43 protein-coding genes are annotated in these 44,855 nt (G+C 71.5%); 15 read left to right on the plus strand and 28 right to left on the minus strand.

Annotated elements, in window-relative coordinates:
* Positions 1-404: 404 nt before the first annotated feature.
* The 4 genes from proC to IE212_RS33320 form a co-directional block, all read right to left on the minus strand.
* Positions 405-1,217, minus strand: a complete 813-nt coding sequence (gene proC, locus IE212_RS33305; protein WP_190201729.1) for a pyrroline-5-carboxylate reductase — start codon at positions 1,215-1,217, stop codon at positions 405-407.
* A 105-nt stretch (positions 1,218-1,322) separates the two neighbouring features.
* The gene (locus tag IE212_RS33310; RefSeq protein WP_190201730.1) at positions 1,323-2,108 is read right to left on the minus strand and encodes an ABC transporter permease; all 786 of its coding nucleotides are present in this window, start codon (positions 2,106-2,108) and stop codon (positions 1,323-1,325) included.
* Positions 2,105-2,950, minus strand: coding sequence for an ABC transporter ATP-binding protein (locus IE212_RS33315; protein WP_190201731.1), 846 nt, complete (start codon positions 2,948-2,950; stop codon positions 2,105-2,107). Before IE212_RS33315 ends, IE212_RS33310 begins: the two co-directional genes overlap by 4 nt.
* A gap of 913 nt (positions 2,951-3,863) precedes the next feature.
* A complete protein-coding gene (locus IE212_RS33320) occupies positions 3,864-4,172 on the minus strand; it encodes an SH3 domain-containing protein (protein WP_190201732.1) in 309 nt (102 codons plus the stop codon).
* A gap of 175 nt (positions 4,173-4,347) precedes the next feature.
* On the opposite strand from IE212_RS33320, the gene IE212_RS33325 reads away from it, so the two are divergent.
* Positions 4,348-6,468, plus strand: coding sequence for a serine/threonine-protein kinase (locus tag IE212_RS33325; protein ID WP_190201733.1), 2,121 nt, complete (start codon positions 4,348-4,350; stop codon positions 6,466-6,468).
* 51 nt (positions 6,469-6,519) lie between these two features.
* On the opposite strand, the gene ilvD is transcribed toward IE212_RS33325, so the two are convergent.
* From ilvD to IE212_RS33345, 4 genes are all read right to left on the minus strand, one after another.
* Positions 6,520-8,373, minus strand: coding sequence for a dihydroxy-acid dehydratase (gene ilvD / locus IE212_RS33330; RefSeq protein WP_190201734.1), 1,854 nt, complete (start codon positions 8,371-8,373; stop codon positions 6,520-6,522).
* Between the two features lie 140 nt (positions 8,374-8,513).
* Positions 8,514-9,164, minus strand: a complete 651-nt coding sequence (locus tag IE212_RS33335; RefSeq protein WP_190201735.1) for a TetR/AcrR family transcriptional regulator — start codon at positions 9,162-9,164, stop codon at positions 8,514-8,516.
* Entirely contained in the window at positions 9,161-9,985 is an 825-nt protein-coding gene (locus tag IE212_RS33340; protein WP_190201736.1) for a sugar phosphate isomerase/epimerase family protein, read from the minus strand. The genes IE212_RS33335 and IE212_RS33340 overlap by 4 nt, the downstream gene beginning before the upstream one ends.
* Positions 9,986-10,067: 82 nt before the next feature.
* Positions 10,068-11,000 carry a Ppx/GppA family phosphatase gene (locus IE212_RS33345; RefSeq protein WP_190201737.1) on the minus strand — a complete coding sequence of 311 codons (933 nt, stop codon included), beginning with the start codon at positions 10,998-11,000 and terminating at the stop codon, positions 10,068-10,070.
* Between the two features lie 71 nt (positions 11,001-11,071).
* Between IE212_RS33345 and IE212_RS33350 the strand changes: the two genes are divergently transcribed.
* The gene (locus IE212_RS33350; RefSeq protein ID WP_190201738.1) at positions 11,072-11,872 is read left to right on the plus strand and encodes a DUF3109 family protein; all 801 of its coding nucleotides are present in this window, start codon (positions 11,072-11,074) and stop codon (positions 11,870-11,872) included.
* A gap of 12 nt (positions 11,873-11,884) precedes the next feature.
* On the opposite strand, the gene IE212_RS33355 is transcribed toward IE212_RS33350, so the two are convergent.
* Positions 11,885-13,609 carry a BACON domain-containing protein gene (locus tag IE212_RS33355; protein ID WP_190201739.1) on the minus strand — a complete coding sequence of 575 codons (1,725 nt, stop codon included), beginning with the start codon at positions 13,607-13,609 and terminating at the stop codon, positions 11,885-11,887.
* Positions 13,610-13,805: 196 nt separating this feature from the next.
* Here IE212_RS33355 and radA point away from each other — a divergent pair, with 196 nt between their 5' ends.
* Both radA and disA read left to right on the plus strand, forming a co-directional pair.
* A complete protein-coding gene (gene radA / locus IE212_RS33360) occupies positions 13,806-15,215 on the plus strand; it encodes a DNA repair protein RadA (RefSeq protein WP_190201740.1) in 1,410 nt (469 codons plus the stop codon).
* Positions 15,216-15,296: 81 nt separating this feature from the next.
* Positions 15,297-16,421: a DNA integrity scanning diadenylate cyclase DisA gene (gene disA, locus IE212_RS33365; protein ID WP_190201741.1), complete on the plus strand. Its 1,125-nt coding sequence runs from the start codon at positions 15,297-15,299 to the stop codon at positions 16,419-16,421.
* A 95-nt stretch (positions 16,422-16,516) separates the two neighbouring features.
* On the opposite strand, the gene IE212_RS33370 is transcribed toward disA, so the two are convergent.
* Positions 16,517-17,392, minus strand: coding sequence for a hypothetical protein (locus IE212_RS33370; RefSeq protein WP_190201742.1), 876 nt, complete (start codon positions 17,390-17,392; stop codon positions 16,517-16,519).
* Between the two features lie 175 nt (positions 17,393-17,567).
* On the opposite strand from IE212_RS33370, the gene IE212_RS33375 reads away from it, so the two are divergent.
* The gene (locus IE212_RS33375) at positions 17,568-18,209 is read left to right on the plus strand and encodes a phosphatase PAP2 family protein (protein WP_190201743.1); all 642 of its coding nucleotides are present in this window, start codon (positions 17,568-17,570) and stop codon (positions 18,207-18,209) included.
* Between the two features lie 23 nt (positions 18,210-18,232).
* Here the strand turns inward: IE212_RS33375 and IE212_RS33380 are convergent, their stop codons facing one another.
* Positions 18,233-18,889, minus strand: a complete 657-nt coding sequence (locus IE212_RS33380; protein WP_190201744.1) for a response regulator transcription factor — start codon at positions 18,887-18,889, stop codon at positions 18,233-18,235.
* The gene (locus IE212_RS33385; RefSeq protein WP_190201745.1) at positions 18,886-20,502 is read right to left on the minus strand and encodes a sensor histidine kinase; all 1,617 of its coding nucleotides are present in this window, start codon (positions 20,500-20,502) and stop codon (positions 18,886-18,888) included. The genes IE212_RS33380 and IE212_RS33385 overlap by 4 nt, the downstream gene beginning before the upstream one ends.
* 175 nt (positions 20,503-20,677) lie before the next feature.
* Here IE212_RS33385 and IE212_RS33390 point away from each other — a divergent pair, with 175 nt between their 5' ends.
* From IE212_RS33390 to cseC, 5 genes are all read left to right on the plus strand, one after another.
* Positions 20,678-21,625: an HhH-GPD family protein gene (locus tag IE212_RS33390; protein ID WP_190201746.1), complete on the plus strand. Its 948-nt coding sequence runs from the start codon at positions 20,678-20,680 to the stop codon at positions 21,623-21,625.
* Between the two features lie 282 nt (positions 21,626-21,907).
* On the plus strand, positions 21,908-22,447 hold the full coding sequence (locus tag IE212_RS33395) for a SigE family RNA polymerase sigma factor (RefSeq protein WP_003992025.1): 540 nt from the start codon (positions 21,908-21,910) through the stop codon (positions 22,445-22,447).
* A complete protein-coding gene (locus IE212_RS33400) occupies positions 22,435-23,091 on the plus strand; it encodes a hypothetical protein (protein ID WP_190201747.1) in 657 nt (218 codons plus the stop codon). Before IE212_RS33395 ends, IE212_RS33400 begins: the two co-directional genes overlap by 13 nt.
* Before the next feature lie 129 nt (positions 23,092-23,220).
* Positions 23,221-23,922 carry a two-component system response regulator CseB gene (cseB, locus tag IE212_RS33405; protein ID WP_190201748.1) on the plus strand — a complete coding sequence of 234 codons (702 nt, stop codon included), beginning with the start codon at positions 23,221-23,223 and terminating at the stop codon, positions 23,920-23,922.
* 7 nt (positions 23,923-23,929) lie between these two features.
* Complete coding sequence (cseC, locus tag IE212_RS33410; protein ID WP_190201749.1) at positions 23,930-25,285, plus strand: two-component system sensor histidine kinase CseC; 1,356 nt, start codon at positions 23,930-23,932, stop codon at positions 25,283-25,285.
* A gap of 666 nt (positions 25,286-25,951) precedes the next feature.
* Here the strand turns inward: cseC and IE212_RS33415 are convergent.
* Complete coding sequence (locus IE212_RS33415) at positions 25,952-26,473, minus strand: phosphatase PAP2 family protein (protein WP_373301474.1); 522 nt, start codon at positions 26,471-26,473, stop codon at positions 25,952-25,954.
* A gap of 97 nt (positions 26,474-26,570) precedes the next feature.
* Positions 26,571-26,996, minus strand: a complete 426-nt coding sequence (locus tag IE212_RS33420; RefSeq protein WP_190201768.1) for an ATP-binding protein — start codon at positions 26,994-26,996, stop codon at positions 26,571-26,573.
* 268 nt (positions 26,997-27,264) lie between these two features.
* Here IE212_RS33420 and IE212_RS33425 point away from each other — a divergent pair, with 268 nt between their 5' ends.
* Positions 27,265-28,263, plus strand: coding sequence for a YihY/virulence factor BrkB family protein (locus tag IE212_RS33425; protein WP_373301472.1), 999 nt, complete (start codon positions 27,265-27,267; stop codon positions 28,261-28,263).
* Positions 28,264-28,285: 22 nt separating this feature from the next.
* On the opposite strand, the gene IE212_RS33430 is transcribed toward IE212_RS33425, so the two are convergent.
* On the minus strand, positions 28,286-28,714 hold the full coding sequence (locus IE212_RS33430; RefSeq protein WP_229864693.1) for an ATP-binding protein: 429 nt from the start codon (positions 28,712-28,714) through the stop codon (positions 28,286-28,288).
* Between the two features lie 220 nt (positions 28,715-28,934).
* On the opposite strand from IE212_RS33430, the gene IE212_RS33435 reads away from it, so the two are divergent.
* Positions 28,935-29,303, plus strand: coding sequence for an STAS domain-containing protein (locus tag IE212_RS33435; protein WP_190201753.1), 369 nt, complete (start codon positions 28,935-28,937; stop codon positions 29,301-29,303).
* A 39-nt stretch (positions 29,304-29,342) separates the two neighbouring features.
* On the opposite strand, the gene IE212_RS33440 is transcribed toward IE212_RS33435, so the two are convergent.
* Positions 29,343-29,663, minus strand: a complete 321-nt coding sequence (locus IE212_RS33440) for an STAS domain-containing protein (protein ID WP_190201754.1) — start codon at positions 29,661-29,663, stop codon at positions 29,343-29,345.
* 298 nt (positions 29,664-29,961) lie between these two features.
* Positions 29,962-31,551, minus strand: coding sequence for an MDR family MFS transporter (locus IE212_RS33445; protein ID WP_190201755.1), 1,590 nt, complete (start codon positions 31,549-31,551; stop codon positions 29,962-29,964).
* A 122-nt stretch (positions 31,552-31,673) separates the two neighbouring features.
* Here IE212_RS33445 and IE212_RS33450 point away from each other — a divergent pair, with 122 nt between their 5' ends.
* Positions 31,674-32,270, plus strand: a complete 597-nt coding sequence (locus IE212_RS33450; protein WP_190201756.1) for a TetR/AcrR family transcriptional regulator — start codon at positions 31,674-31,676, stop codon at positions 32,268-32,270.
* Between the two features lie 15 nt (positions 32,271-32,285).
* Here the strand turns inward: IE212_RS33450 and IE212_RS33455 are convergent, their stop codons facing one another.
* On the minus strand, positions 32,286-32,900 hold the full coding sequence (locus IE212_RS33455) for a M23 family metallopeptidase (protein ID WP_190201757.1): 615 nt from the start codon (positions 32,898-32,900) through the stop codon (positions 32,286-32,288).
* Between the two features lie 440 nt (positions 32,901-33,340).
* On the opposite strand from IE212_RS33455, the gene IE212_RS33460 reads away from it, so the two are divergent.
* The gene (locus tag IE212_RS33460) at positions 33,341-33,985 is read left to right on the plus strand and encodes an HAD family acid phosphatase (protein WP_190201758.1); all 645 of its coding nucleotides are present in this window, start codon (positions 33,341-33,343) and stop codon (positions 33,983-33,985) included.
* Between the two features lie 74 nt (positions 33,986-34,059).
* On the opposite strand, the gene IE212_RS33465 is transcribed toward IE212_RS33460, so the two are convergent.
* A complete protein-coding gene (locus IE212_RS33465; protein ID WP_190201759.1) occupies positions 34,060-36,585 on the minus strand; it encodes an ATP-dependent Clp protease ATP-binding subunit in 2,526 nt (841 codons plus the stop codon).
* A 441-nt stretch (positions 36,586-37,026) separates the two neighbouring features.
* On the opposite strand from IE212_RS33465, the gene IE212_RS33470 reads away from it, so the two are divergent.
* Positions 37,027-37,821: an SCO3374 family protein gene (locus IE212_RS33470; RefSeq protein WP_190201760.1), complete on the plus strand. Its 795-nt coding sequence runs from the start codon at positions 37,027-37,029 to the stop codon at positions 37,819-37,821.
* A gap of 12 nt (positions 37,822-37,833) precedes the next feature.
* Here IE212_RS33470 and IE212_RS33475 read toward each other — a convergent pair whose 3' ends face one another.
* The 9 genes from IE212_RS33475 to IE212_RS33515 form a co-directional block, all read right to left on the minus strand.
* Positions 37,834-38,169, minus strand: coding sequence for a histone-like nucleoid-structuring protein Lsr2 (locus IE212_RS33475; protein WP_094057033.1), 336 nt, complete (start codon positions 38,167-38,169; stop codon positions 37,834-37,836).
* 303 nt (positions 38,170-38,472) lie between these two features.
* Entirely contained in the window at positions 38,473-39,006 is a 534-nt protein-coding gene (locus IE212_RS33480; protein ID WP_190201761.1) for an amino-acid N-acetyltransferase, read from the minus strand.
* Positions 39,007-39,015: 9 nt separating this feature from the next.
* Entirely contained in the window at positions 39,016-39,435 is a 420-nt protein-coding gene (locus tag IE212_RS33485) for a BlaI/MecI/CopY family transcriptional regulator (protein WP_229864695.1), read from the minus strand.
* A 170-nt stretch (positions 39,436-39,605) separates the two neighbouring features.
* A complete protein-coding gene (locus tag IE212_RS33490) occupies positions 39,606-39,794 on the minus strand; it encodes a hypothetical protein (protein WP_190201763.1) in 189 nt (62 codons plus the stop codon).
* Positions 39,795-39,812: 18 nt separating this feature from the next.
* Complete coding sequence (locus IE212_RS33495) at positions 39,813-40,496, minus strand: hypothetical protein (protein WP_229864694.1); 684 nt, start codon at positions 40,494-40,496, stop codon at positions 39,813-39,815.
* Positions 40,497-41,090: 594 nt separating this feature from the next.
* Positions 41,091-41,888 carry a type III pantothenate kinase gene (locus tag IE212_RS33500; RefSeq protein WP_190201764.1) on the minus strand — a complete coding sequence of 266 codons (798 nt, stop codon included), beginning with the start codon at positions 41,886-41,888 and terminating at the stop codon, positions 41,091-41,093.
* 17 nt (positions 41,889-41,905) lie between these two features.
* Positions 41,906-42,880: a carboxylating nicotinate-nucleotide diphosphorylase gene (gene nadC, locus IE212_RS33505; RefSeq protein WP_190201765.1), complete on the minus strand. Its 975-nt coding sequence runs from the start codon at positions 42,878-42,880 to the stop codon at positions 41,906-41,908.
* Between the two features lie 5 nt (positions 42,881-42,885).
* The gene (locus IE212_RS33510; protein ID WP_190201766.1) at positions 42,886-44,595 is read right to left on the minus strand and encodes an L-aspartate oxidase; all 1,710 of its coding nucleotides are present in this window, start codon (positions 44,593-44,595) and stop codon (positions 42,886-42,888) included.
* A partial coding sequence (locus IE212_RS33515) for a pantoate--beta-alanine ligase (protein ID WP_190201767.1) occupies positions 44,592-44,855 on the minus strand: 264 nt, incomplete at its 5' end. The genes IE212_RS33510 and IE212_RS33515, both read right to left, overlap by 4 nt.

Consider the following 44,855-nt stretch of genomic DNA (forward strand, 5'->3'; position numbering starts at 1 on the left):
CTTTTCTCGATCCGATTTCCTCGGTGCTTTCCAGGTTCCCGCTCTCGCGTTTCCCTTTCCGGCGCTTCCGACTCTATCAGATCCTTTCGGCCCTGATTCCCAGTCAGAGGGGGTTGCCTTCCCGGCCGTTGGGCCGTTCCGACGGGTGAGACTTTAGCGGATTCCCCGGCTCCCGAGCCAATCGGGGGCCGCGTCCTTTCGAACGGGGATTCCTCATTCCGTAAATACGCATGCCGATAAAGCGGCGACAGACGTGTCTGTGCGTCGAAATAGTGCTTGGTACTTGCGGGATGGCTGCCCGGGGACCAACCGGAGTCGGCGCTCACGTCGGGCAACTCGGAGAACACTACGGATGGGGGTTGGGCATGTCAACTCGGGGGCGGGTCCTGCCCGCCCCCGGGATTTCAGCTGTTGTTGCCGGAGGCCAGGGCCCGGCTGCGGTCCCGGGCGGCTTCGAGGGCGGCGATGAGTGCGGCCCGTACGCCGTGGTTCTCGAGTTCGCGGATGGCGTTGATCGTGGTGCCAGCCGGGGAGGTGACGTTCTCACGGAGCTTGACCGGGTGTTCGCCGCTGTCGCGGAGCATCGTCGCGGCGCCGATGGCGGACTGGACGATGAGGTCGTGGGCCTTGTCGCGGGGCAGGCCGAGGAGGATGCCGGCGTCGGTCATGGCCTCGACCAGGTAGAAGAAGTAGGCCGGGCCGGAGCCGGAGAGGGCGGTGCAGGCGTCCTGCTGGGACTCGGGGACCCGGAGCGTCTTGCCGACTGCGCCGAAGATCTCCTCGGTGTGGGCGAGGTGGTCGGCGGTGGCGTGGGTGCCGGCGGAGATGACGGACATGGCCTCGTCGACCAGGGCCGGGGTGTTGGTCATGACGCGTACGACCGGGGTGTTGGGGGCCAGGCGCTCCTCGAAGTAGGCCGTGGGGATGCCGGCGGCGCCGCTGATGACCAGGCGGTCGGCGGGGACGTGCGGGGCGAGCTCGTCGAGGAGGGTGCCCATGTCCTGCGGCTTGACCGTGAGGATCAGGGTGTCGGCGGTCTTGGCGGCTTCGGCGTTGGTGACCGGCGTGACGCCGTAGCGGTTGCGGAGTTCTTCCGCTCGTTCCTGACGGCGGGCGGTGACCAGGAGGTCGGACGGGGTCCAGCCGGCGCGGATCATTCCGCTGAGCAGGGCTTCGCCGATCTTGCCGGTGCCGAGGACTGCGACTTTCTGGGTCATGGCGCGGGGTGCCTCCGAAGGGTGCGTCGTCCGGGGTCCATCCTCGCACCGGGGAGCGGGGCAACGGCCCGGGTGTCCGCTGGGCGGGATGTCGTGCCGGGCCGGCTACGCCGTACGGCGCCTCAGGGTCGCGGCGCCCAGGGTCAGGACCAGGAGGGCGCAGCCGGCCACGATCAGGATGTCCCGGACGAAGGTGGCGGTCATGTCCGTGTGGCGCAGCACCTCGTTCATGCCGTCGACGGCGTACGACATGGGCAGGACGTCGGACAGGGCCTCCAGAGCCGGGTGCATGTTGTCGCGTGGGGTGAACAGGCCGCACAGGAGGAGCTGGGGGAAGATCACCGCCGGCATGAACTGGACCGCCTGGAACTCCGAGGCCGCGAAGGCGGAGACGAAGAGGCCGAGGGCCGTGCCGAGGAGGGCGTCGAGGAGGGCCACCAGGAGGAGGAGCCAGGGGCTGCCGGTGACGTCGAGGCCGAGGAACCAGAGCGCGAGGCCGGTGGCCAGGGCGGACTGGACGATCGCGAGGGCGCCGAAGGCGAGTGCGTAGCCGGCGATGAGGTCGCCTTTGCCGAGGGGCATGGCGAGGAGGCGTTCGAGGGTGCCCGAGGTGCGTTCGCGCAGGGTGGCGATCGACGTCACCAGGAACATCGTGATCAGGGGGAAGATCCCGAGGAGGGACGCGCCGATGCTGTCGAAGGTGCGGGGGCTGCCGTCGAAGACGTAGCGCAGCAGGAACAGCATCACGCAGGGGACGAGGATCATCAGCGCGATGGTGCGCGGGTCGTGGGTGAGCTGGCGCAGGACCCGGGCGGCGGTGGCGGTGGTCCGGGAGGCGTTCAGGGGCCTGGGCGGGGTGGGGGTGGCCGTCACGGGGTGGGTGGTGGTCATCGGGGTGTCTCCTTCGTGCGGGCTTCCTCTTTCGCCTTGTCCACCAGGTGCAGGAACCCGGCCTCGACCGTTTCGGTGCCGGTGCGGGTGCGCAGGGCCTCCGGGGTGTCGTCGGCGAGGAGCTCGCCCTCGCGCATGAGGAGGAGGCGGTGGCAGCGCTCGGCCTCGTCCATGACGTGGGAGGAGACGAGGAGGGTGGCGCCGCGGCTCGCCGCGATGTCGTGGAAGAGGGCCCAGAGGTCGCGGCGCAGCACCGGGTCGAGGCCGACGGTCGGTTCGTCGAGGACCAGGAGTTCTGGGGTGCCGAGGAGGGCGACGGCCAGGGAGACGCGGTTGCGCTGGCCGCCGGAGAGGTTGCCGGCCAGGGCGTCCGTGTGGGTGGTGAGGTCGACGTCGGCGATGGCTCGGGTGACGTTGTCGTGGCGGCGGTCGGTGGCGTGGCGTCCGGGGTCCAGGATCTGTGCGAAGTAATCGAGGTTCTGGCGGACCGTCAGGTCGTCGTAGACGGAGGGGGCCTGGGTGACGTAGCCGATGCGGGTGCGCAGGGTGGGGTGGCCGGCCGGTCGGCCGAGGACGTCGAGGGTGCCGGTGACCTTGGCCTGGGTGCCGACGATCGCGCGCATCAGGGTCGACTTGCCGCAGCCGGAGGGGCCGAGCAGGCCGGTGATCTGGCCGCGGGGGACGGTGAAGGCGAGGTTGCGGAGGACGGTGCGGGGGCCGCGGGTGACGGTGAGGTTCTGGGCGTTGATGGCGGCGGGTTCGGGGTTCGCGTGCGGTTGGGGGTGCGGGTGCGGGTGTGTGTTGGTGGTGGGGCGTGGTGGGCCGGGAGCATTATTCATCATGTGATGAATAATGCTCCCGGTGGAGGTCTGCGTCAAGCGGTTGGGGGGCGTCGAGCCGGGGCCTTGGCGAGCAGGAGGAGCGCGTCGTAGACCTCCTCGACGACGCCGTCGGGGAGGGCGTCGAACGGGCGCTGCGGGACTGGGCCGCCAATGCCGTCGCCGGGTTCCACGGCGAGGACGTGCGCGCCGCGAGCGTGCAGGAGGGCGGTCGCTATGCCGGTGCCGGCGCCGATGTCTGCGACGCGGGAGTCGAGGAGGGGCGGTTGGCCAGGTCCTCGGTCGCGTCGAAGAGGGACGGGGGGGTAGCTGGGCGGTGGGTTTTCGGGGCACCGTCGGTGGGGGTGCGCGTTGCGCGTGCCGCTGGGTGGGGGGTCGGGGCCGTGTCGGGGGGTGTCCGTCCTCGGAACGGCGCGATGGAGTCGGATGACGAGTGACTGTCCGTTGACGCGCCAACCGCTGCGGGCGGACACCCCCCGACACGTCCCCTTCCGTGCGTACGCGGCTGCGGGTGCGTCGTGGCCGCCCTAGCTGCGGGCAGTCGTGCCGCTTGGGCGGCACGGGTGGGCGCAGCGGCACCCCGCCACGCCGGGCTGCGCAACGCCCCCGCCCCAGCACCACGCCGAGTGCCTGGAGCGCAGGCCGCCGCTGCGGGCAGTCGTGGCCGCCCTAGCTGCGGGCAGTCGTGCCGCTGGGGCGATGGGGGTCCCCCTGCTCGAGCGAAGCCGAGAGCTTGGGGGAGGGTGGGCGCAGCGGCACCCCGCAACGCCGGGCTGCGCAACGCCCCCGCCCCCCGCACCAACGCCGAGTACCTGGAACCGGCCGCCGCCGCTGCGGGCCGTCGTGCCGCTGGGGCGATGGAGGTCCCCCCTGCTCAAGCGAGGCCGAGAGCGCCCTCAGCGGCTACGCCGTGCGCCTAGGAACAGCGCGGGCGTATGTACCCGTCGCTGCCTGTGTTGACGTACGCGTCCGACACGTACTGGCCGCTCGCGATGTTGTCCCAGATGTTCGTCGTGCCGTACGGGCCCGTGACCAGGCTGCCGGGTGACTGGCAGTGGATCTGGACGCGGGAGCCCTCGGGCAGGACCTTGACGATCGGATAGCCGGTGCCGGGACCGCTGCGGACGTTGACGCGGACGCCCGGCGCGATCGAGAAGTACGTGGCCGCCGCGGCCAGTGTGGTGACCAGCGGCTCGCGGGCCTCTTCGACAGGCTCGACAGACATGATGAAACCTCCCCCGTTGAACCCCATGGCTGCCATGGGACCCCGTTGATTCCCCTGAATCACGTGATCAAACACCTGTGCTTGCGGAGGCTGGCAAGCCGCCTCTGTCCCGTACGCGTCATCGACTAGGCTCCGTGCGTCGCGCGCGCGGAGGAACAGCACGGGGGTGGTCCCAGTGGCGCCACAGCGAAACGCCGGAGCGGGCCCGGAAGCGGAACTTCCCGAGTACGCCGGTCATTACCGGCTCGAGTCATGTCTGGGCTCGGGCGGCATGGGCGTGGTGCATCTGGCCCGGAGTACCTCCGGGATGAAGCTCGCCGTGAAGGTCGTGCACGCGGAGTTCGCCAAGGACCCTGAGTTCAGGGGGCGTTTCCGGCAGGAAGTGGGAGCGGCGCGGAGGGTCAGCGGGGCCTTTACGGCGCCTGTGGTCGATGCCGATCCGGAGGCCGGGCGGCCGTGGATGGCCACGCTGTTCATTCCGGGGCCCACGCTCGCCCAGGAGGTGAAGCGGAACGGGCCTTTGGCTCCGGCGCAGTTGCGTCGGCTGATGGCCGGGCTCGCGGAGGCGCTGCGCGACATTCACCGGGTCGGGGTCGTGCACCGGGATCTGAAGCCGAGCAACGTGCTGCTCGCCGAGGACGGGCCGAAGGTCATCGACTTCGGCATTTCCCGGCCCGCGGACAGTGAGTTGCGGACCGAGACCGGGAAGCTGATCGGTACGCCGCCGTTCATGGCGCCGGAGCAGTTCCGGCGGCCGAGAGAGGTGGGGCCCGCCGCGGATGTGTTCGCCCTCGGGTCTGTGATGGTGCACGCGGCCACCGGGCGGGGGCCGTTCGACTCGGACAGTCCCTATGTCGTCGCCTACCAGGTCGTGCACGACGAACCCGAGCTGACGGGCGTACCGGAGGAGCTGGTGCCGCTGGTGCTGCGGTGCCTCGCCAAGGAGCCCGAGGACCGGCCCTCTCCCGACGAGTTGATGCGGGAACTGCGGTCGGTGGCGGCTTCCTACGACACGCAGGCGTTCATACCGGAGCGGCGGGTGGCCGAGGGGCGGGCCGAGGACCCTTCGGAGGCGCCGGTTGCGGAGCGGTCCGGTGGGAAGCGGCGGGTCCGGCTGCGGATCGGTAAGCGGGGGCTTCTCGGGGCCGGTGTTGTCGGGCTGGTCGTCGCCGGTGCGCTGGTGTCGGTGTCGTGGCCGGGTGGTCCCCCTCCGGCGTCCGGGGTGACCCCCCCGCGGACCACGGCGGCCGCCTTCACGGCGTGGGCGGCGACAGCGTCGTCCAAGGCGGGCACCCCGCAGTGCTCGTACGGGGAGGGGAAGTTGCTCTGTGCGCAGAGCGGGCTGGTCTTCGCCCTGGATCCGGCGGACGGGGGTCTGCTGTGGAAGCACCCGCTGGACGGGGTGGCCGCCGACGGGCCGCCGAGCGGGGCTCCGGTGGTTTCGGGTGGGCTGGTACTGGGCGGGCTCGGCCACGGGCAGCGGCTGACCGCGCTCGATCCTGACTCGGGTGACGTGTCACGGCGGCAGACCATGTCGATGTCGGGAGGGGTGCGGGCCGTGGGAGGGATGGTTCTGCTCACCGCGGCCGACGGCACGGTGACCGGCGTGGACAGTGCCTCCGGGGAGGAGAAGTGGCGTCACCGGATCCCGGGGCAGGACGTGCCGTACTTCGTGTCGTTCCCGGGCGATCCGCTGGCGTACGCGGCGAGTGTGTCCGGCGACGGGGCGGGGACGACGGTCACCGCGGTGGACCCGGGCACGGGCGAGGTGCGGTGGGACGCGCGGCTGGAGGGGGACTTGCGGCCGCTCGGAACCGTGGAAGGGGCTGTTGTGTTCGTGGCCGTGGACGCCGTGAGCGGGGAGGCGCGGGCCGTGGTCCGGTACAGCCCGGGCGGTCGTACGACGGTGCGGGTGCCGTTGCGGATTCCCCTGCGGGATGTCCAGGGCGGTGTGCGCGGGGATGTCGTTCATCTGATGGCGACGGGTGGGGCGCTGGTCGCCGTCGATGTGGAGGCGCGCGAGCAGCTCTGGACTCTGGAGACGGGCGTGGTGCGGGGGTCCACTCCGGTCGCGGACGCACGGCATGTGTACGTGACCGCTCCGGACGGGCGGCTGCTGGCCGCCGATGCCCGGCGTGGCAAGCTCGTCGGGCAGACCCCGCCACGGCTGAGCGAACGGTCGGACACGGTTCCGGCCGCGCTGCCGGCGCCCGTGCTCGTGGACGGCCGTGTCTACGCCGGTGCCCCGGACGGCACCGTCTTCGCCGTGGACGGGCGGGATCCGTCCGCCTGGTAGCGGAGAGGGTGTGCGGGGGCCGCCGCCTGTGGCGGCCCCCTGCGAGAGTGCTCAGCCCAGCTTCGAGACGTCCCGCACGGCGCCCTTGTCCGCGCTGGTCGCCATCGCGGCGTAGGCGCGCAGCGCGGCGGAGACCTTGCGTTCGCGGTTCTTCGGGGCGTACACGCCGTTCAGCGCCTGGTCGCGGCGGGCCAGTTCGGCGTCGTCGACGAGGAGCTCGATGGTGCGGTTCGGGATGTCGATGCGGATGCGGTCGCCGTCCTCGACGAGGGCGATGGTGCCGCCGCCGGCCGCCTCGGGCGAGGCGTGCCCGATGGAGAGGCCGGAGGTGCCGCCGGAGAAGCGGCCGTCGGTGACCAGGGCGCAGGCCTTGCCGAGGCCGCGGCCCTTCAGGTACGAGGTCGGGTAGAGCATCTCCTGCATGCCGGGGCCGCCCTTGGGGCCCTCGTAGCGGATGACGACGACGTCGCCCTCCTTGATCTGCTTGAGCAGGATCTTCTCGACGGCCTCCTCCTGCGACTCGCAGACGACCGCAGGGCCCTCGAAGGTCCAGATCGACTCGTCGACGCCGGCCGTCTTCACCACGCAGCCGTCGACCGCGAGGTTGCCCTTGAGGACCGCGAGGCCGCCGTCCTTGGAGTAGGCGTGCTCGACGGAGCGGATGCAGCCGCCCTCGGCGTCCTCGTCGAGGGCCTCCCAGCGCTCGGACTGGGAGAAGGCCTCGGCGGAGCGGACGCAGCCGGGGGCCGCGTGCCACAGCTCGATCGCCTTGGCGGACGGGGAGCCGCCGCGCACGTCCCAGGTCTTCAGCCAGTCGGCCAGGGACGGGCTGTGGACCGCGTGCACGTCCTCGTTGAGCAGACCGGCGCGGTGCAGTTCGCCGAGGAGGGCGGGGATGCCGCCGGCGCGGTGCACGTCCTCCATGTAGTACGTGCGGTCCTTGGCGACGTTCGGGGCCACCTTGGCCAGGCAGGGGACGCGGCGGGAGACCGCGTCGATCTCGGTGAGGCCGAACGGGACGCCGGCCTCCTGGGCGGCGGCCAGCAGGTGCAGGATCGTGTTGGTCGAGCCGCCCATCGCGATGTCCAGGGCCATCGCGTTCTCGAAGGCCGCGAAGGTGGCGACGGAGCGGGGCAGGACCGTCTCGTCGTCCTGCTCGTAGTAGCGGCGGGTGATGTCCATGACCGTGTTGGCCGCGTCGACGTAGAGCTGCTTGCGCGCGGTGTGGGTTGCCAGGACCGAGCCGTTGCCGGGGAGGGAGAGGCCGATGGCCTCGGTGAGGCAGTTCATCGAGTTGGCGGTGAACATGCCGGAACACGAGCCACAGGTCGGGCAGGCGTTCTCCTCGATGCGGAGGATGTCCTCGTCCGAGATCTTCTCGTTCACGGCCTCGGACATCGCGTCGACCAGGTCGAGCGTGCGGACCGTGCCGTCGACCAGGGTGGCGCGGCCGGACTCCATCGGGCCGCCGGAGACGAACACCGTCGGGATGTTCAGGCGCAGGGCCGCGTTGAGCATGCCAGGGGTGATCTTGTCGCAGTTGGAGATGCAGATCAGGGCGTCGGCGCAGTGGGCCTCGACCATGTACTCGACCGAGTCCGCGATCAGGTCGCGGGAGGGCAGGGAGTACAGCATGCCGCCGTGGCCCATGGCGATGCCGTCGTCGACGGCGATGGTGTTGAACTCGCGGGGGATGCCGCCGGCCTCCACGATCGCCTCGCTGACGATCCGGCCGACCGGCTGCAGGTGGGTGTGGCCCGGGACGAACTCCGTGAAGCTGTTGGCGACCGCGATGATCGGCTTGCGGCCGATGTCCGCACCCGGTACACCGGAGGCGCGCATCAGGGCGCGGGCGCCCGCCATGTTGCGGCCGTGGGTGACTGTGCGGGACCTCAGCTCGGGCATCGTCGCTCGCTCCTTCAGAGACGGCGTCAGAGAGTTCGGAGATTTCTGACTGCTACCGAGCGTACGCCGGTCATCCAGTGGGCGGGACGGTGTGTCCGGAATGCGGGACGCGTGTCTCGGCCGACGGCGGTCTTGGGGGCTCAGGGGCCGGTGAGGTGGCCCTGTACGACCGGTGCCAGCCGCGCGACGATCAGCTCCGGGTCGGCCGAGGCCAGTGGCTCGACCTTGATGACGTACCGCAGCATCGCGGTGCCCACGAGCTGGGCGGCTGCCAGCTCGGCCCGAAGTTCGGCGTCCGGCAGGTCGAGGCGGCCGGCGATCCGGCGCAGCACCTGGGTGGCGATGATCCGGCGGAAGACGGCGGCGGCCGTTTCGTTGGTGACGGCGGACCGGACGATGGCGAGCAGGGGGGTACGGGTCGCCGGGTTCTCCCAGACGCCGAGGAAGAAGCGGACCAGGCGCTCCCCCGCGCCGTCCAGCGGGCCCTCCTCGATGGCCTTCGGCGCCTCGACGGCGGGGGCGAAGGACTGGGTGATCGCCGCCTCGAAGACCTGCTCCTTCGTACCGAAGTAGTGGTGCACGAGCGCCGGGTCGACCCCGGCCGCCTTGGCGACGCCGCGGACGGAGGTCTTCTCGTAGCCGCGCTCGGAGAACTCCTCGCGGGCGGCGGTCAGGATGCGGTCGCGGGTGTCGGCCGACTCGGCGCGCGGGGGCCGGCCCCGGCGGCGGGCGGCGGCGCCGCTCGCCGTGCCGTTGCCGGCTGTGGGCCCGTCCGGGGGCAGGTCCGTCATCGCCTCTGCACCTTCGCCGCCGAGGCGAGGTGGAGGCGGGTGAAGGCCAGCGCCTCCGCCAGGTCGGCCTCGCGCTCGGCGCTCGACATGGCGCGGCGGGTGTTGACCTCGATGACGACGTGCCCGTCGAAGCCGGTCAGCGCGAGCCGCTCCAGCACCTCGGCGCAGGGCTGGGTGCCGCGGCCGGGGACCAGGTGCTCGTCCTTGGCGGAACCCCTGCCGTCGGCGAGGTGGACGTGGCCGAGGCGGTCTCCCATGCGGTCGACCATGTCGAGGGCGTCGGCGCGTGCCGTGGCGGTGTGGCTGAGGTCGATCGTGAAGTGGCGGTAGTCGTCGTTCGTCACGTCCCAGTCGGGGGCGTAGGCGAGCATCTCGCGGTCCCGGTAGCGCCAGGGGTACATGTTCTCGACGGCGAACCGTACGTCCGTCTCGCCCGCCATGCGCCAGATACCGGCGACGAAGTCCCTGGCGTACTGGCGCTGCCAGCGGAACGGGGGGTGGACCACGACCGTGCTCGCGTCGAGCTTCTCGGCCGCCGCACGCGCCCGCTGGAGCTTGGTCCAGGGGTCGGTGGACCAGACGCGCTGCGTGATGAGCAGGCAGGGGGCGTGGACGGCGAGAATCGGGATCTGGTGGTAGTCGCTGAGTCTGCGCAGGGCCTCGATGTCCTGACTGACCGGGTCGGTCCAGACCATGACCTCGACTCCGTCGTAGCCGAGGCGCGCGGCGATCTCGAAGGCCGTGGCCGTCGACTCCGGGTAGACCGAGGCCGTCGAGAGCGCGACCTTCGCGTCCGGGATCTTCACGGCTGGCTCTGCCATGCAGGACAGATTACGGGGTGTGGTGGGCAGGGAGTGGGGGGCCTCTTGGCCGATGTGGTGTTCGCCACGGGCGGGTGGGCCGTTATGCGGACTCCATGTGATCCAGGCGACGCAGGATCACGCCCTCGCGCAGCGCCCAGGGGCATATCTCCAGGCGTTCCACGCCGAACAGGTCCATGGCGGCCTCCGCCACCAGGGCGCCCGCCAGGAGCTGGCCCGCCCTGCCCTCCGAGACACCGGGCAGCTCGGCTCGTTCCGCTTCCGTCATGCCGGCCAGTCTCGGGACCCAGCCTTCCAGGGACTCCCGCTTGAGCTCGCGCTGGACGTAGAGGCCCTCCGCGGAGCGGGCGGCGCCGGCGATGCGGGCCAGTTGCTTGAAGGTCTTGGAGGTGGCGACGACGTGGTCGGGGGCGCCGAGGCGGCTGAACTCGCCGACGGTGCGGGCGATCTCGGTCCGCACATGGCGGCGCAGGGCCCGGACGTCGTCCGGGTCCGGCGGGTCGCCCGGCAGCCAGCCGGCGGTGAGGCGGCCGGCGCCCAGCGGCAGGGAGGCGACGGCGTCGGGCTCCTCGTCCATGCCGTAGGCGATCTCCAGGGAGCCGCCGCCGATGTCCACGACCAGCAGCTTTCCGGCCGACCAGCCGAACCAGCGGCGGGCGGCGAGGAAGGTGAGCCGGGCCTCCTCCTCGCCGGTGAGGACCTGCAGCTCGACGCCGGTCTCGGTGCGCACGCGTGCGAGGACGTCGTCGGCGTTGCGGGCCTCCCGTACGGCGGAGGTCGCGAACGGCAGCACTTCCTCGACGCCCTTGTCCTCGGCGGCCTGGAGCGCCTCGTGGATGACCGAGATCAGCCGGTCGACGCCGTCGCTGCCGATCGCTCCGCTGCCGTCGAGGAGCTGGGCGAGGCGCAGTTCCGCCTTGTGCGAGTGCGCGGGCAGGGGGCAGGCGCCGGGGTGCGCGTCCACCACCAGCAGGTGCACCGTGTTCGATCCCACGTCGAGGACACCGAGTCTCATGAACGGAACGCTACTGCCAGCGGTTCCGTCCGCAGTCCTCGGTAGGGGTAAGAGGCCCGTACTCTGGACTCGTGCCAAAGACGAAAAAGGCGAAGCGCGACAAATCACCGGGCGTCGTGGAATCCGACGAGAAGGGCCTCGACTTCGCTCGGGCGTGGGTGGAGTTTCCTGATCCGGCGGACGACGAGCAGGTCTTCCGTTGCGATCTGACATGGCTGACCTCTCGCTGGAACTGCATTTTCGGCAGCGGCTGCCAGGGCATCCAGGCCGGCCGCGCCGACGACGGGTGCTGCACGTTGGGTGCCCACTTCTCGGACGAGGACGACGAGAAGCGGGTGGCCGAGCATGTGGCGAGGCTCACGCCGGACATCTGGCAGCACCACGCAGAGGGCACGCGGAACGGCTGGGTCTCCGAGGACGAGGACGGCGACCGGCAGACCCGGCCCTTCAAGGGCTCCTGCATCTTCCAGAACCGGCCCGGTTTCCCGGGCGGCATGGGCTGCTCGCTGCACATCCTCGCCCTGAAGGAGGGCCGCGAGCCGCTGGAGACCAAGCCGGACGTGTGCTGGCAGCTGCCGGTGCGACGGACGTACGAGTGGATCGACCGGCCCGACGACACCCGGGTGCTGCAGGTGTCGATCGGCGAGTACGACCGGCGCGGCTGGGGGCCGGGCGGCCACGACCTGCACTGGTGGTGCACCTCGGCGACCTCGGCGCATGGCGCGGGTGAGCCGGTGTACGTCTCCTACCGGCCGGAGCTGATCGAGCTGATGGGCAAGGCCGGCTACGACCGGCTGGTCGAGCTCTGCGAGGAGCGGCTGGCCTCGCAACTGCCGTTGCTGGCGCCGCACCCGGCGGATCCGGCCGGCTGACACCCCGGCCGTCTACGCCGTGGAGGGGCTCGGGTCGTCGCCGTCCGGGGGTGGTGGCGCCGAGTCCGCGGGGTCGGCCGGGTCCGCCGGGTCGCTGGGGACCGGTTCGGTGGGGGTGGGGTCCGGGTCGGGTGACGCGGGCGGGGTGGTCGGGTCCGGGGCGGGCGTCGTGGGCGTCGGGTCGGGCTGGGACGAGGGCGGGTCGCTCGGTTCTGTGGGGCGCGGGTCGGGGCGGGGGCCGGGGCCTGCGGGGCCGGGCGCAGTGCCGTAGCCCTCGATGTGGACCACTGCTCCGACGGGGGAGACCGCCACTCGCGCGCGCCAGGGGCCCGAGGGCTCGCGCAGGTGGTCGACGTACACCTTGATCGTCAGCGACTCGCCGGGCCGGAGGGTTCCGGAGGACTGGCTGAGGTAGAGCCAGTCGGCTCCCGTGGCGGCGGACCAGCGGACCGGGGCCGAGCCCGTCGCGGTGAGGGTGACGAGGGTGGTGTCGCCGCTGTTGCCGGCCGTGACCTCCAGACGGGCGGCGTCCTTGCCGGCCCCGGGGACGCCGATGACCTCCACGGAGACGTCGGCCTTGCCGTCCTTGCCGAAGCGGGGGCCGGGTCTGGTGCTCGCGTTGCCGGCGTTCTCGTATCCGCCGCCCGCCATCTCGCCGTCCAGGCCGAGCGGGTCGTCGGCCTCGCGCGCGGAGGCGGAGCGGCCGTCCTGGCCCTCGCCGACCGGGGTGCCCCGGTAGGCGGCCCACAGGGCGAGCACGGGAGCGGCCACGACGGTGGCGACGACGGTCGTGGTGATGGCACGCGCGCGCAGGCGATCCCGCCGGGCGGCGCGGTCCTTGGGGTCCATCGGGAAGCCGCGCCGGTCGAAACGGGGCGCGGCGCCACGCGCGCGCGGCTGGTGGGCCATGGCGACGTGGACGGCCGCGCGGGGGGCCGGCAGGACGGGCAGCGCGGCGGGGGTGACGCTGGTGCCGGGCCAGCGGCCGGGGATGGCGCGCTCGGCGGTGCGGCGGCAGCGCGGGCAGTCGTCGACGTGCCGGACGAGTTCGCGGCGCAGGGCCGTGCCGAGGACGAGCCGGTCGTCACCCACGAGATGGGCCACGCTCGGGCACGCGCCGGTCTCGACCACGGCGAGGGCCGCACGGGTGCGTTCGACCTCGCAGGCGGCGGAGGCGAGCAGGTCTCGGGTGGCGGCCAGGTCCATGCCGAGGACGGCGGCGACCTCGTGGGCGGCCAGGTGGTGGCGCACGGCCAGTTCCAGCGCCTCGCGCTGCTCCGGGGTGGTGCCCGCCGCCTCCGGCCAGGCCAGCAGGGCCAGTTCGTCCCGCCGCCGCTCCTGGACCTCCTCGGAGACCGCGGGGGCGGCCGGCCGGTCGGCGCGCTGCGTACGGCCCGCCGCGTGGCTGCTCGTACGTTTCTGCTTGGCCTCGGCCAGCTTGCGCAGGCATGCCCAGCGGGCCAGCGCGTACAGCCAGGCCCTGCGGTCGGCCGGAGCGTCGGGGACGTGCCGGCCGCGGCGTTCGGCGAGGGCGAGGGCGTCGCCCAGGGCGGCGGTCGCGGCGTCGTGGTCGCACAGCACGGACAGGCAGTAGGTGAACAGGCCGTCCAGGTAGGGCTCGTAGCGCGTGGGCGGCCGCTGGACCAGCGTGCGTGCCGCCCCGTGGTCACGCGCTTCCCGGTGCGCCCGGTGCGCGCCGGCCGTGCGGGTCGAGATCTCCGGAGTACTGCTCATCATTCGGCGACCGTAGGGGGCCGGGAGCGGCACCTTCAGGCGGCTTGAGCGTATTTAATCCGTACGGGTGAAACGATCCCTCAATAGGGGACAGGAACCAGTTGTTCCGCCGCTGGCGCGGGGTGGCGGGGGCCTGGCGCGCAGCTTGCCGTGCCGGGCGGTCCCCGCGTTGTCAGTGGCTGCGGCTACGGTTTCGCCCATGGCTGCCCGTACGAAATCCACCAAGGACCGTCCGTCCTACCGCTGCACGGAGTGCGGCTGGCAGACGGCGAAGTGGCTCGGCCGCTGCCCCGAGTGCCAGGCCTGGGGGACGGTCGAGGAGTACGGGGCGCCCGCGGTGCGGACGACGGCGCCGGGCCGGGTCACCACCTCCGCCGTGCCCATCGGCCAGGTGGACGGCCGTCAGGCGACGGCCCGCTCCACTGGCGTGCCCGAGCTGGACCGCGTACTGGGCGGCGGACTCGTCCCGGGCGCCGTGGTGCTGGTCGCGGGCGAGCCGGGCGTCGGCAAGTCGACGCTGCTGCTCGACGTGGCGGCCAAGTCGGCGAGCGACGAGCACCGCACGCTGTACGTCACGGGCGAGGAGTCGGCGAGCCAGGTCCGGCTGCGCGCCGACCGGATCGGCGCCATCGACGACCACCTGTACCTGGCGGCCGAGACGGATCTGGCGTCGGTGCTCGGCCACTTGGACGCGGTGAAGCCGTCGCTGCTGATCCTGGACTCGGTGCAGACGGTGGCCTCCCCGGAGATCGACGGAGCGCCCGGGGGCATGGCCCAGGTCCGCGAGGTCGCCGGGGCCCTGATCCGGGCCTCCAAGGAACGCGGCATGTCCACGCTGCTGGTGGGCCACGTCACGAAGGACGGCGCGATCGCGGGCCCGCGCCTGCTGGAACACCTGGTGGACGTCGTCCTGCACTTCGAGGGCGACCGGCACGCCCGGCTCCGGCTCGTCCGGGGCGTCAAGAACCGCTACGGCACCACCGACGAGGTCGGCTGCTTCGAGCTGCACGACGAGGGCATCACGGGCCTCGCCGACCCGAGCGGACTTTTCCTGACACGTCGGGCCGAACCGGTCCCGGGCACCTGCCTGACCGTCACCCTGGAGGGCCGCCGCCCGCTGGTCGCCGAGGTCCAGGCGCTCACGGTCGACTCGCAGATCCCCTCCCCGCGCCGCACCACCTCGGGCCTGGAGACCTCCCGGGTCTCGATGATGCTCGCGGTGCTGGAACAGCGCGGCCGGATCAGCGCCTTGGGCAAAAGGGACATCTACTCCGCGACGGTGGGCGGCGTGCGGCTCTCGGAGCCCGCCGCGGACCTGGCCGTCGCCCTCGCGCTGGCGAGCGCCGCGAGTGACACACCTCTCCCCAAGAACCTGGTCGCGATCGGTGAAGTGGGCCTCGCGGGAGAGGTCAGGCGGGTCACGGGGGTGCAGCGCAGGCTGGCCGAAGCCCACCGTCTGGGCTTCACACACGCGCTCGTCCCGGGCGACCCCGGCAAGGTCCCGCTGGGCATGAAGGTCCTGGAAGTCGCGGACATAGGAGACGCCCTGCGGGTCCTTCCGCGCTCCCGTCGCCGAGAGGCCCCACGGGACGAGGAGGGTCGCCGGTAGACTTTGCCCTGGTCTCGCCCGTCCGTGCGAACCTAGCGCGCGACACGGGGGCGCCCAAGAACCTGCGACCGGAGGAGTGCAGTGGCAGCCAACGACCGGGCATCGGCTCCCGGAAAGTCCGGCGGGAGTGCCGGTACCGATAGCCTGATGCGCGCCTCGCTGAGCGCCGTGGCACCCGGAACCGCCCTGCGTGACGGCCTGGAGCGGGTGCTCCGCGGCAACACCGGCGGTCTCATCGTGCTGGGCTCCGACAAGACGGTCGAGGCGCTGTGCAGCGGCGGTTTCGTACTGGACGTCGAGTTCACCGCGACGCGTCTGCGCGAGCTGTGCAAGCTGGACGGCGGCATCGTGCTGTCCTCGGACCTGTCGAAGATCCTGCGCGCGGGCGTGCAGCTGGTCCCGGACCCGACGATCCCGACGGAGGAGACCGGCACCCGGCACCGCACCGCGGACCGGGTCAGCAAGCAGGTCGGTTTCCCGGTCGTCTCGGTGTCCCAGTCGATGCGGCTGATCGCCCTCTACGTCGACGGCCAGCGCCGTGTGCTGGAGGACTCGGCGGCGATCCTGTCCCGCGCCAACCAGGCCCTCGCGACCCTGGAGCGCTACAAGCTCCGCCTCGACGAGGTCGCGGGCACGCTGTCGGCGCTGGAGATCGAGGACCTGGTGACCGTCCGGGACGTCTCGGCGGTCGCCCAGCGCCTGGAGATGGTGCGCCGCATCGCCACGGAGATCGCCGAGTACGTGGTGGAGCTGGGCACGGACGGCCGGCTGCTGGCCCTCCAGCTCGACGAGCTGATCGCCGGAGTGGAGCCCGAGCGTGAGCTGGTCGTCCGGGACTACGTCCCCGAGCCCACGGCCAAGCGCTCCCGCACGGTCGACGAGGCGCTGGCCGAACTCGATGCCCTCACCCACGCCGAGCTGCTCGAACTGCCCACGGTGGCCCGGGCGCTGGGATACACCGGCTCGCCCGAGACGCTGGACTCGGCGGTGTCCCCGCGCGGCTTCCGCCTCCTCGCGAAGGTGCCCCGGCTGCCCGGTGCGATCATCGACCGGCTGGTCGAGCACTTCGGCGGGTTGCAGAAGCTGCTCGCCGCGAGCGTCGACGACCTCCAGACGGTGGACGGCGTCGGCGAGGCCCGGGCGCGGAGTGTGCGGGAGGGGCTGTCGCGGCTGGCGGAGTCGTCGATCCTGGAGCGGTACGTCTAGCCTTCGGCCGCTGCCGATACGCCATGGGGGTGTTCCCGATCGGGAACACCCCCCACGCGCTTGAGGACGATCGGACTGGATCGGACTGGATCCGACTAGTCGTCCTTCAGTACGAACGACGTCTGCACCTTGGCAAAGCCCGGAGCCTTGGCTTCCACCAGGTAGGTGCCCGCCCCGGCCGAGCCCGCCGGAGGCGTGCCGCACTCGGGGGCGCTCGGCTCGCGGTCCCACTTCAGGGTGTAGGTGATGCCGCTGCCCGCGGGCACCCGGTAGAGCTGGTGCACGGCGGCCTTCGGGCAGTCCTTGGAGGACCAGTAGTCGTCGTCGGTGCTGGCCGGGGTGATGGTGAACACCGCGTTCTTCGGCCCGAGATCGATCTTGCAGTCGCTGCCCGAGACGTTCCGCGCGGTCAGCAGGAACGTGGGCGTCTTCTCGGGGTCGTAGCTGTTGTGCAGGCTGCGCAGGCTGAACTTGACCACGCTCGCGGTGCAGTTGGGCAGCGTGGAACCGGCCGGCAGCGTGTCGGCCGAGCTCACGCCGCCCACCCCGCTTCCTGAGCCTCCGGCGCCGCCCGCTCCGCCGGAGCCGGAACCATCCGCGGAGCCGTCCCCGGATCCGGTGCCCGAGCCGCCCCCGGTCCCGGTGCCCGAGCCGCCCCCGTCTCCGGATCCCTGGCCCGAGCCGCTTCCGGAGCCGGACGACGAGCCGCCCGAGCCCTCGTCGCCCGACTCGTCGCGTCCGCCGGGTGCTTGGCTGATGGCCGGACCCGAACCCGACGGGCCGGGAGTGATGGAGGGCGCGGGATTCTTGCCGTTGGCTCCGTTGTCGTCCCCCTTGCCGCCACCGCCACCCATGGTGACGATCCAGGTGATCAGCAGCGTCAACAGGGCGACCACGGACACCAGTACGACCCTCCGACGCCAGTAGATGGAGGAGGGAAGCGGACCGACCGGATTGCGCAGAGATCCCACGGCGCAAACCTTACGAGAGATCGGCGCGTTCGCCTGTCCCACCCGCCGTTCGGGGCCACAACTTTTCCGGATCATCATGCCGGTAACTGCGGCCTCACTCCTGACTTTCGTCAGGTGCGGTACGCGACGATCGCTGGGTGTGACGGGATCGGCGCCCCACCTACCGTCCGTGACCATGGACTTCGAGGACGCCTCGCTCTACCGCGACATCACCGACTTCGCCCACGGCACCCCGATGTGGGTACGGCACGGGGCCGGGATATGGACGGAGGCCGGACTGCTGTTGTTCGTCGCGTTGTTCGTCGCCGGATGGTGGCGTGCCCGCCGCGGCAGCCCCCGCGCGTTCGCGATCGCGGTCCTTGCACCTGTGGCCACGGCTGTGGCGTACGTGTGCAGTGAACTGCTCAAGTCGGCCGTGGCCCAGGAGCGTCCGTGCCGGGCGGTGGCCGGTGCCGCCGCGTCCCTGGCGGAGTGTCCGCCGCACGGCGACTGGTCCTTCCCCTCCAACCACGCCACGATCGCGGGTGCCTCGGCGGTCGCCCTTGCTCTGGTCCGGCGCGCTCTCCTGTGGTTGACGGCCCCGCTCGCCCTGCTCATGGCCTTCTCCCGGGTCTTCGTCGGCGTGCACTATCCGCACGATGTCGTCGCGGGGCTGGGGCTGGGCGCGCTCGTCGTCCTCGTCGGCGTGCGGCTCGGCGCGGACCCGGCCGTCCGGCTGGCCGGGGCGATGCGTGCCTCGTCGGCGCCGGCCGTGCGGTGGTTCACCGGGCCGGGACCGGCGCCCGTACCGTCGTACGGCGCACACGCGCGGCGCTGACCCCTACGGGTCGTCCACGCTCGTCACGGCTCCAGCAGCCCCGCCTCGTACGCCACGATCGCCGCCTGTACCCGGTTGCGCACGCCCAGCCGGTCCAGGACCGCACTCACGTACGCCTTCACCGTGCCCTCGACGAGGTGCAGCCGAGCGGCGATCTCCGGGTTGGACAGTCCGGCACCGACCAGGCCGAGCACCTCACGTTCGCGGGGGCTGAGGCCGGCCACACGCCCGCGTGCCTGTGCCTCACGGGTGAGCCGCCCGCCGCCGAGGCCCTCGTCGATGACGTACCGGGCAACCTTCGGCGACAGGAACGCGGCACCGGCGGCCACCGCCCGTACACCCGCGATCAGTTCGTAGGGGTCCCCGGACTTCAGCAGGAAGCCGGTGGCGCCGCCGTCGAGGGCCCGGGTCACGTAGGCGCCCTCGGAGAAGGTGGTCAGCATGGCGACGGCCGTTCCCGGCACCGCGCGTACGATCTCCTCGGCCGCCGTGAGGCCGTCCAGGCGGGGCATGCGGATGTCGAGCAGGGCCACGTCGGGGCGGTGGGCGCGGGTCAGCTCGACCGCCTCGCGCCCGTCGCCCGCCTCGGCGACGACCTCCGTCTCACCACCGCTGGCCAGGATGGCGCGCACCCCGGCCCGGACCATGGCCTCGTCGTCGGCCAGCAGGACGCGGATCACTGTGTGGACTCCTCATGGTCTTCTCGTTCTTCGCCGGACCGGCCGACGCCGGGGACGACATCCTTGGCGACCAGCCGCCCGGCGTCGAAGCACAGCCGGAAGTGGTCGACGGAGACGAACAGTTCACCGCTCGCGCGGTAGTAGCGGCAGTCGGCTCCCGCGGGTGGTGCGGGGGCCCGGTCGGTGGGCGGGTCGTTCACGTCGCGCGCGGGCAGAACCCGCTCGGCCTCGGCCGCCGGGACGCCCGGCCGCAGTCGCGCGTACGCGCTGGGGGCCAGCACCGAGTGGGTCTCGGCGTACACGTACCAGCCGAAGGCCGCGCCGACCAGGACGGTGCCCACGCCGGCCGCGGTGCCGAGGCCGAGGGCCACGCGGCGGCGGGCGTGCCTGACGGGTGCGGCCGCGGGGCGCCGGGGTCCGACCGTGGCCCGCTGGTCCGGGCCGGTGTTCCGCTGGGGCGTGAGGGTGGTCCGTTGCCCGGGGACGTACGCCCGGACCCGGAATCCCTCCTCGTGCGGGCCGGACTCGAAGGTGCCGCCGGTGCCGGTCACCGCGGCCCGCAGTCCGAGCAGGCCGGTGCCTCCTCCGCAGGGGCGGCAAACCTCCTCGGCGGCCGGGCCGTTGGTGATGGTGACGGTCGTCCCCTCGCCCTGGTTCGTCGCCGTCACCACCACGGAGGCGCCCGGCGCGTGCCGTGCCGCGTTGGTCAGTGCCTCCCGGACCACTCGGTGCAGCAGCCGTTCGGCGAGCCCGCCGGGCTGTGCGGCCGGGCCGTGCCCGGTGGGCTCCCAGCGCACCGCCAGGCCCGACTCGGCGGCCCGGGCGACGAGTTGCTCCAGGGTCTCGTCCGCCGGGGACAGAGGCGGCGGCTCGTCGTCGTCCTCGCGCAGGATGCCGATGACGCGGCGCAGCCGGTCCGTGGCGTCGGCGGCGGCCGCGCGCAGGTCGGCCGCCGCGGCGCGGTGCCGGTCGTCGAGGCCGGGCGCGACCTGGAGCGCTCCCGCGCGGAGCGCGATGAGGCTCAGTTCGTGACCGAGGGAGTCGTGCATGTCCTGGGCTATCCGGGCCCGCTCGCGCAGCCGCGCGCGTTCCTCGGCGAGGCGCTGTTCGTCCTCCAGCCGGGCGGCCCGGAGCCAGCCCGCCTCGGCCAGTTCCCGGCTCTGCCGCCAGTAACGCCCGACGAGCCAGGGGAAGACGCAGCCGAAGAGCAGCGTGCCCGTCATGACGAGCCACTCGGGAACCGGATCGACCCCGATGAGGACGATCCGCGCGGTGGCGGCGCCGCCCACGGCCACGAAGGCCAGCACGGCGAGGCGTGCCCGGGGGGCCCGCAGGCCGAGCAGCAGTGCGAACACGCCGAGGGCCGGGCCGTAGGAGACGGTGAACAGGGCCGGGGCGGCGGCGAGGCCCAGGGCGGCGGCCAGGCCGAAGGCCGCGAGCGGCAGCCGCCGGGACAGGGCGGTCGCAGCGGCCAGTACGGCCACACCCACCGCCTGCTGCCAGGCCGGACGCGGCTCGTTCAGGCCGATGCGGTCCGCCGTGAGCGCGGGGAAGGTGAGGGAGGCCCAGAGCAGGGCGCCCGTGCCGAGCCGGGCAGGACGAGGGCGTTCCATCCGCCCGACGCTACAAGCGCCGGAAAGGGGGCCACCGCTGCCGATCGTCAGGTATTCGCCATTCCCACGCCGGCCTGACGCGTCTTCCCGGCCCGTCCGGCGTGCGGGACGCGCCACCACGCCCTACCCGCACGTACCCGGCACCCCCGGCCCGGCATGGCACCATCGATAGGCCATGACTGCTCCCACGAAACCCCCGCACCCGACCCCCACCGACACCGACACCGACACGGCCTCCGGCCCGGCCCTCGGAGCGCGCCTCCACTCCCCCGTCATCGACTGGTTCGGCGAGAACGCCCGTGACCTGCCGTGGCGGCGCCCCGAGGCCGGGGCGTGGGGCGTGATGGTCAGTGAGTTCATGCTCCAGCAGACGCCGGTGAACCGCGTCCTGCCCGTCTACGAGCAGTGGCTGGCCCGCTGGCCGCGCCCCGCCGACCTGGCCGGGGAGGCGCCCGGCGAGGCGGTCCGGGCCTGGGGCCGGCTCGGTTACCCGCGCCGCGCCCTGAGGCTGCACGGCGCCGCTGTGGCGATAACGGAACGGCACGGCGGTGACGTACCGGCCGACCACGCCCAGCTGCTCGCGCTTCCGGGCATCGGCGAGTACACGGCCGCCGCCGTCGCCTCGTTCGCCTACGGTCAGCGGCACCCGGTGCTGGACACCAACGTGCGGCGGGTCCTCGCCCGCGCCGTCACCGGCGTGCAGTACCCGCCGAACGCAACCACCGCCGCCGAGCGCAAGCTGGCCCGGGCGCTGCTGCCGGAGGACGAGTCGACCGCGGCGCGGTGGGCCGCGGCCTCCATGGAGCTGGGCGCGCTGGTGTGCACGGCGAAGAACGAGTCGTGCCATCGCTGCCCGATCGCCGCGCAGTGCGCGTGGCGGCTGGCGGGCAAGCCCCAGCACGACGGGCCGCCGCGCCGCGGCCAGACCTACGCGGGCACCGACCGGCAGGTGCGCGGGCGGCTGCTCGCCGTACTGCGGGAGGCTCACGGGCCGGTTGGGCAGTCGGCTCTGGACCGGGTGTGGCACGAGCCGGTGCAACGGGCCCGCGCTCTGGACGGCCTGGTCGCCGACGGTCTGGTGGAGCCGCTCCCGGGCGGGCTGTACCGGCTGCCGCTGACCTGACGCACAGGCGGATCACAGACGCGGGCCGCCCGTAACGCCGATCCACAGTGAACAAATCGCCCTGAAACACCGCCAACACACCCACTGCTTTACCCCGTTCCGGCTTTCGTTACACAACCGACGGACAGCCGAGTGCTGGCCGCAGGCTGCTCCGGACAGCGCCGTGACAACGCCTCCGTACCTTCGATCCCGTTCCCGGAAAGACACGGGACGACTGAGGACCACAGGCAGTACGACCGGCGGCACAGAGCCTGCCGGAACGGGGAAACGGGAGGCTTCACCATGGCGCAGGGCGAGGTGCTCGAGTTCGAGGAGTACGTCCGCACCCGGCAGGACGCGCTGCTGCGCAGCGCCCGCCGCCTGGTCCCGGACCCGACCGACGCGCAGGACCTGCTGCAGACCGCGCTGGTCCGGACGTACGGCCGCTGGGAGACGATCGAGGACAAGCGGCTGGCGGACGCCTACCTGCGCCGGGTGATGATCAATACGCGCACGGAGTGGTGGCGGGCCCGCAAGCTGGAGGAGGTGCCGACCGAGCAGCTCCCGGACGCCTCGGTCGACGACTCCACCGAGCAGCACGCGGACCGCGCCCTGCTGATGGACATCCTGAAGGTGCTCGCCCCGAAGCAGCGCAGTGTGGTGGTACTGCGACACTGGGAGCAGATGTCCACGGAGGAGACGGCCGCCGCCCTCGGCATGTCGGCCGGAACGGTCAAGAGCACGCTGCACCGGGCGCTCGCCCGGCTCCGCGAGGAGCTGGAGTCCCGCGATCTCGACGCACGCGCGCTGGAGCGTGAGGAGCGGGAGCGGTGCGCGGCCTGACCGGCGAGGGTTCCGCGGGGACCCGGGGCAGTATCCAGGCGGTGGGCACGGCGGGGGCCGTGTTCGCCGCCCTCGCCCTTTTGGCGGCCGGGTGCGGTACGGGCGGCACCGGCGCCCGTGACGAGGGCCCGGCGCACACCGACTCGGTGGCGGGCGCTGCCGCCGCCACCCCCTCCGCCGCGCCGTCGAAGACGCCCGACACCGTGAACGCGGTCAAGCTCGTCAAGGACGACCCGAAGGTGTCGCCGGAGGTGAAGCGCGAGCTGAAGCCGTGCGTGGCCGACGAGTACCCCGTCGACGTGTCCTACGGCAAGCTGACCGGCGGCTCGGCCGACGACGTCGTCGTCAATGTGCTGACCTGCGGTGACGCGGTGGGCGTCGGCAGTTACGTGTACCGCGGGCAGGACGGCTCGTACAAGAATGTGTTCAAGGCCGAGGAGCCCCCGGTCTACGCGGAGATCGACCGCGGCGACCTGGTGGTGACCAAGCAGGTGTACGACAAGGGCGACCCGGTTTCCAGCCCGTCCGGGGAGAACGTGATCACGTACAGGTGGACCTCCGGCCGCTTCGCGGAGAAGTACCGCACGCACAACGACTACGGGAAGGTCACCGGCGACAGCGCGTCACCGGCGCCGGCGGGCTGACGCGGGGCGAAGGCCGCGTGAACCGATCGGGCACACCGAACCGATGCACCGGTGAACGCGGCGCGCGGACCGTGCGTCCCAGCAGAGAGAACACACCCCCACGGACCACTAAGGACTGAGAGCACCGGGATGGCAGACCAGACCCACGTTCTGTTCGTCGAGGACGACGACGTCATCCGTGAGGCCACGCAGCTCGCCCTGGAACGGGACGGCTTCATGGTCACGGCCATGCCCGACGGGCTGTCGGGCCTGGAGGCGTTCCGGGCGGACCGCCCCGACATCGCGCTGCTGGACGTCATGGTGCCGGGCCTCGACGGGGTCAGCCTCTGCCGCCGGATCCGGGACGAGTCGACGGTGCCGGTCATCATGCTGTCGGCGAGGGCCGACTCCATCGACGTCGTCCTGGGCCTGGAGGCGGGTGCCGACGACTATGTGACGAAACCTTTCGACGGAGCCGTGCTGGTCGCCCGGATCCGTGCGGTGCTGCGCCGGTTCGGGCACGCCGGGGGCTTCCGGTCCGAGGAGCGGGACTCCCCGGCGGACGGCGGAGTGCTGGCCTTCGGGGAGCTGGAGGTCGACACCGAGGGGATGGAGGTGCGCAGGGCCGGGCGGCCGGTGGCGCTGACGCCGACCGAGATGCGGCTGCTGCTGGAGTTCTCCTCGGCGCCGGGCACGGTGCTCTCCCGCGACAGGCTGCTGGAGCGGGTGTGGGACTACGGCTGGGGCGGGGACACCCGGGTCGTCGACGTGCACGTGCAGCGGCTGCGGCAGAAGATCGGCCAGGACCGCATCGAGACGGTCCGCGGCTTCGGCTACAAGTTGAAGGCCTGAGCGGGGTATGAGGGGGCATTTCCAACGCCTGGTCGCCACGGGCCTGGAGCGGGCGGGCGTCCGTACGGGACTCAGATGGAAGCTGAGCGCGGCCATCGCCCTGGTCGGCGCGCTGGTGGCGGTCGCCCTGAGCCTGGTGGTGCACAACGCCGCGCGGGTGTCGATGCTGGACAACGCGCGCGACCTCGCCGACGAGCGCATCGTGATCGCCCAGCGCAACTTCGAGCTGTCCGGGCGGATGAACTTCCCGAACACCAAGATCGACGACCCTGACCTGCCGCAGGCGCTGCGGGAGCGGGTCGAGCTGGGCCGGCGGGCGACCTACGTGGCGGACCGGCCGGGTGACGTGCCGGACATATGGGCGGCCGTGCCGTTGAAGAACGGGCACGTGATGTCCCAGCACTCCGCTTTCACCGACCGCAGCTCGGACATCCTGCAGGACCTCGACCAGGCCCTGCTGATCGGGTCGATCGCGGTCGTCCTCGGGGGCAGCGCGCTCGGTGTGCTCATCGGCGGGCACCTCTCGCGCCGGCTGCGCAAGGCGGCCGTCGCGGCGGGCCAGCTCGCGGGCGGCGACACGGACGTCCGGGTGCGGGACGCCATGGGCGGGGTGGTGCGGGACGAGACGGACGACCTGGCGAGCGCGGTTGACGCCATGGCGGACGCGCTGCGGCAGCGCATCGAGGCCGAACGGCGGGTCACCGCCGACATCGCGCACGAGCTGCGCACGCCGGTGACCGGGCTGCTGACCGCCGCCGAACTGCTGCCGCCCGGGCGGCCGACCGAACTGGTGCTGGACAGGGCGAAGGCCATGCGCACGCTGGTGGAGGACGTACTGGAGGTGGCCCGGCTGGACGGGGCCTCGGAGCGGGCGGAGCTGCAGGACATCATGCTGGGCGAGTTCGTCGCCCGGCGGGTGGCGGCCAAGGATCCGGGCATCGAGGTGCGGATCGTCCACGAGTCGGAGGTGACCACCGACCCGCGCCGGCTGGAGCGGGTGCTGTTCAACCTGCTCGCCAACGCGGCACGGCACGGCAAGCCGCCCATCGAGGTCACCGTGGAGGGCCGGGTCATCCGCGTCCGCGACCACGGCCCCGGCTTCCCCGAGGACCTGCTCGCCGAAGGGCCGAGCCGCTTCCGCACCGGCAGCAAGGACCGGGCCGGCCACGGCCACGGTCTCGGCCTGACCATCGCGGCCGGACAGGCCCGGGTGCTGGGCGCCCGGCTGACCTTCCGCAACGTCCGCACGCCGGGCGCGCCGGAGGGCGTTCGGGCGGAGGGCGCGGTGGCGGTGCTGTGGCTGCCGGAACACGCGCCGACGAACACGGGGAGCTACCCGGTGCTGCCGGGGGCGGGGACGTAGGGCGGAGCTGCCCGGATCAGCCGGGGCCGGTCCTGGTCGATGCCCGGGCCGTCCCGGCGGGGGCTCGGCCGGAGCGTGTACGGCCGGTGCGGAGCTTGCGGGGGGCCTTCTTGCCGGTGCAGCCGGGGCCGGTCCTGGTCGATGCCCGGGCCGTCCCGGCGGGGGCTCGGCCGGAAGGTGTACGGCCGGTGCGGAGCTTGCGGTGGGCCTTCTTGCCGGTGCAGCCGGGGGCGGGGCGTAGGGCGGAGCTGCCCGGATCAGCCGGGGCCGGTCCTGGTCGATGCCCGGGCCGTCCCGGCGGGGGCTCGGCCGGAGCGTGTACGGCCGGTGCGGAGCTTGCGGGGGGCCTTCTTGCCGGTGCAGCCGGGGGCGGCCTTGGAGGCGAGCTGCGGGAGCACGAACGGGCTTTCCCCGCAGACGCCCGCACTTCCCCGTCTCGCTGGCCGTCGGCTTCGTCACCGGCACCGCTGGTGCCCCGTCTGGAGGCGCGAACGGTTCTCCTCGCCGACAGCACACCTAGTGACCTGAGTCGGAGATATTCGGGTAGTTCTCGCGAGCTGTCTGGCGTGCCGGAGGCCGGATTCCAGCAAGCCTGTCCGGACCTGGCAGCCGCACGGCAGCCGGTTGACGGCCTCCGATCTGACGAGGAATCTCTGACTCAGGTCACTAGACCCACTTGCGCAGGAGCAGACGTGGTGCGTGGCGGGCGAGCCAGGCGCTGGCCAGGCCTATGGCGGCGCCGGCGGCGACGTCGCTGGGGTAGTGGGCGCCGCTCTGCACGCGTTCGATGGCCACCATGGCGGCCGGCACCGCGCACAGGGCACCGACCGGCGGCCATGCCGGGGCAACGGCGGCGGTGAAGGCGACCGCGGCGGCAGTGTGCCCGGACGGGAAGGACGAGGAGTCGGGACGGTCCTCGGTCTCATCGTGCGGGAACCACTGCTTCGGCGGCCGGGGACGGTCGGCCAGGTGCTTGCACAGGCCGTTGGCCACCACCTGCGCCAGGGCCACAGCGGCCAGACCCGCGACGGCCGTCTTCCGGCCGCGCCAGCCACCCGCCGCGGCCATCGCCGCGGCCGCACCCCACCACAGCTTGGTCCCCTCCGCCGTCTCCTCCACCGCCGACAGCGCACGGTGCACGCTGGGTGAGGCGCTTGCGGCGAGCCACTTGGCCACATGCCGGTCCATTTCACGGATGACTGCCAGCACGCTCATGACCTGTGGGGTATCCCCCGGATCACCGACCATGCCAGCACCGCCGTAGAAGTCGATGGCGGCGACGCGGTCAGGGCCGGCGGCCGGCGAATCCACCAGCCGGGTCGTCCAGGAGGGCGATGCGGGCGGTGACGCGCTTGCCGACCGGCTCGCGCCGCGCTTCGAAGCCCTGGGCGACGGCCATCACGATCTCCAGGCCGTGCTGGCCGACCCGGCCCGCGTCGGCGGCCCGGGCAACGGGCAGCACCGGATCGGAGTCCCACACCGCGACCTCCACCAGGTCGCCGACGATGCGCAGGTCCATCAGCACCGGGCCCGGAGCGTACTTGCGGGCGTTGGTGACCAGCTCGCTGACCACCAGCCGGGTGAGGTCCATGGCGCGCTGCGAGACGGGCAGCCCCTGCTCGGCCTGCACGCGGGCGAGGAAGTCCGCGGCCAGGTGGCGGGCGTGGGCGATGCACGCACCGCCCCCTTCCAGCGCCACGGTGGCCTTCATGACCCGCTCGTCCAAAGTGGTGCCGTCCTTGCCCACCGGCACTGACTCCACGCCGACCGCCTCCACTCCCCCGTTCAGGTCTCACACCTACCCGCGTCGGACCGGTGCAGGCTCAGCGGCCCTCTGCCGGATCCCGACGCAAGGGCACGACCGTACCGTGCGGCGACGGCACCTCGGCATGGGCGTTAGGGGCTGGGCACGGGGTTACTCGGCGGGTATGGCGAAACTGAATCTTCCAGGGCGAAAAGACCACCACCGCGAGGACGAGATGCTTGCGCCCGAGGAGGCGGGGCCGGGGCCGGAGGTCGAGCGGCGGGCACCCGACGCCCCGACCGAGCTGCCCAAGGCGTCGTGGGGCAAGATCCTCAAAGGCACGCTGAAGGAGTTCAAGGACGACGAGCTGGCCGACCGCGCCGCGGCCTTGACGTATTACGGGATCCTGTCGCTGTTCCCGGCGCTGCTGGCGCTCGTGTCGCTGCTGGGTCTCGCCGGCCAGTCGGCGACCGAGGCGGTGCTGGACAACCTCAGGCGGTTCGCCCCCGGCGCGGCCCGCGACATCATCACCAGGGCCGTTCAGCAGTTGCAGGGAAACGCCGGTATCGGATCGATCATGGCCGTTGTCGGCCTGGCGGTGGCGATCTGGTCGGCGTCCGGGTACGTGGCGGCGTTCATCCGCACCTCGAACGCCGTGTATGACATGCCCGAGGGCCGCCCGGTATGGAAGGTCCTGCCGGTGCGGGTCGGGGTCACCGTCACGCTGATGGTGCTGGCCGTGGTCAGCGCGCTGATCGTCGTCTTCACCGGCTCCCTGGCCCGCCAGGCCGGGCAGGCGCTCGGAATCGGGGACACGGCGCTGACCGTCTGGTCGATCGCCAAGTGGCCGGTACTGGTGCTCCTGGTCACCCTCATGATCGCGATCCTGTACTGGGCCAGCCCCAACGCGAAGGTCAAGGGATTCCGGTGGGTCACGCCGGGCAGCTTCCTGGCCCTGCTGATCTGGATGATCGCCTCCGCCGGATTCGCGTTCTACGTCGCCAACTTCGCCTCGTACAACAAGACCTACGGCACGATGGCCGGTGTCATCGTCTTCCTGGTCTGGTTGTGGATCAGCAATCTGGCGATCCTGCTGGGCCTGGAGTTCGACGCGGAGACCGTACGGCAGCGGGCCGTCGTCGGCGGGCATCCGCCGGAGAGCGAGCCGTACACCCAGCCCCGCGACACCCGCACCTGGGACGATGAGGACCGGCGCCGCCTGGACGAGACCTGACGGCACCTCAGCGCCGCGCTCGTTACGCCGGACCGCGGTCGGCGTCGGCGCCGCCGGGTGTGTCGGCCAGCGCGATGCGGGCCATGATGTGCTTGCCGACCGGCTCCTGCTCGATGAACAGGTCCTCGGTGACGGCTTTGACGATCTCCAGGCCGTGCTGGCCGATCCTGCCGGCATCTGCCGTCCGGGCCGTGGGCACCGTGGGGTCGCTGTCCCATACGACGACCTCGACGGCGCGGGCGTTGACGCGCAGTTCCATCCGGGCGGGGCCGGGGGCGTGCCTGAGGGCGTTGGTGACCAGCTCGCTGACCACCAGCTGGGTGAGGTCCCTCGCGCGTGCGGACACGGGCAGCCGATGGCCGGCGTGGGCCTGGTCGAGGAAGGCGGCGGCGTGGCGGCGGGCGTCGGCGATGCGGCCGCCGTCTCCGCCCAGGGCGTAGTCGGCGCGCATCAGGTGCTCATCCGGTCCGGTACAGCCGTCACCATCGGCATGGGATCCCACGTGTCGCCCTCACTCCCGCCTTGACGTGCGCCAGTACCCCGGGGCGGCGTCATGCATGCCACAGCAGTGTCGTTCGGCACAGCCGCCCGGGTGCATCCCGCTGCGGCTGTGGGGCAGAATCGTGCGGGCACGCCCTGCCCCGGCAAGCCTGAGCACAGTTGAGGAGACGGTGACCGAGAACCAGAAGGCCGACCTGCCCAGCCGGCTCTCCGTCGAACTCGAGGTGGTCGACGGCGTCCGTGTCCTGACCGTGCGGGGCGAGATCGACCACGACGCCAAGGACGTACTCAGCGAAACTCTGCTGGGCGAGGCCGCCACGGCGCCTCCGCCGCGGCTCGTGGTGGACCTCAGCGGTGTGACCTTCATGGATTCCAGCGGCATCAACGTCTTCGTCGCCGCCTACCAGCAGGTGAGCGCAGCGCAGGGATGGCTGCGCATAGCCGGCGCCCAGGACTCCGTCCTGCGGGTCCTGCAGCTGGTCGGCGTCGACACGGTCATCCCCTGCCACCTCACCGTCGAGCAGGCCCTGAACGACTGACCGTTCCCCTCGGGCCGGGCCGCCTGCGCCGGGGGCCGCTCACGCGGCCGCGGGCAGGAGACGTGAGAGGTCGAAGACGGTGGGGTTGACGTCGGCCGCGGTGAGCAGCAGCCACAGCGGCTGAGCGCGCAGTCCGGTCACGGTCGCCCGGCGGCCCGGGCCGCTGGTCGTGGGGTCGAAGAAGAGGTGGAGGCCGGCGACGTCCATGAAGGGCGTGCGGGTCAGGTCCCACTGCAGGTCGGTCACCTGCTGCGGCAGCGCCTCGACGGCGGCGCGCAGCGGAGGCAGGGTGTCGAAGTCGATCTCTCCGCTGAGGGAGATGCGTGCGTGGGCGCCGTCGATGCTGGTGGTGATGTCCATACGGGGCGTGCCCCCTTTCCGGGGGTTGTGAGCCCAAAGGCGAGAACACCCCTCCGGGGGTGTACGACGATGGCGGGGGGCCGGGTGCCCTGGGTGGGGGCAACGCCCGAACTCCCCGACGACCGGCACCAGGGATGCCGGTCGGTCTCGTTGTCCCTCCCACCGTCGCACAGATACGCCCGCGGCCACGACTCCCTGTGCGGAAGGCGTTCTGGGTGAAGCCCGCAGCCGATCAGGCGCACGGAGCCCGCCCCCGGGGACGCAGGGCCCCCCGGGGGAGCGGGCGGGTGTGGTCCGGTCAGACGGTCTCCGCCACGGGCGGCTGCGCCGCCGGGGTGCCCGGCTCGTCCTGCGGCTTCGGTCCCGCCCCCTTGAGCGGCACCTCCTTGACGAACACCGCCGCCGCGAGGGCGGCGACCGCCACTGCGGCCCCGAGCAGGAACGCCGAGTGGGTGCCGGCGGAGACCGCGTGCTGGTAGGCCTCCCGCGCCGCCTCCGGCAGCTTCGCGAGGCTTGCCGCGTCCAGCTGGGCGGACTGTTCCGTCACCTTGGAGCCCAGGGCACCGGCGCGCTCGGCCATGACGTCCTGGACGCGGTTGTTGAACAGCGCGCCCATGATCGCGACGCCGAAGGAGGAGCCGAGGGTGCGGAACAGCGTGGTGGACGAGGAGGCGACGCCCATGTCCTTCATCTCCACGCTGTTCTGCGCCACCAGCATGGTGATCTGCATCAGGCAGCCCATGCCGAACCCGACCACGGCCATGAAGACACCGGACGTGAACCGCGAGGTCCCCGTGTCCATCGTCGACAGCAGGTAGAGACCGACGACCATCAGGACGCTGCCCAGGATCGGGAAGACCTTGTACCGGCCGGTGCTGGTGGTGACCCGGCCGGCGACCATCGAGGTCACGAGCATCGCGCCGAGCATCGGCAGGAGCAGCAGCCCGGAGTTGGTCGCGGAGGCGCCCTGCACGGACTGCTGGTACAGCGGCAGGAACAGCGTGGCGCCGAACATCACGAAGCCGGTGATGAAGCCGATGACCGACATCAGCGTGAAGTTGCGGCTGCGGAAGATGTGCAGCGGCACCACCGGCTCCGCCGCCCGGGTCTGCCAGAACACGAAGCCGACGAGGGCCGCGACACCGATGCCGATCAGCTCCATGATCCGCGCGGAGCTCCAGGCGTACTCCGTGCCGCCCCAGGTGGTGACCAGCACGATCGCGGTGATGCCGATGGTCAGCAGCGCGGCGCCCAGGTAGTCGATCCGCGCCTCGGAGCGCTTCCTGGGCAGGTGCAGCACCGCGCTGACGGCGACCAGCGCGACCGCGCCGAGCGGCAGGTTGATGTAGAACGCCCAGCGCCAGCCCCAGTGGTCGGTGATGGTGCCGCCGACCAGCGGCCCGCCGATCATCGCGAGCGCCATGACGCCGGCCATCATGCCCTGGTACTTGCCCCGCTCCCGGGGCGGGATCAGGTCACCGATGATCGCTATGACGCCGACCATCAATCCGCCCGCGCCGAGCCCCTGGATCGCGCGGAAGCCGATCAGCTCGCCCATGCCCTGGGCCATGCCGCTGAGCGCCGAGCCGATCAGGAAGATGACGATGGACGACATGAACGTGCCCTTGCGGCCGTACATGTCGCCGAGCTTGCCCCACAGCGGGGTGGAGGCGGCGGTCGCGAGCGTGTAGGCGGTGACCACCCAGGAGAGCTGTTCGAGCCCGCCCAGGTCGCCGACGATCGTCGGCATCGCCGTACCGATGATCATGTTGTCGAGCATCGCGAGCATCATCGCGATCATCAGCGCGAGCAGTACGACCCGCACGCTCCTGGGCTGTTTCTCCCCGGCGTCGGTGTCGACCGCCGATGTGTCCGTCGTGTCCGCCATCGCTCCCACTCCCCCAGCTACCGCTACTTACTTGTCGACCGGCTAGTGACTACACTCGGAAGCTAGCCGCGGAACTAGCCGGGCGTCAAGTAAGTTTTATGGAAAGGGAGCGGCGTAGGAGGATGGGCGGCACCATGGACGGCACCAGGCAGCGGCGCCGCGGGGACACCCGCCAGCGCATCCAGGACGTGGCCCTCGAACTCTTCGCGGAGCAGGGCTACGAGAAGACCTCTCTGCGCGAGATCGCCGAGCGGCTGGACGTCACCAAGGCGGCGCTCTACTACCACTTCAAGACGAAGGAAGAGATCCTCGTCAGCATCTTCGAGGACCTCACGAAGCCGATCGAGGAACTGATCGAGTGGGGGCGGCGGCAGCCGCACACCCTGGCCACCAAGCAGGAGATCATCCGTCGTTACGCGGACATCCTCTCCGGTGCCGTGCCGCTGTTCCGCTTCATGCACGACAACCAGGCGACGGTCCGGGACCTGCGGATCGGCGACTCCTTCAAGGAGCGCATCCGCGGCCTGCGCGACGTCATCGTCGACCCGAACGCGGACCTGGTCGACCAGGTCCGCAGCGTCAGCGCGATCTTCACGCTGCACGCCGGGATCTCCCTGCTCCAGGACCTGGAAGGCGACCCGGAGGACAAGGACCGAGCCGTCCTCGAGGTCGCCACGGACCTGGTGACCCAGGCCCACCGGGGAGCTGCGGGCTCCTAGAGTCGCCTCAGGTCGTCAGACCTTCACGCCCTTGGCGCGCAGGAACTTCACCGGGTCGACCGCCGAGCCGTAGTTCGGGGTGGTACGGATCTCGAAGTGCAGGTGAGGGCCGCTCGAGTTGCCGGTGTTGCCGGACCGGGCTATCTCCTGGCCGGTCTTGACGATCTGGCCGATGCGCACCTCGACCTTCGACAGATGGGCGTACTGCGAGTACGTGCCGTTGCCGTGCTTAATCACGATGGCGTTGCCGTACGCGGGGCCGTCACCGGCGCCGTTGCCACCCGCCTTGACGACGGTGCCGCCGTGCGCGGCGACGACCTTGGTGCCGCTCGGCACGGCGAAGTCCTGCCCGCTGTGGGTGGACTGCCACATGCCGCCGCTCTGGGCGAAGCTCGCGGAGAGCTTGTACTTCTTCACCGGGTCGACCCAGGTCGGCTTGGCCTTCGTGGCGGCCTTCTCGGCGACGGCCTGCGCCTGGACGGCGGCGGTGCCGGGCGCGGCCGCGGTGTCGGCGGCGGACGCGACCCCGGCCCCCAGTGCGACCGAGACACCGAGGCCGGCGGCCAGCACGGTCGCACGAGTGCGGAGCCGGGACGTACGGGAAGAGCGGGACGTGACGCGCTGGGACATCGAAACCTCGGGGTGAAGGGGGCGGAGAAAACCACCCGGCGCACAGTCGCTCGCCGAATGGCCATCCCTTGGTAACCCGAAGTCCGACAAACACCCAAAAGCGTGATCTACTACGCTAGTTAGTAAACTGGTTCAGTGTTCTACGTCTCTTGACACGGCAGCCATACCGCATAAATACGGGCATTCGGCCGCATTTCATTGAATCTCCTGCCGCAAGAGACTCTCTCCGGTTGGCCTGTTTGCCACTAATCCGCCTAGTAACGGACATATCGCCTGTGCGGCATATCACCAGGGGCTGTCTTCGGCCATTCCGTAAATGTGGCGCACGCCTCTAGGCACCTACCGTTCGGTAACCCTACGGTTCCCCTCGCGCCACCCGCGCACACGAACATGCACACGACATGTTGGCAGCGTCACGCACGTGAGAGGACCCCCACGACATGCAGACCCGCCCCTGGTCGCGCCGCGCATCGGTGACCGCCGTCTCGGCGGCCGCCCTGTTGGCCATGGCCGCCCCGGCCGACGCCACGACCAGCACCTCCGCCACCACGGCCGCCACGGCCGTCACCGCGGCCCCCACGGCCGCCGCCGGTGTCGACTACGCCGCCTGGCAGAAGGACTGCCAGGCGGTGATGGACCAGGCGCTGCCCTATCTGAAGCAGCGCATCGCGGCCACGAAGCCGGGCGAGAAGCAGGCGATCGTCTTCGACATCGACAACACCACGCTGGAGACCGACTTCGGCTTCAGCTACCCGCAGCCCGCCAACAAGCCGGTCCTGGAGGTGGCGAGATATGCCCAGGAGCGTGGTGTCGCCCTGTTCTTCGTGACCGCCCGGCCGGGCATCATCTACTCGTTCACCGAGTACAACCTCAAGCAGGCCGGCTACCGGGTCTCCGGCCTCTACGTGCGGAACTTCATCGACCTCTTCAAGAACGTCGCCGAGTACAAGACGGCCCAGCGCGTCGACGTCGAGAGGAAGGGCTACACGATCATCGCGAACATCGGCAACAGCGCCACCGACCTCTCGGGCGGCCACGCCGAGAAGACGTACAAGCTGCCGGACTACGACGGGCAGCTCTCCTGACGGCCGACCCGCCCAGGGCATGCGAGAAGGGCCGGTGCTTTCCAGCACCGGCCCTTCTCACTCGGCTGTGACGCTTACGCGTCCTTGCTCAGGTTCGGACCCGTGCCACCGGCCGCCTGCTCGATCGGCGGGACGTCCGGCAGGGCCGACTTCTCCTCACCACGGAAGGTGAAGGTCTTCGTCTCGCCCTCGCCCTCGGTGTCCACGACCACGATGTGACCGGGACGCAGCTCGCCGAAGAGGATCTTCTCCGACAGCGAGTCCTCGATCTCCCGCTGGATGGTCCGGCGCAGCGGCCGGGCACCCAGCACGGGGTCGTAGCCCTTCTTGGAGAGCAGCTCCTTGGCGGACTGGGAGAGCTCGATGCCCATGTCCCGGTCCTTGAGGCGCTCGTCCACCTTGCTGATCATCAGGTCGACGATCCGCAGGATGTCCTCCTGGGTCAGCTGCGGGAAGACGACCACGTCGTCGACGCGGTTGAGGAACTCGGGCCGGAAGTGCTGCTTGAGCTCGTCCGAGACCTTGTTCTTCATGCGCTCGTAGTTGGACTTGGTGTCGCCCTGGGCGGCGAAGCCCAGGTTGAAGCCCTTGGAGATGTCCCGGGTGCCGAGGTTGGTCGTCATGATGATGACCGTGTTCTTGAAGTCCACGACCCGGCCCTGGGAGTCGGTCAGGCGACCGTCCTCCAGGATCTGCAGCAGGGAGTTGAAGATGTCCGGGTGGGCCTTCTCGACCTCGTCGAAGAGGACGACCGAGAACGGCTTGCGGCGCACCTTCTCCGTCAGCTGGCCGCCCTCCTCGTAGCCCACGTAGCCGGGGGGCGAACCGAAGAGACGGGAGACCGTGTGCTTCTCGCTGAACTCCGACATGTCGAGGGAGATCAGCGCGTCCTCGTCGCCGAAGAGGAACTCGGCGAGCGCCTTGGACAGCTCGGTCTTACCGACACCGGACGGGCCGGCGAAGATGAACGAGCCACCCGGACGCTTCGGGTCCTTCAGACCGGCACGCGTGCGGCGGATCGCCTTCGACAGCGCCTTGACGGCGTCGTTCTGGCCGATGACCCGCTTGTGCAGCTCCTCCTCCATGCGGAGCAGGCGGCTGGACTCCTCCTCGGTCAGCTTGAAGACCGGGATGCCGGTCGCCGTGGCGAGGACCTCGGCGATCAGCTCGCCGTCGACCTCGGCGACGACATCCATGTCGCCGGCCTTCCACTCCTTCTCCCGCTTGGCCTTGGCGGCCAGGAGCTGCTTCTCCTTGTCGCGGAGGGAGGCGGCCTTCTCGAAGTCCTGCGAGTCGATCGCGGACTCCTTGTCGCGGCGGACACCGGCGATCTTCTCGTCGAACTCGCGAAGGTCCGGCGGCGCGGTCATCCGGCGGATGCGCATCCGGGAACCGGCCTCGTCGATCAGGTCGATCGCCTTGTCCGGCAGGAAGCGGTCCGAGATGTACCGGTCGGCCAGGGTGGCGGCCTGGACCAGGGCCTCGTCCGTGATCGAGACGCGGTGGTGCGCCTCGTAGCGGTCACGCAGACCCTTCAGGATCTCGATCGTGTGCGGCAGGGACGGCTCCGCGACCTGGATCGGCTGGAAGCGGCGCTCCAGGGCCGCGTCCTTCTCCAGGTGCTTGCGGTACTCGTCCAGCGTGGTCGCACCGATGGTCTGCAGCTCGCCACGGGCCAGCATCGGCTTGAGGATGCTCGCGGCGTCGATGGCGCCCTCGGCGGCACCCGCACCGACCAGCGTGTGCAGCTCGTCGATGAACAGGATGATGTCGCCGCGAGTGCGGATCTCCTTGAGGACCTTCTTCAGGCGCTCCTCGAAGTCACCGCGGTAGCGGGAGCCGGCGACCAGCGCGCCGAGGTCCAGGGTGTAGAGGTGCTTGTCCTTGAGGGTCTCGGGCACCTCGCCCTTGACGATGGCCTGGGCGAGACCCTCGACGACGGCGGTCTTGCCGACACCGGGCTCACCGATCAGGACCGGGTTGTTCTTCGTACGGCGGGACAGCACCTGCATGACCCGCTCGATCTCCTTCTCGCGCCCGATGACCGGGTCGAGCTTGGACTCACGAGCGGCCTGGGTGAGGTTCCGGCCGAACTGGTCGAGGACCAGGGACGTGGAGGGAGTGCCCTCGGCAGGACCGCCGGCGGCGGCGGTCTCCTTGCCCTGGTAACCGGAGAGCAGCTGGATGACCTGCTGCCGCACCCGGTTGAGATCTGCGCCCAGCTTGACGAGGACCTGGGCGGCGACGCCCTCGCCCTCGCGGATCAGGCCGAGCAGGATGTGCTCCGTGCCGATGTAGTTGTGGCCCAGCTGAAGGGCCTCGCGGAGCGACAGCTCCAGGACCTTCTTGGCACGGGGGGTGAAGGGGATGTGGCCGGACGGGGCCTGCTGGCCCTGGCCGATGATCTCCTCCACCTGCTGGCGGACCGCCTCGAGCGAAATCCCGAGGCTCTCAAGGGCCTTGGCGGCGACACCTTCACCCTCGTGGATCAGGCCCAGGAGGATGTGCTCAGTGCCGATGTAGTTGTGGTTGAGCATCCGGGCTTCTTCCTGAGCCAGGACGACAACCCGCCGCGCGCGGTCGGTGAACCTCTCGAACATCGTTAATCGCTCCTCAGAGCGGTCAGGCAGTGGGGGGAACTTCCCCTCCCTGTCCTTCCGCAGCTTAGTCCCGCAAGCGGGGACCGCTCATTCCAACTGCCGACACCGGACCGAGAACCAACACCGCCTCCTGACCCCGAACGCCGACATCTGCTCCAACCCGATGGTGCGAGACGATGTTCCCGCAGGCCAGGCAGATACCCCACTCGCCAGTACGCCGATGGCGAACGTGAGACGGCCTTTTCCGCGCGGCGCCCCCTCCCACTAGGGATGTCTTACCCGCAGGGACCGGGAGTACATGCCGAACACCCCCGATCCCTCCGCTACGGGCGAACAACCTTGCGCCTCCCCGCACCCCCCACACGCCCCTCTTTCGCCACTCAGTGCACTGGGTTAGGCACTCAGCGTAACCCGCATGCTCTCCGGGCGGTTGCGCTTGGCATGTTCGGTGCCCCTCGCTTCGTGGTCGCGTCCGGGTCCCAGGTGGTCTCGCCGCCCCGTCGTCCGGTCGACCCGACCGGCCATGGCCCGGGCCGCCCGGCCCCGAGCGGTCAGGTCCGGCGGTGGTACGAGGACCAACTGGGCTGGTCCACGGTGCCGGGGGATCCGGTGCGGCTGGTGGTGGGGACGCGCTTCGACGTCCTGGACGTGCCGGCCGAGGCGGGACGCGCGGGGCTGCGGCACCTGGGAGCGGGTTCCCCGGTGGCTCTGCGCGGCGACCGGATGCGTTTCCTGGTGGCCGCGGGCAGCTCGGAGGAACTGCCCGGGCTGCTGGAGTGGCTGGAGTGGGGAACGCTGGCGCTCGACCTGAGAACGATCGGCGCGGGCGGCGCGATGGAGGCGCCGTTGCCGCCACCGCCCTGCGGGGCGGGGCGAACGCCGTCCTGCGGGCCTGGCTGGTTTCCTCGGGGGGACGGGCTGGTGTCCGGGGAGGCGGACGGGGTGTCGACGAGGGTGACGGCGGAGGATTCGTCGGCCCCCCGGGCCGGCTGGTGCGGGGGGCGCCCGCTCTCACCGGGGCGTCGGGCTGGTTCCCAGGGGGCCGCTGTGTGGTTGCGGCCCCCCGAGCCGGGATGCGAGGTCGAGGCCTCGCTGCCGACGCTGTCGGCCTTGGGGGGCGGTACGCGTGCCGCCGATCTCGTGCGGCTGGTGGCCACGGTGGCCACCCACTGCCACCGAATCCGGCTGCGGCGCGCGTGCGCCCAGCCGACGCGCCCGCCTGCGCGGGGTCGGTAGTGGAGCCGCTGTTCAGCCGTTGGCCTTCTCGTAGGCCTCGCGGATGGTCGCGGGGACCCGGCCGCGGTCGTTGACCTCGTAGCCGTTCTCCTTCGCCCAGGCGCGGATGGCCGCGGTGTCCTGGCTGCCGCTCGAAGCCGCGCGCGTCTTTCCGCGCCCGCCCGAAGCACGGCCTCCGGTACGACGACCGCCCTTCACGTAAGGCTCGAGAAGGCCACGGAGCTTGTCCGCATTGGCGGTCGTGAGATCGATCTCGTACGTCTTGCCGTCCAGCGCGAACGTCACGGTCTCGTCCGCCTCGCCGCCGTCGAGGTCGTCGACAAGAAGGACCTGAACCTTCTGTGCCACCGGATTTCCTTTCATCGATATCTTCAGGGCCGGGGCGTGCCGGCATCGGCCGTATCGCCGTCCCCTGTTATATGCAGTACTGCGTTACCTCGGAAAGCAAACCGCTTTTGCCGGAAAAACACAAACCCTCGGCAGAGACCGGCAGCCCCGCCTCCGTCCGGAAACGTGCGCGTTTCGGACATAGGGCACCCGGGAAGGGCCGGCGGCTCGGAATATGCCTTGACGAAGCCGGTCGGCAGGTGTTGCGGCCGGACTTGGCCGACTTGCCGCCGACTTGCGGCCGACTTGCGATCCTCCCGACGATCACAGATGCAGAAGCATCCGGCTGTTGCCCAAGGTGTTCGGTTTCACTCGTTCGAGACCGAGGAACTCCGCGACACCCTCGTCATAGGAACGCAGCAGCTCGGCGTAGACATCGGTGTCAACGGGCGTCTCACCGATCTCCACGAAGCCGTGCTTGCTGAAGAACTCCACTTCGAAGGTCAGACAGAAAACCCGGCGAACGCCGAGCCAGCGGGCGGTGTCCAGCAACTTCTCCAGCAACTGGTGTCCGACGCCCGCGCCCTTCAGGCCGGGCTTCACCGCGAGAGTGCGGACTTCGGCGAGGTCTTCCCACATCACGTGCAGCGCGCCGCAGCCGACGACCTCGGCGTTGTCGTCCCGTTCCGCGACCCAGAACTCCTGGATGTCCTCGTAAAGCGTCACCGTTGCTTTGTCGAGCAGGATGCGGCCGCGGACGTAGGCGTCAAGGAGACCGCGCACGGCCGGCACATCGCTGGTGCGGGCCCGCCGGACGGTGATGGCTTTTGCGGGGGCTTCGGGGGTCTTCGCGGACATGAGCGGACGCTATCGCCCGCCTCGATCCTGGGCGGAGGCGGGGTTCTCCGGGGAGGCCTCCCCCGGTTCCGCGGTTTCCGACGGCGCGGTCGGTTTCTGGGTTTCCGGTCCCTGGACGATGCGCACGGCATCGCGGAGAGTCTGTCGCTGTTCTTCGCTCATCATGCCGAAGAAGGCGACGAGAGCCGCCGCGGGGTTGTCGCTCTGCGACCAGGCGTCGTTCATCAGGGCGGCGGCGTAGGCGGCGCGGGTGGAGACCGCCTCATATCGATAGGCGCGGCCTTCCGCTTCGCGGCGCACCCAGCCCTTCTGATGGAGATTGTCCAAAACGGTCATCACCGTGGTGTACGCGATGGACCGCTCCTTCTGAAGATCTTCCAGGACTTCTCGAACGGTCACCGGGCGGTTCCACTTCCACACCCGCGACATGACCGCGTCTTCGAGTTCTCCCAATGGGCGAGGCACAGCTCAGAACAATAGTGGGAGATCTCGGTATTGGCGTGGCGGACGTGCGCTTCACCGGCGAACGGGAACAAAAAGGGCGTACGACCCGGAGCGCGTGGCGCTGCACGGGGTCGTACGCCGTCGGCGGGAATGAGTCAGGCGTCGGCCTTCGGTGACGTCGCCGAAGGCTGCGGGCCGCCCTCCAGGCGTGCGAGGGCGGCATCCACGGCCGCGTCCTCCTTGGCCTTGTTGGCGCCGCCCTGGGTCTTCACGATCACCCGGATCACGCCGATGAAGAAGACGGCCATGACGACCGGGGGCAGGAGCGCGGAGACGTAGTCCATGGCTCCAGAGTAGCCACGTCAGCCCGCGGCGAGCTGCTGGGGGTTCGCCGGGGGTGGCGGGGTGGGCTTGCGTCGCGGGAAGACCTCGCCCGGGGTCGGGATGGGGCGGGAGGGCTTCGGTGTGCCCGGGGGCGGGGCCGGGGTGGGCTTGGGGGTGGGGGTGGGGGCCGGCTTCGGGGCGGGCGGCTTTCGTTCGGGCTTCTTCTCGGCGTGGCCCTCGGGGTGCCGGGGGGTACCGGCGAGGCCGCCCGGGAGGGGCAGGAGGTGGCGGCCGGATCGGGAGCGGGAGGCCGGGACGGTGGCGGGCCTGGGGATCGCGGGGGTGGACGGCTCGTCGAACGGGCTGCAGCGCTCCAGGAGGGCGGCAGCGGTGGGGTTGCCGCGCAGGGCGCGGAGAGCGGCGAGGTCGTCGGGGAGGGGGCGGTATCCGGCGCCCAGTGCCTCGTCCAGGAGTGTGAGGTAGCCGGCGGCGGTGCCGGGCAGGGCGGCGCGGTACCGGCCGAGGTCGGCCACGAGGAAGGCACGCAGCCGGGCCCCCTCCCGCATCGCCTCATCGAGCGACTCCGCGAGGCGGAGGCAGTCCTTGGCGTCGTCGGACGAGAGCGAGGTGGGGTGGAGGGCGAGGGCGAGAGCGCGGCGGAGCACACGCAGCTCCTCCACGCCGAACGCCATGCCGCCGCGGGATCCGTATGGCGTGGGCATGCGGCGACGATACGCGCTAATCAGACAAATCCCGCATAACGGGTGGGTGTGGCGCGGGGGACCACCCGGGTGGGGGCCGTGGGGTGCCTGTGGCGGCGGTGGGGGTGCGCGTTGCGCGTGCCGCTGGGTGGGGGGTCGGGGACGTGCCGGGGGGTGTCCGTCCTCGGAACGGCGCGATGGAGTCGGATACCGAGTGACTGTCCGTTGACGCGCCAACCGCTGCGGGCGGACACCCCCCGACACGTCCCCTCCCGTGCGTACGCGGCTGCGGGCGCGTCTCGCTCCAGCTGCCGTCGACCGCCGCTGCGGGCAGTCGTAGCCGCCCCAGCTGCGGGCAGTCGTGCCGTTGGGGCGATGGGGGTCCCCCCTGCTCGAGCGAAGCCGAGAGCTTGGGGGAGGGTGGGCGCAGCGGCACCTCGTCGCGCCGAGTTGCGCAACGCCCCCGCCCCAGCACCCACGCCGAGGGCCTCGCAACGCCGGGATGCGCACGCCCGGGCCCCAGCACCAACGCCCAGCACCCCGCAACGCCGGGATGCGCAAACCCACGGCCCGGCATCCACGCCGAGCACCTGACAGCGGCCGGCCCTCGGTGTCCTACAGGCGCGAGGCGTTCCGCTCGTACACCAGGCGCAACCCGATCAGCGTCAGCCACGGCTCGTGCTCGTCTATGACCGACGACTCGCCCAGGACCATGGGTGCCAGACCACCCGTCGCGATGACCGTGACGTCGTCCGGGTCGTCGGACAGCTCGCGGGCCATGCGGTTGACCACCCCGTCGACCTGTCCGGCGAAGCCGTAGATGATGCCCGACTGCATCGCCTCGACCGTGTTCTTGCCGATGACGCTGCGGGGCCGCGCCACCTCGATCTTGCGGAGCTGGGCGCCGCGGACGCCGAGGGCCTCGACGGAGATCTCGATGCCGGGGGCGATGACCCCGCCGACGTACTCGCCGCGCGCGCTCACCGCGTCGAACGTCGTCGCCGTGCCGAAGTCGACCACGATGGCCGGGCCGCCGTAGAGCTCGACGGCCGCGACCGCGTTGATGATGCGGTCCGCGCCGACCTCCTTGGGATGGTCCGTGAGGATCGGCACGCCCGTCTTGACGCCCGGTTCGACGAGGACCGCGGGCACGTCGCCGTAGTAGCGGCGGGTCACCTCGCGGAGTTCGTGCAGGACCGAGGGGACGGTCGCGCAGATGGCGATGCCGTCGATGCCGTCGCCCAGATCCTCGCCGAGCAGCGGGTGCACGCCCATCAGACCCTGGAGGAGGACCGCCAGCTCGTCGGCGGTGCGGCGCGCGTCCGTGGAGATGCGCCAGTGTTCGACGATCTCGTCGCCGTCGAACAGGCCGAGGACGGTATGGGTGTTGCCTACGTCGATCGTGAGCAGCATGGCCCGTACCCGCTCCCCTACTCCGCCGGCCGGAGGTCCAGGCCGATGTCCAGGATCGGCGAGGAGTGGGTGAGGGCGCCGACGGCCAGGTAGTCGACGCCGGTGTCGGCGTAGGCCTTGGCGCCCGCGAGGGTGAGACGGCCCGAGGCCTCCAGGACGGCGCGGCCCTGGACGACGGCGACGGCCTCCTCGCACTCCGTCGGCGTGAAGTTGTCCAGGAGGATCAGGTCGGCACCGGCGTCCAGAACCTCGCGGAGCTGGTGGAGGGTGTCGACCTCGACCTCGATGGGGACGTCGGGGAAGCGTTCGCGGACCGCCTCGAAGGCCTGGGCGACGCCGCCCGCGGCGACCACGTGGTTGTCCTTGACGAGGGCCGCGTCCGAGAGGGACATGCGGTGGTTGACGCCGCCGCCGCAGCGGACCGCGTACTTCTCCAGCGAGCGCAGGCCGGGGGTGGTCTTGCGGGTGTCCCTGACCTTGGCCTTGGTGCCGTCCAGGGCGTCCGCCCAGGCGCGGGTGGCCGTCGCGATGCCGGACAGGCGGCACAGGATGTTCAGCGCGCTGCGCTCGGCGGTGAGCAGGTCGCGGGTGCGGGTGGTGACCGAGAGGAGCTTCTGGCCCGCCTCGACACGGTCGCCGTCCTCCGCGTGGCGTTCGATCTCCAGTTCCTCCTCGCAGACGACCGAGATGACGGCCTCGGCGATGCGCAGGCCCGCCACGACGCCGGTCTCGCGGGCGGTGAAGTCGGCGGTGGCGACCGCGTCCTCGGGGATCGTCGCGACCGTCGTCACGTCCACGCCGTTGGCCAGGTCCTCCTGGATGGCCACGTTGGCGATGTCCTCGACCTCGACGGGGTCGAGGCCGGCGTCGGCCAGGAGCTGGGCGAGCGCGGGGTCCAGGCCGCACTCGAGGTAGGCCTCTTCGTCCGCGCCGCAGGCGCAGCCGTCGCCGCAGCCTCCGGACGGGGCGAGGGGAAGATCGGGGGTGCTCACGTCGGTCACTGCTCCTGGGGGGACTGAGGCGGAAAGGTCGTAGGGAAGTGTGTGGTGTCCGTGGTGTGCACGGCCAGCGAGCGGTCCGGGTTCAGGGTCACGACGATGTGGCGGCGCCAGGTGGTGTCGTCGCGTTCGGGGCGGTCCTCGCGCCAGTGGCAGCCCCGGGTCTCCTCGCGCAGCCGGGCGGCGGCCACCAGGACGCGGGCCACGCACAGGAGGTTGGTGGCCTCCCAGGTGTCGACGCCGGGCTCGGCGGTCTTGCCGTGCTCGGTGAGGGCCTCGCGGGCGTCGGTGTGCAGTCGCTGGAGCCGGTCGGCGGCCTTCGACAGGGACTCCTCCGAGCGCAGGACTCCGGCCCCGTTCGTCATGATCCGCTGGATCGTGAAGCGGGCGTCCGGGGTCTGGAGGGGGTGTTCGGGGGTCTCCGGGTGCGGGAGCGGCTGCGGCACGCGCGCGTGCAGGCCGGTCGCCGCGATGTCGGCCGCGATGCGCTCGGCGTAGACCAGGCCTTCGAGGAGGGAGTTGGAGGCCAGACGGTTCGCGCCGTGCACGCCGGTGCAGGCGACCTCGCCGCACGCGTACAGGCCGGGCACGGTCGTGCGGCCGTGGGAGTCGGTGCGGACGCCGCCGGAGGCGTAGTGGGCGGCCGGGGCGATCGGGATGGGCTCGGTGACGGGGTCGATGCCGTGTGCGCGGCAGGCGGCCAGGATGGTCGGGAAGCGGTGCTCCCACATGTCGGCGCCGAAGTGGCGGGCGTCGAGGTACATGTGCTCGGCGTCCCGCTCCTGCATGCGGCGCGTGATGCCCTTGGCGACGATGTCGCGGGGGGCCAGCTCGGCCAGTTCGTGCTGCCCGACCATGAAGCGCACCCCGTCGGCGTCGACCAGGTGGGCGCCCTCACCGCGTACGGCTTCGGAGACCAGGGGCTGCTGGCCCTCCGCGTCCGGACCGAGGAAGAGCACGGTGGGGTGAAACTGGACGAATTCCAGGTCGCTGACCTCCGCGCCGGCCCGGAGCGCGAGCGCCACGCCGTCGCCCGTGGAGACCGAGGGGTTGGTGGTCGCGGAGAAGACCTGGCCCATGCCGCCGGTCGCCAGGACCACCGCGGGGGCGTGGACCGCGCCCACGCCGTCGTGCTGGCCCTCGCCCATGACGTGCAGGGTGACGCCGGCCGTGTGGCCCTCGGCGTCCGTGAGGAGGTCCAGGACGAGCGCGTTCTCGATGGTGCGCATACCCCGGGCGCGGACCGCCTCGACCAGGGCGCGGGAGATCTCGGCACCGGTGGCGTCGCCGCCGGCGTGGGCGATGCGGCGGCGGTGGTGGCCGCCCTCACGGGTGAGTTCCAGCCCGCCCCCGGCGGACTCGTCGAACTGGGCGCCGGTCTCGATGAGACGGCGTACGGCGTCGGGGCCCTCGGTGACGAGGAGACGGACCGCTTCCTCGTCGCACAGTCCCGCGCCCGCGACCAGGGTGTCGTCGAGGTGCTGCTCAGGGGTGTCGCCCTCGCCGAGGGCCGCGGCGATGCCGCCCTGCGCCCAGCGGGTGGAGCCGTCGTCGAGGCGGGCCTTGGTGACGACGACCGTGCGCAGCCCGGCCGCCTCGCAGCGCAGTGCCGCGGTCAGGCCGGCCACGCCGGAGCCGACGACGACCACGTCCGCGGTGATGGACCAGCCGGGGGCGGGCGCGTGCAGTCGTATGCCTGTGGCGGTCACGAGGCGGCTCCGAGGGTTCCGAAGGTCATGGCGATGTTGTCGATCAGCCGGGTCGTCCCGACCCGGGCGGCGACGGCGAGGACCGCCTCGCCGGTGAAGTCGTCGCCGATCTCGGTGAAGTCGGACGGGTCGACGAGGGCGAGGTAGTCCAGCGCGAGCGGCGGATCGAGGCGGGCGGCCTCGTCGAGGACCTGGCGGGCCGCGGCGCGGACGGCGGCCGGGCCGCCCGGGACGGCCGTCGCGACGGCGTGCGCGTCGGC

Source organism: Streptomyces djakartensis, assembly GCF_014651075.1.
Classification (GTDB): domain Bacteria; phylum Actinomycetota; class Actinomycetes; order Streptomycetales; family Streptomycetaceae; genus Streptomyces; species Streptomyces djakartensis.

What these genes read in the sequence shown, in the direction of transcription:
- proC (WP_190201729.1), bottom strand. Translation starts at nt 1,217, where the DNA reads ATGACCCAGAAAGTCGCAGTCCTCGGCACCGGCAAGATCGGCGAAGCC.
- IE212_RS33310 (WP_190201730.1), bottom strand. Translation starts at nt 2,108, where the DNA reads ATGACCACCACCCACCCCGTGACGGCCACCCCCACCCCGCCCAGGCCC.
- IE212_RS33315 (WP_190201731.1), bottom strand. Translation starts at nt 2,950, where the DNA reads ATGATGAATAATGCTCCCGGCCCACCACGCCCCACCACCAACACACAC.
- IE212_RS33320 (WP_190201732.1), bottom strand. Translation starts at nt 4,172, where the DNA reads ATGTCTGTCGAGCCTGTCGAAGAGGCCCGCGAGCCGCTGGTCACCACA.
- ilvD (WP_190201734.1), bottom strand. Translation starts at nt 8,373, where the DNA reads ATGCCCGAGCTGAGGTCCCGCACAGTCACCCACGGCCGCAACATGGCG.
- IE212_RS33335 (WP_190201735.1), bottom strand. Translation starts at nt 9,164, where the DNA reads ATGACGGACCTGCCCCCGGACGGGCCCACAGCCGGCAACGGCACGGCG.
- IE212_RS33340 (WP_190201736.1), bottom strand. Translation starts at nt 9,985, where the DNA reads ATGGCAGAGCCAGCCGTGAAGATCCCGGACGCGAAGGTCGCGCTCTCG.
- IE212_RS33345 (WP_190201737.1), bottom strand. Translation starts at nt 11,000, where the DNA reads ATGAGACTCGGTGTCCTCGACGTGGGATCGAACACGGTGCACCTGCTG.
- IE212_RS33355 (WP_190201739.1), bottom strand. Translation starts at nt 13,609, where the DNA reads ATGATGAGCAGTACTCCGGAGATCTCGACCCGCACGGCCGGCGCGCAC.
- radA (WP_190201740.1), top strand. Translation starts at nt 13,806, where the DNA reads ATGGCTGCCCGTACGAAATCCACCAAGGACCGTCCGTCCTACCGCTGC.
- IE212_RS33375 (WP_190201743.1), top strand. Translation starts at nt 17,568, where the DNA reads ATGGACTTCGAGGACGCCTCGCTCTACCGCGACATCACCGACTTCGCC.
- IE212_RS33385 (WP_190201745.1), bottom strand. Translation starts at nt 20,502, where the DNA reads ATGGAACGCCCTCGTCCTGCCCGGCTCGGCACGGGCGCCCTGCTCTGG.
- IE212_RS33390 (WP_190201746.1), top strand. Translation starts at nt 20,678, where the DNA reads ATGACTGCTCCCACGAAACCCCCGCACCCGACCCCCACCGACACCGAC.
- IE212_RS33395 (WP_003992025.1), top strand. Translation starts at nt 21,908, where the DNA reads ATGGCGCAGGGCGAGGTGCTCGAGTTCGAGGAGTACGTCCGCACCCGG.
- cseB (WP_190201748.1), top strand. Translation starts at nt 23,221, where the DNA reads ATGGCAGACCAGACCCACGTTCTGTTCGTCGAGGACGACGACGTCATC.
- cseC (WP_190201749.1), top strand. Translation starts at nt 23,930, where the DNA reads ATGAGGGGGCATTTCCAACGCCTGGTCGCCACGGGCCTGGAGCGGGCG.
- IE212_RS33415 (WP_373301474.1), bottom strand. Translation starts at nt 26,473, where the DNA reads ATGGACCGGCATGTGGCCAAGTGGCTCGCCGCAAGCGCCTCACCCAGC.
- IE212_RS33420 (WP_190201768.1), bottom strand. Translation starts at nt 26,996, where the DNA reads ATGAAGGCCACCGTGGCGCTGGAAGGGGGCGGTGCGTGCATCGCCCAC.
- IE212_RS33425 (WP_373301472.1), top strand. Translation starts at nt 27,265, where the DNA reads ATGCTTGCGCCCGAGGAGGCGGGGCCGGGGCCGGAGGTCGAGCGGCGG.
- IE212_RS33430 (WP_229864693.1), bottom strand. Translation starts at nt 28,714, where the DNA reads ATGCGCGCCGACTACGCCCTGGGCGGAGACGGCGGCCGCATCGCCGAC.
- IE212_RS33440 (WP_190201754.1), bottom strand. Translation starts at nt 29,663, where the DNA reads ATGGACATCACCACCAGCATCGACGGCGCCCACGCACGCATCTCCCTC.
- IE212_RS33445 (WP_190201755.1), bottom strand. Translation starts at nt 31,551, where the DNA reads ATGGCGGACACGACGGACACATCGGCGGTCGACACCGACGCCGGGGAG.
- IE212_RS33450 (WP_190201756.1), top strand. Translation starts at nt 31,674, where the DNA reads ATGGGCGGCACCATGGACGGCACCAGGCAGCGGCGCCGCGGGGACACC.
- IE212_RS33455 (WP_190201757.1), bottom strand. Translation starts at nt 32,900, where the DNA reads ATGTCCCAGCGCGTCACGTCCCGCTCTTCCCGTACGTCCCGGCTCCGC.
- IE212_RS33460 (WP_190201758.1), top strand. Translation starts at nt 33,341, where the DNA reads ATGCAGACCCGCCCCTGGTCGCGCCGCGCATCGGTGACCGCCGTCTCG.
- IE212_RS33465 (WP_190201759.1), bottom strand. Translation starts at nt 36,585, where the DNA reads ATGTTCGAGAGGTTCACCGACCGCGCGCGGCGGGTTGTCGTCCTGGCT.
- IE212_RS33470 (WP_190201760.1), top strand. Translation starts at nt 37,027, where the DNA reads ATGTTCGGTGCCCCTCGCTTCGTGGTCGCGTCCGGGTCCCAGGTGGTC.
- IE212_RS33480 (WP_190201761.1), bottom strand. Translation starts at nt 39,006, where the DNA reads ATGTCCGCGAAGACCCCCGAAGCCCCCGCAAAAGCCATCACCGTCCGG.
- IE212_RS33485 (WP_229864695.1), bottom strand. Translation starts at nt 39,435, where the DNA reads ATGTCGCGGGTGTGGAAGTGGAACCGCCCGGTGACCGTTCGAGAAGTC.
- IE212_RS33490 (WP_190201763.1), bottom strand. Translation starts at nt 39,794, where the DNA reads ATGGACTACGTCTCCGCGCTCCTGCCCCCGGTCGTCATGGCCGTCTTC.
- IE212_RS33495 (WP_229864694.1), bottom strand. Translation starts at nt 40,496, where the DNA reads ATGCCCACGCCATACGGATCCCGCGGCGGCATGGCGTTCGGCGTGGAG.
- IE212_RS33500 (WP_190201764.1), bottom strand. Translation starts at nt 41,888, where the DNA reads ATGCTGCTCACGATCGACGTAGGCAACACCCATACCGTCCTCGGCCTG.